Genomic DNA, 57,671 nt, shown 5'->3' with positions numbered 1-57,671 from the left:
GCGTAGAGGCTTTCCGCCTGCGCACCGAGCGGTGTCGCGGCGCGCGCGGTCGTCGCCGCCTCCTTGGCCAGCCGCAGATCCTTGAGCATCATCGCAGCCGCAAATCCGGGTTGATAATCACGATTGCTAGGCGCGCTTTCGACCGGTCCTGGGGCCGGACAATAGCTTGTCATTGACCAGTTCTGGCCGGATGCCGTGCTGGAAATATCGAAGAAAGTCTGGGCGTCGAGACCCAGCTTATCCGCCAGATTGAACGCCTCGCACGTCCCGATCATGTGGATACCGAGCAGCATATTGTTGCAGATCTTGGCGACCTGACCATTGCCCGCATCGCCCGCGTGGAAGACGTTCTTGCCCATAATGTCGAGCAGCGGATTGGCACGCGCGAACGCGTCTTCGCTACCGCCGCACATGAAGGTCAGCGTCCCGTCAGCAGCCCCCTTCACTCCGCCGGACACGGGCGCGTCGATCATGTCGAAACCGCGTTCAGTCGCCTGCCCGATCACGGCACGGGCGCTGTCCACATCGACGGTGGAACAATCGATCATCAAAGTACCTTTGGCCGCATGGTCGAACACGTCCGAATAGACAGCCCGGACATGCTGTCCGGCCGGCAGCATCGTTACCACGACATCGGCACCAGCCACAGCCGCCGCGACCGTAGCCGCCTTGCTACAACCTGCATCGCAGGCTTTCGCGACCGCACTGTCGGACAGGTCAAAGGCTCGCACCGCATGATGTTTCGCCAGATTGGCAGCCATGCCGCCGCCCATATTCCCCAGTCCAATAAAAGCGATGATCATGGCAAGGCTCCTTCAAGCGTCCTGGCGTCGCAACAGCCGCCATCCCATCAGACAGAGCGTCAGAATGGCAACATTTCCGGCAAAATCCAGCCACATGAGGGGCGTGAACATTTTGGCGACGAACAGAAAGTAATAATTGAAAACGAAAAACGGGATCGATCCGACCAGACCAACCACCAGAAAGGTTCGGGCCTTGAATTCGGACAGAGCGATGACCGTACCGCACAGCACGGCCTGCGCTCCGAAACATCCCAGCAAAAGACGCGTCGTGGCGCTATTATGCTGAAACTCGGACAGCAAGGCGAGCCGCTCCACCGTTCCCGGGAACAGCAGGACCCATCCGCCGAGCGACAGAAAGACGAAGGCCAGCAGCAGCTGAATGCGCCAGGCGGTCATGACGATGCGGCCGCCATGGGGGCGCCAAATCCAATCAGGTTCCCCGCCGGGTCCCAGAGATGAAATTCCCGCATGCCGTGACCGGGCTGATCCTTCGGCGCGTCCTCGATCCGGCCCTTGCCGAGATCGAGCGTCGCCCATTCCGCGTGCAAGGCATCGACATCGGCCAGCTCGACATAGCAGGACGTGTTCTCCGCAATTCTGCGCTCGGCACAGGCCCAGAGGTGGATGCAGAGCTGCCCCCGGCGCACGATGGCATAATCGCCATAGGTTGCAGTCCGGAAACCGAGTCCGGCATACCAGTCAGCCGCCGCGACCGGATCGGGCGCTGCGAATTTCATCGCCGCGTGAGAATTTTCGAGCGGATCAGTCAAGGAATTGCTGCCGTGGATCGGCGACGGGACGGAACAGGCGTTCGATCTGCGCCTGCGTCACATCGGACAGAGCGTCATGCGACCAGCCCGGGTTGCGGTCCTTGTCGATCAGCTGTGCGCGGATGCCTTCATAGAAATCCTGCGTCGTGAGAAAATTCAGTGACAGGTCCAGTTCCTGCATCATGGCGGTCTGGAAATCCATCCCGCCGCCGCGTCGCATCGCCTCCAGCGTCGTGGCCAACGCGAGCGGACTTTTGCGCCGGATCAGCTTGGCCTGCTGGGCCGCCCAGGCGGAGCCGTCCGCATCCAGTGCGGCCAGGATTTCCGCGACAGTCTGCGCATCAAAGGCGCTGACACTGTCCGGTATCACATCGCCGTCCGGTGCTGCCGTTTCGAATTTGCTCAGCACGGCCTGGACATCGTCTGCACCGTCCAGCGCGTCCATCAGCGCGGCATGACGCTCCGTCGGAACGAAATGGGTGGCAATGCCGAGCGCCACGCATTGCGCCGGGCCGAGCCGCGCGCCCGTCAGGCCGAGCCAGTTGCCGACGGCGCGTCCAAGCCGCGGCAGAAAATAAGTCCCGCCGACGTCAGGGAAATAGCCAATCCCGGTTTCCGGCATCGCAAACAGGGTCGTATCGCCCGCCACGCGGAACCGTCCATGCACGGACAGGCCGACGCCCCCGCCCATGACAATCCCGTCGATCAGCGCAACATAGGGCTTGGCGTAACGGTGGATCAGCTCGTTCAGTGCATATTCCGTGCGCCAGAAGGCTTCTGCCCTCCCGTCTTTCGCCTTGCCGCTATCATGCAGCATGATCACATCTCCGCCGGCGCAGAAGGCCCGATCCCCAGCGCCGTCGACCACGACGGCCCTGACGCGGTCATCATCCAGCCAGCGAGTCAGTGCTTCCGTCATGGCGACACACATCTCCGTGGTCAGCGCATTGAGCGCCTTGGCCCGGTTAAGCGTGATCCGCCCGAGCGTGCCCTCGATGCGAGCGATGATCTGATCGGTCATGATATCTCCCTGATACCCCTTTCCCTTGAGAGAGAGGGTGCCGCGCAGCGGCGGGTGAGGGTGCTGAACGTTGATTGCAAGGCCGAGATCGGACGAACACCCTCATCCGACCGTCGGCCACCGTCTCCCTCAAGGGAGAAGGTGTTTTTCACTGCCTCAGCATGGCGCGGCTGATGATCACCCGCATGATGTCGTTCGTGCCTTCGAGGATCTGGTGGACGCGCAGGTCGCGCACGATGCGTTCAACCTGATAGTCGGCGAGATAGCCATAGCCGCCATGCACCTGCAGCGCATCATTGGCGATCTTGGAGCAGAGGTCGGTCGCGAACCGTTTGCCCATGGCGCAATATTTTCCCTTGTCCGGGAGGTTGTTGTCGATTGCGTCTGCGCCGCGATAGATCATCAGGCGCGAGGCTTCGAGCTCTGTCGCCATATCAGCGAGGCGGAATTGTGTGTTCTGGAAGTCGGCGATCGGCTGCCCGAACTGTTTGCGCTCCTTGGCATAGGATGTCGCCAGGTCCAGCGCCGCAGACGCGCCGCCGAGCGAGCAGGCCCCGATATTGACGCGGCCGCCGTCGAGCCCGGCCATGGCAAAGCGAAAACCGTCGCCTTCGGCCCCGACCCGGTTGGCGGCAGGGATGCGCGCATCGTCGAAAATGACCTGCGCTGTGGGCTGCGCATTCCAGCCCATCTTGCGCTCATTCGCGCCGAAGCTGACGCCCGGCATGTCCTTGTCGACCACGAAGCAGGACACACCGCGCGCACCATCATCAGACGTCCGGGCCATGACGACATAGACGTCCGACCAGCCCGCGCCGGAGATGAACTGCTTATTGCCGTTCAGCACATAATCATCGCCCCCCTGACTATTTTTGGCCCTCACCGCCTTGGTCGAGAGCGACGCAGCGTCCGATCCGGCCCCTGGCTCGGTCAGGCAGTAGGACGCGATCAGCTCACCCGCGACAAGCTTCGGCACATAGCGCGCCTTGAGGTCGTCATCGGCGAAGGTCGCGATCATCCAGGTCGCCATATTGTGGATGGTCATCATCGCCGTGTGCGACACATCGCCCGCCGCCAGCTGTTCGAACACGATCGCGGATGCGAGACGCGACAGCCCCGTTCCGCCATCGTCTTCCGGGACATAGATACCGAGAAAGCCCAGTGCAGCCGCCTTCTCGAAGACGCTGCGGTCGAGAAACTTTTCCCGGTCCCATTTTTCCGCATGCGGCGCGAGCTCGCTGGCCGCAAAGCTCGCCGCCATATCGCGGATCATCGTCAGGTCTTCGGTGAGTTGGAAGTGCATCGGTCTACCCGAAATGCGGAATAATGAAGGCTGAATCCTCCGTTTCGCCTTCGGGCCACCTCTGCGTCACCGTCTTCACCTTGGTGTAGAAGCGCAGACCTTCCATACCGTACTGGTTGGCATCGCCGAAGGCGGAGCGCTTCCAGCCACCGAAACTGTGATAGCTGACTGGGACCGGGATCGGGACGTTGATACCGACCATGCCGACTTCGACACGGTCTGCGAATTCACGCGCAACGCGGCCATTGGCGGTGAAGATACAGACGCCGTTGCCATATTGATGCTCGGACGGCAGGCGCAGAGCCTCTTCGAAATCACTGGCGCGCACGATCTGCAGGACGGGACCGAAGATTTCCTCATGATAGGTTGCCATGTCTGGCGTGACGTCGTCCAGCAAGGTCGGGCCGATGAAGAAGCCGTCTTCGTGACCCTGCAGGGTGAAGCCACGGCCATCGACCACCACGGTTGCGCCTTCGGCCTCGGCCTGATCGATCAGGCTTTCAACCTTGTCCTTGTGAGCCTGTGTCACGACGGGGCCATAATCAGCCTCCGCATCCGTGCTGACCCCGACCCGAAGCGCATTGAGCTTCGGCATGAAGGCCTCAAGGAAGCGATCTGCCGTCCCCTCACCCACTGGCACCACGACCGGTAGCGCCATGCAGCGTTCGCCCGCCGAGCCGTAGGCCGCACCGAGAATGTCCTTGGCCGCCTGTTCCATATTGGCGTCGGGCATGATGATGCCGTGGTTCTTCGCCCCGCCCATACATTGCGCGCGCTTGCCGTTGGCCGTGGCTCCGGCATACACATATTGCGCGATATCCGACGAACCGACAAAGCTGACCGCCTTGATGTCCGCATGCGCCAGGATTGCGTCGACGACCGTCTTGTCGCCATTGACGACGTTGAGTAGCCCCTTCGGGCCGCCCGCTTCGACGAACAGTTCGGCCAGCCGCATCGGCACGGACGGATCCTTCTCGGACGGTTTTAGGATACAGGCATTGCCGGTCGCGATCGCCATGCCGAACATCCACATCGGGATCATGGCGGGAAAGTTGAACGGGGTGATGCCCGCGACCACGCCCAGTGGCTTGCGCATGGAATAGACGTCGATTTCCGGACCCGCACCATAAGTATGCTCGCCCTTCTGCGCATGCGGCACGCCGCAGGCAAATTCGATCACGTCGAGCCCGCGCATCACATCGCCGCGACTATCTGCGAGGACCTTGCCATGTTCGCGCGAGAGCAGTTCGGCCAGTTCGTCAATATGCTGCTCGACCAGCGCCTTATAGGCGAACAGCACGCGGGAACGGCGCTGCGGATTGGTCTGAGCCCAGACGGTTTGCGCCGCCACGGCCGAGGCGACAGCCTGGTCGAGTTCGCCGTCCGTAGCCAGCGCCACCCGCGCCTGAACCGCGCCCGTATTAGGATCATAGATGTCGTGCAGACGCTCACTGGTCCCGGCGACGTGCGCCCCGTCGATGAAATGTCCAATGGTATTCATGGCAGAAATCCTTTCGGGCGGTGCGTGTCACAGACAGGCCGGGCAAGACAAGGGGGCGAACCCGCCACATGGCGGAATGACGGCCCCCTCACACGGCCTGTGGCAGGCCATCGCCATAGCGATCTTGCTTATTCGCGCAAGCCACGACCCCGTGCGAAGCCGGGGACAGGATCAGTTTATCGTGCGGTCTGCGGCCTGTGCTCAGGCCGATGGCCTGTCATCAGCCGGTGGTCCTAGTCGACGCAAAGACCGGGCCCGGCCTGGCCCTGGCTGACTTCGGAGAAGCAGCCGAACGGATTATCTGTTTTCTGGCAGACGCCTGTCGCCGCGGCCCCGTTCGGGACGCTGACATCGGCCCGGCACTGGCCTTCGCACTGGCTCGAGTCCGTACAGCTCTGCCCGCCGTCGGAATAGCGGATCGTGCACCGCTCCGCACCGAGCAGACCAGCGCGTTCGACAAAGCCGCCGCGATCCGCGCAGCGCGCGCGTTCAGCCGGGCTCAGCGTGCCCTCAACGACAGGGGGGCTGACGGGCTCCCGTTCGAACCCGGTCAGTGTAAACACTTCGCGCAGGGGTTCGCCCGCCACGGATGCACGCACCAGCGCGTCGGCAGGTCTGAGTTCGATCAAGACGTCGCGAAGCGGGTCTATCAGGAAGAGCGATTCCGTATCCGAGCCCGCCACCGTGAAGTGATAGGCCGGGCCGTCCGCCGTGATTTCGCGCCAGGCCCGGTCCGAGACGCGCTCGAACGCGCCTGTCGCATGTTTGGCATATTTCAGCGCTTGCGGGCTCGGTGCCGAACTGACCGGCGGTTGCGGAGCGGGAATCGGGGCCGGGATTGGAGATGGAATGGGTGCTGGAACAGGTTGCGGTTCGGGGACAGGCGCAGGCTGACCAGCCAGCGGCGGATGGCCGATCACGACTTCGGTCGGCGGAGCAGGCGGAACCGGTACGGGCGCAGGCGCGGGTGCCGGAGCGGGCACTGCCATAGCCTCATACAGCTCGACATCTGTGACAGTGTAGATCTTGGCCATCGGGTGCCCGGGCCATTCGCCCAGTACAGTCTTGGCATTCAGATCAACCCGCAGGCGGACTTTCTGTTCGGCACCCTGCAGTTCGATCACGGAGCCGTTAAAGCCGGTCTCGAAAAACTCGTAATTGATCGTGCCGTCATTCTTCTTTTCCAGCCAGCGCCCGGGTTGCTCGGCGCTATTGTCGAGATAGCCGCCGCGGAACTGGATTTTATCAATGTGACCCGCATTGCCCTGCAAGGGCGCGCTGGACTGCGCCACCGTCGCCGAATGGATGGCAAAAGCTGACAGCAGCATGAAAAGCCACGGTAAGAATGTGCGAAGATTGGCCATTATCTGTCCCTTCCAGCGGCGCGTCGGTCGACACACCACAACATATCGCACTGTTCTAATGCAATTATCTTACCGCATTGCAAATCTGGCTGCTCGCAAGCGCCATCAACGCTCTCATCACCCAGCTCTTTCTCACTGTCATCCCGGCTAAGGCGCTCGCACCGGCCCGCCACACCGAGGGTTATGCCCCCCTCGTGTCCGTGACGGACGAGAGTAAGAAAGCATGGAAATGGGAGGGAGTGGATCGAGTCGTGGAGGCTTCTTGTACAAGATTGAAATAGCGGGCGCCCTAACGCGATAAGCGGGGATTAAGTGAAATTGCCAGCTTCTGGACGCTGTGAACGGGGACCAGCCCGCTGCGATGTGGCTGTCCGCCAGATCTTGCCAAGTGCGTGGTAGGGGGAGAGGGACTTGAACCCCCAACCAACCCGTTATGAGCGGGTGGCTCTAACCAATTGAGCTATCCCCCCATTGCCACGATCATCAGCCCGCAGCGCTAGGCGAGCAGCCGTCTAACGCAGTCCGCCCAGCCGTCCAAGAGGGACTTGCGGGTCTTTTCAGCCATATCCGGTTCAAACAGTCGGTCGCGCTGCCACAGGGCGGACAGATCATCCAGATTGGCGACCATGCCTGCACCAAGCATCGCCAGATAGGCCGCCCCCATGGCCGTCGTTTCCAGAACCTTCGGGCGTTCGACGGGCAGGTTCAACACGTCGGATAGATGGCCGACCATCCAGTCATTGGCGACCATACCGCCATCGACGCGCAGACTTTTTGGATGGGCTCCATCCTTGGCCATGGCGGCGAACAGATCATGCGTCTGATAGACGACGCTCTCCACCGTGGCGCGCACAACCGCGTCCCGACCCGTATTACGGGTCAGGCCGAACAGCGCGCCGCGCACGTCCGGTTCCCAATAGGGCGCGCCCAGTCCGGTAAAGGCCGGAACCAGATAAACCCCCTGATTGGAGTTCAGCCCTTCGCAGATCGCCTGCGTTTCCGCCGCATGGTCGACCAATTTCATTTCGTCGCGCAGCCATTGCACGCCCGCACCGGCGATGAAGATCGAGCCTTCCAGCGCATAGGCCGTCTGCCCGTCAATCCGGTAAGCAATGGTGGAGAGCAATTTATTGTCCGATGTCAGGCACTGATCGCCCGTATTCAGAATGACGAAACAGCCCGTGCCATAGGTGGATTTGATGTCGCCCGGCGCAAAGCAGAGCTGGCCGATGGCTGCGGCCTGCTGATCCCCCGCCACGCCGCGGATCGGGATGCCGTTCCAGCGACCATAATCCGCAACACAGTCGCGCACATCGGGCAGGCCGGAATCCGGCACACCGAACAGGGCCAGCAATTCCTCGTCCCAGAGATTGTCGCGGATATTGTAAAGATTAGTCCGGCTGGCATTGGTCGCGTCCGTCGCATGGACTGCACCTCCGGTCAGTCGCCAGATCAGAAAACTCTCGACAGTTCCGAAACAGAGTTCGCCCGCCTCGGCGCGCGTGCGGGCGCCATCGACAGTGTCCAGTATCCAGGCGATCTTGGTCGCGCTGAAATAGGGATCATGCAGCAGGCCGGTCTTGGCCTGCAATTGCGCGACCGGTATCGCGGCTGCCAGCGCGCGGCACCGCTCTGCCGTGCGCCGGTCCTGCCAGACGATGGCATTATAGAGGCATTTGCCGGTTTCGCGGTCCCAGACCAGTGTCGTCTCGCGCTGGTTCGTGATGCCGATCGCCACGGGTTCGTGCCCCGCCGCCTCGCACCAGTCATGGCAGGCGCGCAGGGTCCGCTCGACCGTGGCCCAGATCGCTTCCGGATCATGTTCGACCCAGCCATCAGCGGGATAGATTTGCGGGAACTCTTCCTGCGCCGCATGCAGGATCCGTCCGTCCGCGCTGACGACGAGTGTGCGGGAACTCGTCGTGCCCTGATCGATGGAAAGTATGACGTCTGACATGGCGCCATCCTAGCGCGCCACAGCAGCGCGGCAAGCGTCCTGTCATTGCGATCCTCCCAGCGAGCCGTTAGGCGCAAGGCCATGGAAGGATGGCCGATACCGTTCTGGGGCTTTGTCGAAACGTTTGCCGGACTGAGCGCGATTATCATTGCGCGCTATTTCGCGATCGTTGCGCCGATCCACTGGGCGCTGTGGAAACGCACACCGACGCGGGCGCGCCGTCTGTCACGGCGCGATCCGACACGCGCCACTATTCGCAACGAAATCAGGCTCTCGACGATCAGCGCCTTCATCTACGCCTTTCCGGCGGCAGTCGTGCTGGAAATGTGGAAAGCTGGAGGTACGGCGATTTATTCGGGCCTGCCGCAGGGTCTGGGCGAATGGTTATGGCTCCCGCTCAGCGCCGCGCTCTATCTGTTCGCGCAGGACACGTGGTTCTATTTCAGCCATCGCCTGATGCATCATCCGAAACTGTTCAGACATACACATGCCGGTCATCACCGCAGTGTGCAGCCGACCCCATGGGCGAGCTTTTCATTCGATCCAGTCGAAGCGGCTAGCATGGCCTGGCTGCTACCCGTTATGGCGCTGATCCTGCCGATCCACTGGGTCACCGCGCTGATGATCCTGATGCTGATGACGATCAACGCCGTGTTCAATCATGCCGGCTGGGAGGTCTATCCGAAGCGCTGGATCCAGGGCTGGTGGGGTCGGCATATCATCACGGCAAGCCATCATAATCTGCATCATACGAAATTCACCGGAAATTACGGGCTCTATTTCCGCTTCTGGGACAAGGTGATGGGGACGGACCGGGGGCTAGTCGGGGAAACCATCAAGCCAAATCCGGTACCCGTCGCGGCAGAGTAGATTAAGTCTTTTTCGGTGGCATGGGGAAGAAGCTGGATGTCCGCTCAACATAGTCGCGGTAGGCGGGGCGCTTCTTCAGTTTGCGCTCCAGCAGGTCCCGACCGGACACACGCATCAGCAGGATCGTCATGATGATCGGCCCGAAAATGCTGATCCAGCCCAGCGGGGCCTGACATGCCGCGACAAAAATCCCCCACCAGAGCAGCGCATTGCCGAAATAGTTGGGGTGACGCGTATAGCGCCACAGCCCGGTATCGAGAACGGGCTTGTCCTCATAGGGGCCGTCATAATCAGCATTGCGGCGCAGGAAGGCGGCGAGTTGCGCGTCGCCGATGGCTTCGAACAGGGTTCCGGTCAGCCACATGAGCGCACCGATAATGGCGAGAGGACCGATCGCCGTTTCGCGACCGAAGGCAAAGGCGATCCAGACGGGCGCGGACACAATCAGGATCAGCAAGCCCTGCCCCCAGAAAATGCTCAGCAGCGCGCGTAAGCGCCACGTCATTTCCGCCAGTCCGGAGCGTTTACGCATGGCGACGTAGCGGCCATCTTCGCCGTGTCCCAGATTGCGCTTTGCCAGATAGGCTGTCAGGCGCAGTCCCCAGATAATCGGCATCAGACCCATCAGCCAGAGATAGGGGCTGATTTCCCCGCCGGAGGCCCGGTTGGCGAGCCACAGACAGGCCGCTCCGACCACGGCAAAGCCGAAACCCCAGAAGATATCGATGATGGACGCGTCTTTCATCAGCAGGCTGATCAGCCAGACCAGCGTGACCGCTCCGAAGATCAGAATGGCGATATGGGCGAGATAGACGAGTGCAAGCATAGGCTCGCTTAACATGGGCGGGGCGACACGGGCAAAAAAGCTTGGTCTGTCATGAGCGGCAAATTGTGGCATGGAAGCATTCAGGGAGACGAACCGTCATGCAAATTCAGAACAGCCGGCCCGCCACGGGCATCGATGAGGCGATCAACCGCGCAGTTCAGCCGCTGACGGACGCCGTGTCGGGCTTCATCTTCTATTCGGTACCGATCGGCGATGCCGAAGTACCGCTGATCGTGGTGTGGCTGATCGTCGGGGCCGTTTTCTTTACGGTCTATCTCGGTTTCATCAACATTCGCGGTTTCCGGCATGCTTTGCGGATCGTCAGCGGGCGGGAGGATGCCCATCATGGCCCCGGCGAAATCTCCCACTTCCAGGCGCTCACAGCCGCCGTATCCGGCACGGTCGGGATCGGCAATATTGCCGGGGTCGCGATCACCGTCTCCATCGGTGGGCCGGGCGCGATCTTCTGGCTGATCGTGGCCGGGCTGGTCGGAATGACGACGAAATTCGTGGAATGTACGCTGGGCGTCAAATACCGGCAGGTGGCGGAAGACGGGACCGTCTCCGGTGGGCCGATGTATTATCTGCGCGCCGGGCTGGAACGCCGCGGCTGGCCGAAACTGGGGCGCTTTCTCGGCCTGTTCTATGCGGTCAGCATCGTCATTGGCTGTCTGGGCATCGGCAACATGTTCCAGAGCAATCAGGCCTATGGGCAACTGCTCTATGTCACGGGCGGGGAGACCGGACCGTTAGAGGGTCTGGGTTGGCTGGTCGGGATCATTCTGGCCGTGATCGTCGGCGTCGTCATTGTCGGCGGCATCAAGTCCATCGCCCGGGTAACCGTCAAGCTGGTTCCCTTCATGATCGGGATCTATATTATCGGCGCGTTGATCGTGATCGGGCTGAATGCGCAGGCTCTGCCGGGCGCTGTCGCTGCGATCGTGACCGGGGCGTTTACGCCTTCGGGCGTCACAGGCGGCTTTCTCGGTGCCATGATCATCGGCTTCCAGCGCGCCGCCTTCTCCAATGAAGCCGGGATCGGCTCCGCCGCCATCGCGCACTCTGCTGTCACGACATCCGATCCACTGACCGAGGGGTTTGTCAGCCTGCTGGAACCGTTCATCGACACGGTCGTGGTCTGCACCCTGACCGGTCTGGTTCTGGTGACGGCCTTTCCGACCGAAACGCTCATGGGCGGCGGGGTCGCCGGGATCGAGATGACCTCGGCAGCCTTCGCCAATTCCATTCCCTGGTCGCCCGTGCCGCTATCGATCGCGGCTATCCTGTTTGCGGTATCGACCATGCTGGCCTGGGCCTATTACGGCACCAAGGGCTGGACCTATATTTTCGGAGAAAGCCGCAAGACCAATCTGACCTTCAGTTTGATCTTCTGTGCCTTCATCGCGCTGGGCGCAGCAGTGCAGCTGGGCGCCATTTTGGACTTCGCCGACGCGCTGATCTTCGTCATGGCGATACCGAACCTGATCGGGCTCTATATCATGGCGCCAGAAGTGAAACGCGACCTGAAAGTCTATTGGGCCGCCCGGAAATAGGAGAGCGAAGCTAAAGCCTGTTGCGGATGATCCGGCGTCGTTCGACGGAGCTGGGTATATTCATCACGTCGCGATATTTGGCGACGGTCCGGCGCGCAATGTCGATCCCGTGCGCGCGAAGCAGTTCGACGATCCGGTCGTCCGATTTGACGCTTTTCACATCGGTTTCCTCGTCGACCAGCGTCTGAATGCGGTGACGGACGGACTCCGCACTGTGTCCCTCTCCGCCCGACGTGGATGGAATTGACGCGGTGAAGAAGAATTTCAGCTCGACCATGCCGCGCGGCGTGGCCATGAACTTGCCCGTCGTAACCCGGCTGACCGTGGATTCGTGCATTTCGATCGCTTCGGACACATCCTTGAGTTTGAGCGGGCGCATATGATCGACGCCGTAGGCGAAGAATGCATCCTGCTGCCGGACGATTTCGCTGGCGACCTTCAGGATCGTGCGGGCCCGTTGATCGAGTGATTTGACCAACCAGCTTGCGGTCTGATGACAGTCGGACAGAAATTCCCGCGCCGTTTCATCGTCGCCGGACGCCGCCTTGATTTCGCGGTAATAGCGCTTGTTGACCAGCACGCGCGGCAGCGTGTCGGAATTCAGTTCGACCGCCCAGCCGCCTTGCGGCGTTTCACGCACATAGACATCGGGTTCAACACCAGAGACGGCACTGCCGCCAAAGGCAAAACCCGGCTTCGGTGACAGAGACCGCAGATGCAGGATACGGGTCTTGAGCCCATCAATATCGATTTGGCATAGCTTGGCCAGTTTGGGCAGGTCATGCCGGGCCAGCAGATCCAGATTATCGAGCATGATCCGGTTGGCATCGTCGAGATGACCAGTTTCCGCCAGCTGCATCGACAGGCATTCCGGCAAGCTGCGGGCGAAGACGCCGGTCGGCTCCAACGTCTGCAGCTGGGTAATGACCGAGCTGATACGCGCTGACGAGACACCTAGCGACAGGGCCAAGGCCTCGGTTTCTTCGCGTAGATAACCGCCGTCATCAATCAGATTGACCAGATAGTCCGCGACCGGGCGGTCCGTAGGACACAGGGACAGATGAGCAAACTGGCGCCGCAGATGATCCTGCAACGTCACTTCGGCCGCGGCATTGGCAGCGGCGTCATAAACATCCGACAGTGGACGGCCGGACCCGGCCCCCTTGTTGAAATCGATCGAACCGCCAACATCGGCCGCCGGACCGCCGATACGGTCAGCCGCACTGTCATCGGAAATACTGTGATCCGGAACATCCAGTTCGGTCTGCGCCGCCGCCGGGACATTCATGTCGAGCGTTGTCTCGGATGCAGCGACCGTGACGGGTTCGTCTTCACCGCGACGGTTCTCATCGCCCGTACCACGTTCCAGCAGAGGGTTCTTTTCAACCTGATCCTCAACGAAGGCCGCCAGCTCCAGATTGGAGAGTTGCAGCAGCTTGATCGCCTGCTGCAATTGCGGTGTCATGGCCAGACTTTGCGTCTGCCGTGCAACGATTTTGGGCGCTAGCGCCATGCCCGATCCTCTTCCCATTCATCGTGCCAACCTCATAAATGGGTCGGCTTGGGACGATGCTTTAGGGTCGGAGCCTTAGGATGGCGCTAAGCGACAGGGTTAGCAAAGCCTTGCAATCGGGGTCAGCGCTGGCGTCTCGCGCCTCCCCTTGCCCTACCCCTGGCTCCGCGACGGCCCTTCGTTCCCGCCTCGACTGGGGGATTGACTAGCGGTCCAAGAGCCGCCTCAAGGCTGGCACGGGTTGGGCGCGGACCGGGAGCGCCGCGTTCCAGATAGGCGTCGATCGACCGGCGCATGGCGGCGACATGTTCCGGCGCATTGCCGCAGCAGCCGCCAATGATCCGCACACCTGCATCGGCGGCAAGCTGCGCATAATCATACATCAGCTCCGGCGTGCCGGAATAGACAGTCTCCTTGCCCAGCACGGTCGGAATACCGCAATTGGCCTTGCCGACCACGACCGCGTCGGGATTGGCGGCCGTCATGTCGAGCGCGCCGAGCAGCAGATCGGACGCTCCGACGCCGCAATTCGAACCGACGGCCAGCGGCTGTTCGGACAGCGCCGCCGTGATGCCGTGAATGTCGCCGGGCGCGACCCCCATCATCGTCTTGCCAGCCGTGTCGAAACTCGCCGTGAAGACGTAAGGCATGCCGCAATTGATCGCGGCTTGCGCAGCGGCCTGAATCTCTTCCGCCGCCGACATGGTTTCGATCCAGATCACGTCGGCACCGCCGTCGCGCAGGCCTTCGATCTGTGTCGAAAAGGCGGCAACGGCACTGTCCATCGTCATCTCACCCATCGGCGCGAACAGTTCGCCCGTCGGTCCGACGGACCCGGCCACGACGACGGGGCGATCGGCGGCTGCGGCCACGCGGCCCGCAATCTCGGCCCCGGCCTTGTTGATGGCGTAGGTGTCGTCCTGTGCGTCATGCAGTTTCAGACGCGGCGCATTGGCCCCGAACGTATTGGTCAGGATAATGTCGGATCCGGCGTCGACAAATTGTCGGTGTAGCGTCTCCGGTTTGGTTGGCTCGGTCAGGTTCCAGATGTCCGGCGGGAAGCCAGGCTCCAGCCCCATATGCATGAAGTTGGTGCCGGTCGCGCCGTCGGCCAGAAGCAGTGGGGTCTGCCGCAATAGATCATATAAAGAAATTCGCATATCCGCCCTCTAGGCGCTTGTGCCGCGCTGTCAAAGACTTTAGGCGCAGCCCCGTTCCGGTCGCTCTTAACGAGCGTGAATAGGGAACGGGGTTCAAATCCTCGACAGCGCCCGCTGCCGTGTTTGGCGAGGGTCGCCGCAAACGCCACTGGTTTCACAACTGGGAAGGCGCGGTGATCCACCTCTGATTATTGTCAGGGAGAGCCATCAGTCGGAAGACCTGCCGAAACAAGTCGCCAGCGCGCGCGGGCGGGGTCGACCGATGCGCATGGATGATGGGGATGAGCCCCGTCTTTCAATGACGACGTCTTTTGCAAACACGTGTGCGCCGGAAGGGCCACGCGACATTGGAGACGTGCGTGATGAAACGTATTTTACTAGGGACGGCAGCCGCCGTCAGTCTGAGTGTGCCTGGCTGGGCGCAGGTGCAAGCGGATGTCAGCTTCGAGTGGGATACAGATTGCCAAAGAGGAAATCCGGTCGACTACACTCTATCCGAAGAGGAGCGTGATTACGTCATTGTCTGCTCATACCACGGAGATGAAGACTGGATCATTGTTACAGGGCGGCTGGGTTATGATGAAGGGAGTGAGACAACATCTCCGGTCTCATTCCTATCCGAGCATGAGATAAAAACCCGCGGGCAGCAATATGTGTCCGAGCTGCTCCGCTCCCTGCCCGGTATCGCCGTCAGCACGTCGGGACCAGGCGCCGGGGTGACGCAGATTCGCGTGCGCGGCGCGGAAGCCAATCAGGTTCTGGTCCTGATCGACGGGGTCGAAGCCGCTAATCCGAGTACGGGCGAAATCGACCTGTCTGGCTTGCGGGCCGCCGACATTGTTAAAATTGAAGTCCTGCGCGGCGAACAATCGGCTCTCTACGGGTCCGACGCGGTGGCGGGCGTCGTGTCCATCGTCACCCGGGCCGGCGAAACCGAGCCGCAATGGCGCGCGAGCGTCGAAGGCGGCACCTACGGCACGTTTGAGGGTCAGATCAGCGCCGTCATTCCGATCGCTGGTGCGGCTCTTTCCGTGAATGGCAATGCGTTTCGGACAGACGGGTTCGACATTTCCGGTCTGGGCGGCGAGGTTGACGGGGCGCAGTCGCGGAGTCTGCGTGTCGGCCTGAACGCCGTCGAGCTCGGTCCCGTGCGGCTCGACGGGCTCTACAGTTTCAGCCTGCTCGATACGCAATTCGACGCCGACAGCCCGTTTGACGGGCGGCTCGACAATACGGATGACGAGACCGAACGCAGGCGGCAGCTGGCCCGGCTTGATGCGCGCTTTTCGACCGGATCGATCGATCACAAGATCAGCGGCCAGTGGTCCGAAACGGACACGGATACGGTCGGCGGCTTTTCATCTCGCAGCCAGGGAGAGCGCCGCAATATCAGCTGGGTCGCCGGGGTCGAAACGGACCGCCACGCCTTTACGGCGCTGGCGGAATATGAGCGCGAGACCTACCGGATCGTGCCCAACTTCACCGAACCGGGGGCCAGACCGCAGAATGAGGCAGCGGCATTGGCTGGCGACTACCGCTTCAGCCACGGCGCGCTGACCCTGTCAGGCTCAGTGCGTCACGATCTGAATGATCTGTTCGATGATGCCACGACTTGGCGCGTCGGTGCCGGCTACGGGTTTGACTGGGACGGACGGTTGCGCGCCTCGGTCGGGACGGGCGTGAAGAACCCGACCCTGATCGAATTATTCGGCTTCTTTCCGGGCTCCAACTTTACCGGCAATGCCGACCTGAAACCCGAACGCAGCCTGGGCGTCAGTGTCGGCTATGAGCAGCGGATCGGCAATTTTCGCGCCTCGGTCGATCTGTTCGAAAGTGCCCTGGAAGATGAGATCGTGACCCGCTTCCTGCCGCCGACATTTGCGCAGACGGTCGCCAATCTGGGAACGGAGTCGACCCGGCGCGGGATCGAGCTGGAAGCCCAATATCAGACGGGCGACTGGACCCTGTCCGGTGCTGCGACACATCTGGATAGCGAGCAGGATGGGGTCGAGGAAATCAGACGTCCGCGCTTCACAGGCAGCGCCAATGTGACCTGGCGTGCCAGCGATGCATTGAGCCTTTCGGCCTATCTCGATCATACGGGAACGCAGCGCGATACGGATTTCGCAACCTTCTCCGACGTGACGCTGGACGCCTTCACCCTGCTGGGGGCGCGGGCCGCCTGGGGCATCGGCGATCATGTGGTGCTGAGCCTGCGCGGCGAAAACCTGCTGGATGAGACCTACCAGGAGATTGTCGGCTATGCCGCACCGGGCCGGTCGGTCTTTGCCGGTCTGGCGCTGGACTTCTAGGCCTACTCCTGGCCTGTCGGCACGTTCGGCAGGTCGAGATTGGCAGGCCGAATCACATCCTCGCCCAGAAATGCCAGATGGCGCGCGACATCATAGCCGCGCGCTTCGAGCGCATCGATCAGACTTCCATCTCCGACCAAATGGCTGGTGCCGACCGCGACGAAGCCAGTCCCTGAGCCTTGCATGAACCGGTCGAGGCGGTCGGCCCAGCGCTCATGCCGGTCAAGAAAGATAGCCTCGCGATAGCCCGCCGGTGCGGTCGCTAGCGGTGTGGTGAGGTCGCGCTCCAGAGCCGCGACATCGCCGACCGCCCAGTCTTCCGCGATCCGGCGCAAGCCCGGGCCCATGTCATCGAACCGTTCCATCGTATTGGTCAGCAGCTCCAGCTGAACGGTTTCCGGCAGGTCGGCAATTTGCCGGATCTGGTCCTCGGGTGTTTCGAAATAGACGACATTCTTGCCTGAGCGCGCCGCCCTGGATTTCAGCGCTTCGTCTGCGGACAGATTTGCCGACAGGCCCTCCCCCTGCGCAGCGGACAGAGTCAGAAACTCGCCGGCCAGCCAAGGCTGCATTGCATCGAGCGCCGCAAGATCGAGCGCGCCATTATTGGCGACCGCTTCGAGCAGGTTGGACTGATAATTATCGAGCGTATCAGTCAGACGCCGTCCATCCGTTCGCAGGCCGAGCCGGGTGGCCAGCGCTTGCGCGCGCAGGGCCGCTGCGCCCTCATTGTCCGCTTCGAAGAAAACCGTGCCCGAAGCGGCGAAGGCTTCGCGCATATCGTCGCGCTGCCAGTTCAGATCATCCGGCAGCAGGTGGACCGTCCCGAACAGATAGAGGGTGCTGTCTTCATCCTGCAATCGCCAGATGGCCGGCGCATCATTGCGTTCGCGCGCTTCGCTGACCTTGCGCGCGGCCCCGTCCGTGATCGGGACCTGATCGCAGGCCATCAGTATCAGAAGGCCGAACCAAATCAGAAAGTTGCGCATATCAGTCTGTCGTACCTTTTGCGGGAATGCCATGGGCGTCCCGATCCAGTTGCGCCAGATAGGGCCACCAGGCGCGGCCTTCCTGCACCAGTGAGAACTGTACCATGATCGCAGGGTTCTCGACCAAATGGTCCGGCAGATCGATCGCCATGACGGTGCTCTGCCCCCGCGGCAGCCCGTAGGGTATCTTGGCGCGAGCGGCCTCGATCGCGCGCTCATGCCCATCATGATCGAGCGTAATATAGGACAGGTGGACGCTATCCTCACCCGTCAGGCGGCCCTTGGAATAAAGCGGCTCAGGCCCGTCATTGCTGACCCTGACGACGAAGCGGTAATAACCCGGTAGAGGGCTGTCGATCCGGGTCGGAATCGTGCTCAGACTAATATCCATCAGCGCCGGATTGATCGGACCTTTCATCCGGTCGACCCCGGTATCCGTATCGGGCACGAACGGTTCCGGATCCATGGGCCGATAGCTTTGCGCGTAATCGTCTGTGCGGATCTTCTCCATCAACAGCGCTGTGGACTCCGCCCAGCTGATCGGCGGATCCGTCTTGGCCGGAGGCGTCGGATCGGCCTGCGCCGCCAGTACCTGGTCCATCAACGTATCAACCGTGTCGAAGAAACGCGTCCCGCCCGGTGCGACTTCGCGAAAAACTGGGATGTCGCGCGCGATGACGCCGCATCCGGCGCGTCCGCCTTCGACCAGGGGCAGACCGAACCCTTCCGCGTGACTGGCCGCGATGACTGTTCCGGCGTCTGCGTAGGCCCGCGCCAGACGTGTATCATCCGCGTCCGAGATCCAGTCGAAGCGGGGGTCGCGCGCCGCCAGCGCCGTCAACTCGGCCTGCAGCCCTGTCGTGCCCCAGCCCGGACGACCGACAAAGGTCAGGCGCAGATCCGCGCCGCTGGCCCAGAGCCGTTCGAAAGCGGCGAGAATATCGGAATGACCTTTGCGGGGCTCCAGCGTTCCGACAACGAGGAAGTGGTCGGGATCATGCGGTCCGTCGTGCATCCCTTCGCCGCGCGCACTGCCCGAAGCGGGGTTGCCCGAAGCGAGGCTTGCAGGGCCGAGGCTGTCAGACCCAAGCCGGAAATGACCGATTTTCATCGGACGCGGGAAATCGGTACCCGACAGAAGATCGTGCAGCGCCTCCGCCGTCGCCTTGGAGACGCAGATGAAGGCATCGGAATAACGCAGGGCCGCGCGCAACCATTTCTGGAAATTGATCGGCATGCCGTCATCGCAATAGGCCGGATAAGCGACAGGCACGAGATCATGCAGGCCCGAAATGACGACCGCACCGCGCAGCCTTGCATCGGCCAGGACGGTCTCGAAGGATTTGTACCAGATCCAGCTACTATCGAGCAGGATCAGCGTGTCGCCGACCTGCGGATAGACGATCTTTCGCGTCAGCTTGCGTTCCGTGCGGAAGCGCCCTTTCGCATCCATGCGCGCGGCTTCAAGCCCGACATCGGAATCACAAACGACCAGTTGGACATTGGGGTGATTTTCTAGCAATTGCCGCGCAATCCGCGTCACTACGCGCTGAATGCCGGTACCGTAATCATTGTAGAACGTGCTGGTGACGTCGAACAGAATACGGCCTGTGGGCAGAGACGACGGAACCTCTGCGGCAGCCATATGGACGGAGAGCCGCGCCGGCGGAATGACGGCCCTGTCGATCGGCGGCATGAGCGCGGCACTGATAGCGCGCTGCTCGGCGACAGGCCGAGGTGTATTTCGCGTTGGTCGGACGAGTCCCTCAAAGCCCCTCGCCACGCGGTCTGCCGTGACTTCCCAGTCGAACAGATTGCATCGCTGCCGGCCCATTCTGCGCAGACGTCTGCCCAGCGCCGGGTCGTCGATCACCGCTTCGATATGGTCGGCCAGCGCGACAGCATCATAAGGGTCGAACAGCAGCGCCGCATCGCCCACGACGCCCGGCAGTGCGCCGGCCCGCGCTGCGATCAGCGGAGCTCCGGCCCGCATCGCCTCCAGCGCGGTCAATCCGAACCCTTCCATGATGGAGGGCTGGATCGCGATATCGCAGGCCTGATAGGCCCGGATCAATTCTGCATCCGTGCAGAATCCGGTAAAATCGAGGGCATCGCCGATGCCGAGTTCACGCGCCAGCGCGACAAGCTGTTCGACGTCGCCGCCAGGCTGATCGCCGACCAAGCGCAGCCTGATGCCGGACCGTCCCCGATCCTTCAACAGACCCATCGCCTGCAGAATGGCCCGAACATTCTTGCGCCAGTCGAGACCTCCGACATAGAGCAGCTCGGTTTCATTACCCTTTTGCGGCGCGCGTTCGGGCTGCAGACCGTCGACGATCTCCTGAAACCCGCGCGACAGACCGGACGAGACATTAATGACCGGCAGACCCGGATGAATGTCGCGCAATTCGCTTTCAGAAAAGGGCGAGACCGCGAAAGCCAGATCATACTGCGCCAGTGCGTCCAGATGGCGCGCATAGCAGGCGCGCGATACCGGATCACCGAGATAGCGGTCTTGAAAACGCCAGGGAATGGCATCGTGAAATGTCACAACGGAGGGAACGCCGGTCGCTTTGGGGGCGAGCAGTGAAACGTAGCGATTGTGGCCACCCTCGAACACGGACGGGCTCCAAATCAGATCAGGCGCGAGCGAACGGATATGATGGCCGAGAACGGCTTCGGACGCGCGTTGCTGATCCGTATAGCCACCTTGGCTTTCAGGTTTGAGAACAAGCCCTTCCCAGATATGAATCCGGTCGGCACCGAGAATTGGCGTCAGCAGATGGCGCGCCGTCTGCGCTTCCTCGGCATGGGAGGCATTGAGCGACAGATGTAGATCGAGATGCGGATGGTTGCTACGTAGAAAGGTCAGGGTTTCCAGAATGGCGCGACCGATACCGCGCAGACGGCTGGCGCTCTGAAAGCACTGACCGTCGATCCAGATCCGGGGGCGCGGACCGGTCTTATAAGGCATGCGGACAGAGGTCATGTGGCATCCCGATGCCGGGCGCGCGGCCGTTTCAGCACAGGCTTCAAAAGCCGCAGCAGAGCGTTGCTGTTGCGGCGCGGCGTCAGCAGAACCGGCGGCGGGCGCCGTCCGGGCGGCAGGTCGTCGGGATGCTCCGATGGGGGCGGCCCTTTATAACGCGCCGGGTTGGGGTCTGATGCGCGCTCCCGCGCGAGGATCGCCTGTGTCGCACTGGGATCCGGATCAAACGGATCGGTCGCGTTCCAGTTCTCGTCCCAATGATCGGGTCGCATGGCCAGACGGCGTCCCAGCGAGGGCCGGTTGAGAATGAACAGACGCACGGGCCGCAAGATCTTATAGTCCCGCCGCCAATGGGTGACCGCAATGTTCAGCAGCCAGAGCCTGAGCGCCGCGCCGAAACCGAATGAACGGATCCGCCCGGACAGGGTGCGTGATCGGGCGCGGCCTTTACGCAGGCCGGACATGACGACGCGCACGGGTTTGGTGACACGCCAGGCCGTCGATCGGCGGATCGCGTCGAGCCCGTGCGCATGACGGTCGATTTCCTCGACCAGATGGGCTTCGCGTATGCGCAAGCCATGCAGCTGCGCTTCCAGATCGCTGATCCGGGCCTGATGGCCTGTGCGCTCGTCCTGTAGCTGGCGGCATGCGGCCTGCGTCTGGGCCAGCGCCTGCTCCGTGCTCGCCACGCCCGCGCGCAGCGCCATGGCGGCCGCCCTGTGGGATTGCCGTTCGGCTTCCAGTCGGCGCGTCAGCCGCTCGATCCGGGCTGAAAGCTCCGGCGCGGCGGGCTCGGTCGCCTGCGCCAGGGCGTCCTGTGCTGCGGCCAACTCCTGCTCGAGACGGGCGACGTGACGGTGCAGATGGGCTTGTGCCTCATTGCCGGCATCGATGGCTGAACGGTGATCCTTGATCGACTGATGCAAGTCCTGCTGCGCCTGATTGGCCGATTTGAGGGCAAAGCGATAATCGTCCAACGCACGGTCCTGCGACTGCATGAGCGTCTGCATGGAATCGCGCTCTGCCGTCAGGCTGACCAAACGGTTCGGTATTTCCGACAGGCCGCTCCATTCGGTCACCAGCACCCGGTCTAGCACACTTGGCGGTTCGGCCAGCGCCGCGCGACGGGATGATTGATCGCGGTGCAGATAGAAGCGGTTCAGCCCATCACTTCGCACGAAGTCATAACCCCGCGCGACCAGCGCAGCGTGCCAGCCCGGTTCGTCCCCGCCCTGACTTTCCAGGCAGAGGACCCAAGGGCGCGCAGGGTGATCGCCCCAACTGTCGATGACGGCGGCCTCATGACCTTCCACATCTATTTTCATCCAGTGAATGGGCGTGTCGAGCTGATCCAGCACAGCGGTGAGCGGGACCGTATCGACCGTGATCCGGTCCGCACCTGCGCCATCGATAGCGGACAAGCCCGTACCGTCGACGCGCGACAGGATCGCCGTATCTGCCTGATCCGACACCGCCGCCGCGATGAAGGTCTCGTCAGGGCGGTGCTGCGAATAGAGTGCGTCCAGACCCGGGAGCGGATCGACGCTGATCCCGCGCCAGCCACGTTCGTAAAATCCGGCAGACACGGAATCGCGCAACGGATGGTACGCACCGATGTCGAGATAGGTCCCGGCCCGGACATCGCGCAGAGACTTGAACAGCGCCGCATCTTCCAGTGTCTGCGCATGCGAGCGAAACTGACCCTGGCGCTGATGCCGGGCCCTGTCAGGCAGCTGGGAATGGACGGGTCGGTTCATTGTGGCCCGTCTGCTAGAGGAGGAGAGGAGACGGTGCAACGCCCGGCTGCGGTGCAAGCGGCAAATTGCTGCGACCTTGCAGCCATTGTCATTTGTCAGCCCCGCAAACCCTCCCTAGACAGTGCTAATCGTTATCCTTGCCAGAGCGCATTTTTGTCACCTCACCTCTCAATTTCTTGCGTCCGGCAATGGTCCGGTCCGGTCCTTCGGGTTTAGAGAAAAGCCTAACGGATCATGGCTCACCTCATCCCTCAACCCTGGCGTCACGAATTGCGCCGTCGCCAGCGCCTCTGGCAATTGCGACGATTGCAGTCCGGATCGGGCGCAGGCGCGCATTCCGACGACCCGGTGACGGTTTACGGACTGTTTTCGAGCGCATCCGGCCTGGGACAGGCGGTCAGGCTTCTGGCCGACAACCTTGAACAGATCGGGCGCACGGTTCACCGGATAGATGTCACGGCGCATCTGCACGGAACCGGTCCCGCGCAGACCCCTGTCGCTACGACGTCCCTCACCCGTGACCCGGGTTGGGGCCCGATCATCTGGCACCTCAATCCCGTGGAAGCCGCCGAAGTGATGGTCGCTCTACCGCCACCGTGTCTGGCAGAGCGTCCGCGCATCGGCATGTGGCTCTACGAACTGAACGCCGCTCCAGCCCGGTGGCGGTCCTATGTACCGCTTTTCCATGCGATCTGGTCGCCCAGCGATGCGTCCGCCGCAGCGATGAAATCTCTCGGTGCCGACGCCGTGACCGTTCCTTACTGCCATACGGACATCTGCGACGTGCATGCGGCACGCGCAGATACGAGCCCACCCGTCTTTACGGTTCTGGCCATGGCAGATGCGCGCTCATCGCTGGCACGCAAGAATATTGCAGGGGCAATTGCCGCCTTTCGCTGCGCCTTCGATCAGACTGATCAGCAGGTGCGGCTTCGTGTGAAAGTGTCCCACCTGCCGGATGATGCGCCGCTCCGCGACGCGATCCGCGCCTGCCCGCAGGCCGAGCTGATCGAAAGCCGCCTCTCCTTTCGTTCAACATTGTCACTCATGGCCGAGGCGGATACATTCCTCAGCCTGCATCGCGGCGAAGGCTACGGGCTGACCCTTGTCGAATCCATGCAGATGGGCGTTCCCGTGATCATGACGGATGAGCCTTCGACGCGCGCCCTGCAGCTGGCCGGATCGAGCTGGACGACGCCCAGTCACACTGTGCCGGTCCGTGATCCGCAGGCGATCTATCGCTCCGGGCATTGGGCCGAGCCGGACCTGACGGTGGCGGCCAAACATCTGACAAAGCTGCGTCAGGATTGGCGGTCCGGCGCTCTTGCAACAGGACGCGAAGGCCGGATTCGCTCCGCCGCTCACATCTTCTCGGGACCTGCACGTCTTGATGGTTTGCGGGCAGCACTGGCCGCCTTGCCCCAGACCATAGCGCCGCAGGCTGAGCTGCGGCGCGTGGCGATGCGCGAAGCCAGCGCGACCTAGAAGAGCGCGTAGGCCTGATCCGGATCGATCAACTCGATCAGCTCGATTGCCATATGGGCATCTGCCTTGGTCAGCAGACTATCCACCCCATCCAGTAGCGGCTCGGGCAGGGATACGACCACATCGACATCATCCTTCGACAGATCGTCAAATATGTCGAGCGGTTCGGCCACCGGTGTGAGGCCGTCCTTCAGGGTCGCCGCCGACTGAGCCGCAGCAAAGGAAAAATCATTCTGCGTCAGTGAATCGCGGTCGACATTGCGCAGAATGATCTGATTGCCATTATTGAGCGTGATGACCGTATTTGTTCCGTTCTGCACAGCCGCGGCCTGAACCTGAGCGAAGGTCGTGAAGCCTGGAACGTTGGTGATCTGGATGACATCGAGGCCGGATTCGAAATCCATAATGGTATCGACACCGGTATTGTCATCATCGAACACGAAGGTATCGCGGCCTTTGCCCCCGAACATGAGATCCTTGCCCGCCCCGCCTGTCAGCGTGTCGGAAATGATGGACGTGTCATAGTTCTGGATGAAGGTCGCGGCTTCCGTATCCGTACGCTCACGCAACTCGAAACTCTCGGACAGTTCAACGATCATCGCCGTGCGGGTCAGCGCATTGCTATCCAGCGACGCGATGTAGGAATCACGCCCTGCCTGATCCGTATTGCCCGGCAAGACGTTGGTATAAAGGAGTTCGACGAATTCCGCATTGGTCAGATTACCATAAGTGTTCTGGAATTCGGTCGAGGCCACGAAATCCGTCGCAATTCCGGTCAGATTGATCGACTCGTTACGCAGCCCATCCGTGTAGAGCCTGAAGCCGGCCGCATCGGGGGCCCGGTCAAAGACCGCTTCATACAGGCGGAAGACCTGGAAATCGATCGGATCGAGAATGACGTTACTGGCGTAGGCGGCGCTTTCGAGCCGGGCCAGTTCGCGGAATTCCGATGATCCGGCCAGTTCCTCGACGACCTGAGCGCGGGTCAGGGCTGCACTATCCAGCGAGGCCGTATAGTTGGCCCGTCCCTGCGCGTCATTATTGCCCGGCAGGATGTTGGCGTAGAGCAGATCGACAAACTGCGCATTGGTCAGATTGCCGTAAGTCGCCTGGAATTCGGCGGAGCCGACAAAGTCCTCGAACATCTTCAGTTGTGTGACTGTTCCCAGACGCAGGCCGTTGACATACAGATCGAAGCCAGCCGTATCGGGGTCACGATCGAAGACCGCCTGATAGGCCCGGTAGACCGTCCCTTCGATGCCGCTCAGCACATAGGCCGTGTCACCGATCAGCGTATCGTCGCCTTGCCCGCCGCTCAGCGTATCGGCACCGTCGCCGCCGCGGATCGTGTCATTGCCGCCTTCGCCTGACACAGTGTCGTCACCGGACAGGGCGGAATAGTCGTCGTCACTCGCCGTACCGACCACGACATCGGGCCCTTCGGTAAACGTCACACCCGTCCCGGCGAGGGACGCGACGCTGACAAGCTGCGTTCCGTTGACGAAGCCGATAAATTCGACGTCGGAAATATTGACGCGGTCGGTTCCATCGGCGGCATTGACGAGAACGAGCTGCCCGTTTTCGACGGAAATCGTATATTCGTTACGGTTATTGCTGAGAATGACCGTGTCTGTCCCGGCGCCCCCCGAATAGGTGTCGTCGCCGGCATTGCCGGTAAAGACGTTGTCAGCGGCATTGCCGACAAACGTATCGTTCCCCGATCCGCCGATCGCGTTTTCGATCACCGTTCCGCGTGCAATCGTCAGCACGTTGATCAGCGCGTCCGTCGTGTCCGCCGTGACGGTATTGTCACCAATATCGGAAAAGGTTTCCGCGATCAGGCTGATCCGCTGGTTGGCGCTATAGCCCGAGAAGTCCAGCGTATCGGTCCCGCCCGCATCCCAGATCGAATGGGCCGGTGGACGGATACCCTGATTGAAGAAGTTCGTCTCCAGATCGTAGATGCCCGTTTCCGTCGAATTGAAGCCGTATGTGCTGTCGCCCGTTCGCGTATTGTTGTTGACCCCGTAGAGGTTCTGAATGGCGATGATATCGACGATCTGCAGACCAAGCGCGAAACGCGGCGTGCCGGAATTCGCCTCACTCTGATTGATGTAGCTCATCACCGTATAGTTCCAGGCATCCTGATTGTAGATCTGGAGCGAGGTCCCATCGAAAGCTGTGGAAGTGCCATTATACGGACCCCCATGTCCGAGGCCGAGCGCGTGGCCGACTTCGTGCAGATAGGTCTGGTAACGGTAGGAATTGAGTGTGTAATCCGGATTGCCGCTCCCATCCAGATCCCAGTTCTGGGACACGGTTACGGTAACGCCTGTAATGCCGATGGCAGGATTGCTCCGCGTACTGGCGAAGGCCTGCGCGCTGCCATCGTCTGGATCGTTATTTTCGTTGAAATCGATATCGGCGGTGCCGCCATCAGCCACAGCCGTGAAGGTCAGCCCCGACACTTCCGCCCAGGCTTCCATTGCCGCCAGAGCCAATGTCTTCGCCCCGTCCGACAGCGCAGAAATGTCATAGGTCAAATCCGTTTTCGGCCAGATTGTACGGGGCGAAAACTGATCGGTCAGGAAGAAGGCTGCCTGGTCCAGCGTGAAATCAGGGCGCTCATCATCACGTTCCGCATAGATCGTATAATTACCGATCCGGTTTCCGAACGCACTCGCTTCAACATAATATGTGCCCGACTCGGTCGGTGTGAAAACGATCAGAGAGTTCTGGTTTTCCCCGCGCGTCAGATCGCCATCGATCTCCACATCGTCGTTCGACGCCACTTCGACACTGGCGGAATTGAACAGTCTCAGCCACGGATCGCCAAGCGGATTAGCGCCGTCCCGCAACATGATGAACGTATATTCGACGCCCGCTTCAAGTTCGACGGCAAACCAGTCATCGTCTGTCGAGCCATTGCGCAGGCCAGTCACGGACCCGCCGATCTGAAGCGTACCTGTCGTCGTCGCATCGCCCGCGACGTCGCCGCCGTCTGGTTCGTTGGAAAGCGTATCGGCGACCTCTTTCAGCGCTTCGATGACGGCGTCCATTGTCACATCACCCATATCGGCAATCGTCGTCAGCAGCTCGCTCAGATTGGCACCCTCACCCAAATCCGTGATCAGGGCATCGATATCAGCCATGATCGCCTTGATCTGCGCCTTGGCATCCATGCCATGATCGTGACTGTGACAGGCACAGAGATCGGATTCCGCTTCGAAGACATGACCATTATCGACCATTGCTGTGAACAGGGCTTCGGCCAGAAAGACGCTGGGCGCTTTCGAGAAAATCGCAGCAATCGACCCGGCAGCCGTCTCGATAGCGAACGGGTTCCAGACATCGCTGCCCGGCATACGGAATGCGGCGGGGTCAGGCTGGAAACCTCCATCAAGCAGTAAGCCACTGGCTTGCGTGTCAATCGGTGCGAAAGACGACAGCTCCGTTTCGAAGGCGGTCGTCAGCGAATGGTCGGCATATGGGTTGAACATGAAGCTCTCATCTTGTCTGTGATCCGTCGACCCGCACTCCCCATGCGCATTGGTCTTCCGGTCCTGTTGGCGGCGTCAAGCCCACCCGCAACTCTTCGCGGGCCTGAACCTTATTGAGACTTCGCAAACTGATTGCAACTCACTTTGCCACAGCGTTGGCGCGCCTTTTTGACACGATTTGAGCGGATTGAAGCAAAAATATGGCGGCAGACCCGATGCAGCCTGCTAGGCAAGGCGCATGAATGCTCCAATCGATCCGGCCAAATTTCGCCATCCCCTTATCACCGCGCAAGGTGAAAGCCGCGCGATCGTTGCCTTCGACCAGCTTAGAACACTGTGGCTGAACACCGGATCGCTATGCAATATTGCGTGCGCCAACTGCTATATTCAGAGCAGCCCCACGGCCGATCACTTTGTCTACCTGACACCGGAAGACGTGGCGCCGCTATTGGACGAAATCGCCCCCCTCTCGACAGATGTGGAGATCGGCCTGACCGGCGGCGAGCCTTTCCTCAACCCTGACATTATCGAGCTTTGCGACATGGCACTGAGCCGCGGCCACAGCCTGCTGATCCTGACCAATGCCATGCGGCCCATGATGCGCTCCCGCGTGCAGGACGGTCTGCTGGGTCTGGCCCGCCGTTTTCCGGACCGCATTACGCTACGTGTCAGCCTCGACCATTACACCGCCGCGGGGCACGATACTGAGCGCGGCGAGGGCGCCTTCGCCAAAGCCCTGATCGGAATGGACTGGCTCGCATCGCACGGATTCGATCTGCATATTGCGGGTCGCGCCGCGTTCACTGACTCCGAAGCTACGGCCCGTGAGGGCTACCGCGCCCTGATTGCAGCGCATGGCTGGGATATCGATGCGGATAATCCGGCCACCCTGATGCTGTTTCCGGAAATGGACGAGCGGCTCGACGTGCCCGAAATCACGACGGCATGCTGGGACATTCTGTCCGTCGATCCCCGCAGCATGATGTGCGCCTCGTCGCGAATGGTTGTGCGTCGTCGCGGCGAAGCGACCGCCCGGCTGCTGTCCTGCACATTATTGTGGGACGATCCGCAATTCGACATGGGCGGCACGCTGGCGGAGGCGACGGGGCCTGTATCCCTCAATCACCCCCACTGCGCGAGGTTCTGCGTCCTCGGCGGGGCCAGCTGTTCCGCCTGAAGGCTCTGGTCGCGCAAGACTATTCTGGCGCAAATGGGCTGGGTCCGTTCACGCGAAGCAGAAAATCAGCCATGCCCGCGACCATGGCCTGGCGGTTCGCCTGCATGGACATGTAATGGTCTTCATTTTCGAAGCTCAAATAGACACCACTGACTCCCGCCGTCTCGAGGCGAGACCGCATTTTGGTGAACTGGTCATGCTGCACTGAGGCATCCAGCGTACCGTGCGCCATGAAGACCGGCACCTGAATATCGTCGGCACGGTCGACGGGGTTGTTGGCACGCATCAGCGCCTTGTCGCGCATCAGGGTTCCGAAAGTACGTTCAGCACGGATGGTGCCGCGGACATAGCGTCGAGCATCCGAAATCGCTTCAGGAATATCAGTCAACTCTCTGTGGGTGGAGAGAGGCAGACCAGATCGGCTATTTCGCAGCGAATTTGCTCTTTCCGAGATAGTCACGGACAAAGTCGATCATTTCGTCAGCCAGTTTCTGGCGATTATCCTGATCGCTGAAATAGTGGTCCTCATCCTTGAAGCTCAGTTCCATCAGACCTTTGCGTGAACCCAGTGCCCTTTGCATCAGAACGAACTGATCATGATTGACGACGGAATCAAGCGTGCCATGCGCGAGCAGGACAGGCACATTGATATCGTCTGCACGGTCTACCGGGTTGTTGGCCCGCCGCACGACATCATCCTCCAGCAGTCCGCCGAGGAAACGCTTTGCTGCACCACGCCCAAAGGCGAAATTACGGCTGTTCTGGTAGAAATCTTTGACATCCGTCAGCGCGGCGACCGCAATGGCACACTGGTAGAGGTCCGGGTCATTGGCGACTCCCATCAGGGACGCATACCCCCCGAATGACCAGCCGGCGATGCAGAGCCGATCCGGGTCCGCATAGCCTTTCTCGATCAGATAGCGCGCCCCATCTTCGACATCGTTCTGAATGACGGTCCAGTCATCCCGGCCAGCCTGTTCGAACGTCTGGCCATATCCGGTCGAGCCGCGAAAATTCATCTGCAGAACACCGTAACCTTGCGATGCAAAGAGCTGGGCCAGCCAGTCAAATGTCTGGTAGTCGCGCGCATAGGGCCCGCCATGGGGCAGGACGATGAAGGGCAGATTATCCAGCTGTGAATTGTCACGGACACCGGCGGGGAGCGTGACATAGGCCGGGATTTTGGCGCCGTCCCGGGCCGTATAGCGGACCGAGACCACATCACCCAGTAGCTGCGGTTCGATGCCCGGATAATTCTGCGCCAGAACGGAAAAGGACTGACCAGAGCGATAGACGTAAAGCCCGCCGGGATCATAGGGGCTGCTGACGCGGATCAGAATGGTTTGCCCATCATCCGATTGATCGATGAAATGAACCGCATAGCCATCGAGCTGGCTTTCCGCTTCTTTCAGGACGGTTCCATATTCCGGCAAAAGCGTACGGACGGGCGTGTCGGCAATATGGGTCGCGCCCACGATCTTGCTGCCATCACGGGAAAAAATTGGCTGTCCCGCATCATAGACATCGTCTTGGAAGAGTGTGTCCTCAAATGCCTGCTTCGCCAGATTATAGACATGCAGGCCCTGTGTTTCCTTGTCACGATAGGCCCGTACCACGATCCGGGTCATGTCCGGAAATCCGGATACGATCTGCATGCCCGTATCGAGGCCGGCATATTCGTCCATATTTTTGAAACTGCCGCTATTCGGGTCCCGGACGATCACCTTGCGAATATTACCGCTACGATCGGCAAAACCGACACCGGCAATGACCTGCCCGTCTGTTGTCGTGATCCAGTCGGTTATATCATCCCGGTCGGCATGGACGACCTTGTCGCGGCCTGTCGCAACATGAACACGCCGGACATCCGGGAAGATCTGGCTCTCGCCGTCGCTTGCATACTGCATAAGGATATGATCCTCATCGTCATGCAACCAGTTCAGGACATTGTTGTTATATTGCTGAAGGCCCCTCGGCATGACCAGGATCTGACCCTCGAGCGTATCGGCATCGATGGTAAAGATCGATGCGACCGTCACGGTCACCTCTGTCTGATTGTTGCTGTGAAAAGATGCCGTCTTAATACGGCTTCCCGTGGTGGATCGCGGCTTGAGCTCCGTCGAGCCCCAGAAGGAAACCAGAACCCGCTTATTATTCGCCCAGCGAACCCATTCCGGTTTCGCGCCAGGGCCGAGTTGCAGCGCATCCGCGCGCGATGATTGCTTTCCGTCCAGACTGACGACCTGGACGATATAATTCCCGTCGACAGCCCGGATGACGGCGACCCGTGATCCGTCTGGCGATAATGCAGCGTCATGAGCTGCCGGCAATTGTCCGAACAGATCCGTATCCGGCGCAGCATGGGCGGGCACAGCCAGCAACAACCAAGCCGCCGCGAGACTGACGAAGCCGATCAGGACGGATGAAAAAAATCGCATGATTATCCCCTCGTTCAACCACAATTGTGGCAACGATAACCTGCGGTTGCAAGTCCTGAACCCAGTCTGGATAACTTTTGCTATGTTTTATGCGGCAAAATGTTTGGAGAGTCGCAGCCCTTGGGCCTGATAGGAACTCCCATGTGCGCCATAGAGCGATGTCGGCGTGGCGGACAGCTGTTCGAACACAAGATGGGCAACGGGCTGCCCGTGCGATAGTAGGAACGGTACGTCGCGACCGCGCACTTCGAGGACGGCGCGACTGCCTGAGCCCCCCGCTGCCGCGACACCGAAACCGGGATCGAAAAACCCGGCATAATGGGCCCGGAACTCCCCGATTTCCGTATCGATCGGGGCCATTTCGGCGGCCTGATCGACCGGAATTTCGACCGCTTCACGGCTCGCTAATATGTAGAATTCTTCGGGCTCGAGGATCAAACCGCCTTTCTCACCAGCCATCTCCGTCAGGCGAACCGGTTCCCAATAATCCAGCGCGGCGTGTGCGCCGACACCGCGCAGATCGACCAGACCGGAATGTCGCCGCGCGCGGTAGCCGACAATATCCTTATCCGAGGATAGATCGACGGAGACGGTCTGATGGCCGACCGGTTTCATTGCGCCTTCGCGGAACCGGATCTGTGACAGACGATCCCCTGTCCGCGCTAGGATCGGAAAGGTCCGCGGCGCGACCTCGAGCCAGAGCGGCCCTTCATAGCCCGCCGGGAGCGCATCGAACCGGTCAGATGCCTCGCCGATGGCGCGCGCAAAGACATCCAGCCGCCCCGTCGAGCTTTTGGGATTCGTGACTGCGGATAAAGTTTCCGGCAGATTCAGCGCCTCGCCCAGTTCGATTAGATAGATACATCCCGTTTCCAGCACGGCCCCGGCGTCCAGATCGATTTCGTGCAGGCACAACGCATCGATCCCGTCCGCGACCCGGCCACCTGCGCCCGGCAGAAAGGAGGCCCGCATGCGGTAGGCCCTGCGACCCAGCGTCAGGTCGAGCGAAGCCGGTTGCAGCGTGGGCGGCAAACCGGTTCCGTCTTGCCCCATGGACAGGCCGACGGGGCCGCCATCAGGCGCATCCGGCATGCGGACATGGCCGCCTTCGATCAGAGCGGCGATCTGCTGAGAGGGCAGGATCATACCTTCTGCCTTAAGGCGGCGACCGGGGTCGCTCAAGCCGTCGAGACACGCCAGTCGTGGACCGATTTGACAAGATGGACCGCCACTTTTCGCTTCGCCTGTCACGCGCGCACTGCGAAAAGATGGGGCCAAGCAGGGTAAAATAGTTGCAAGATGTTCATCATCGTGAAAGCCTGCGACAATCTGGATTGTGGTGTGCGGGGGGATGCGCCGGGCCGGATGAGGGAGGGTGTAATGGACAAGTCACTGGGCGACGGCGCGTCAGACGCGGTCGATACGATGGCGATTTCCGGTTTACCGGGTCAATATGAACAGCGCACGAAAGATGTGATCGTTCGGGTCGAGCCCGAATATCTGGCCGAGCAGAGCAGCCCGACCGATGGGCGCTTCATCTGGGCCTATACGGTCGAGATCGACAATCAGTCCGCCCATGATCTGCGCGTGACCGGACGCTACTGGCACATCGCTGATAGCCGGGGCCAGGTTCAGGAAGTCCGCGGCCAGGGCGTCGTCGGTGAAACACCCGTCGTCAAGGCGGGCGAGCAATTCCGTTATACATCCGGCGCGCCCCTGTCGGCCCCGTCCGGCATGATGAGCGGATCCTACCGGGTCGAGCCTGAAACCGGCGAACCCTATGACATCGACATCCCCGTATTCCTTCTGGACAGCCCCTTTGAAGGCACCCTCTTCAACTAGGTCCTGACCCTAGGTCATTATCATGGCTCAGGATCAACCGATCCTGAGCTTGAAACCCTTTCGATACCTGTCCCCTAGAAGTCTGCCTTGAGGTTGAGACTGGCCGTGATGGCAGGCGCCGGTTCGAAGGTGAAGTTGACGGGGTCGATCCACCGACCGGTCTGATGGCGCAGGGTCAGCTGCGCGCTGGAACGCCCATCCACCGCCCAGCGAGCGGCGGCGGTGATGTGACGGGTCTGGCCTTCATCGCGCACACCGAAAGCCCCGTAATCGCTCATCCGGTCGATATCATCCAGACCGGCGCCGATGACGGCCTGCATCTGTCCCACCGGAAGCTCGAACCGCGATGACAGTTCCGCGCCCGCGCTCCAGACCTGCGAATGAGACGTCCGCGCGCCCTGACGTCCGAAGGCGCCGAGCGCCTGGTCCGTTTCGCGCAGTCCCAACCGGGTGCGCAGCAAGGCTGGACCGAGATCATACCGTCCGGACAGAGACAAATGTCGCCGGTCCTCGGACAAGGCGCGCCGACTGATCCCCTCTTGCGTACCGAAGGCGAAATTGCGGAGCGTCTCGTCGTCGCGCGCGGCGGACAATCCGGCGACCGCACTCTGCCCGAAACCCAGATCCAGACGCGTATAGAGCGCATGGCCGAGCGATCGTGTCTGCAGGGCGGACGCCTGCGATCGGGCCGCACCAGCCGACTGGTCGATCTGGTCGGCCAGAGCGAAATCGGCACCGAAGGCGAGGCGGCCCCAGGCAATCTCCCCGCCGACCAAGCTGTAAGTGCGGGTCAGGCCCGTCTGGGTCAGAGCCGGATTGGTCCCCAGCCCTGCTGCGGATGCAGTGAGGTTCCCTGTCTCGCCGCCGGTTGCGAAGGCGGACACTGAACTGCCTGCCGTACCGCCCAGTGGATCGGTCGTCGCGCCCCGATTCCAGAGATTGACCGTCGGCGCGTCAATGAAATCCAGCGCATTGTTCTGCGATAGCACCCAGATGATCGCCGCCCCGGCGGCAACCCCGGCAATGACAGCGGCCCCGCCGCCGCCGCCATCATCGCCACCTCCGACTTGCGGCGGCTCCGGTGTGACCACGGGCGGTGGCGGTGGCGGCGGAGGCGCGGCGTTGGAAGAGACCGTCAGGCCGAGCGCACCGCTATCGAACACGGATGTCGCACCGGTAAAGTCCGATGTGCCGTTGAGCGTGACGTCGAAATTGGACGCGCCCGTGATCGAACCGCCGCCCGTCATCTGGATGACTTCGCGTGTCTGCCCATCCGCATAGGTGGCACCATCAAACAGATTCACATCGAGCTGGGCGCCGCTTTCGACGATCAGATTGCCGCCGACCTGGACAAAATCCTGATCGCTGTCGGAATAGTCGAAGATCAGGGTCGAGCCACTGCCGATGGTCAGGTCCCGGTCGATGATCATCACGCCGAACCCGCCATCGCCGGGTGCCAGCGTACCGTTCAGCAGAAGGTCGGACCTGATCGTGCCTGCCCCTTCCAGGATTGCATCCGTGCCGACCGTGAACAGTCCGCCTGCCGTCGTAACGATCGTATCGCCGCTCGCCACCCGGAAAGCGCCGCCGTTGAGATTGATCGTGTCGAAAGTGGCCGTGCCGTCCGTTTCCCAGAGACCCGACGCGATTTCCAGAACTTCGAACTGCCGGATGCGGTCGAGATCGACAATACTGAAGCCGTTCCCGTCCTCGAGCCTGTATGTGTCCGTGCCGTCACCGCCCAGGATGAAGGAATTGATCGTGGCCCCGGATTGGTGGACGAACAGGTCATTGCCCTGCAACAGACGGATATTGTTGAATCCATCCAAGCCGGTCACGATCGACCCTGACATGGCGTAAAATGCGTCACGACCCAGTCCGAGAAAGACCTCGTTCTGGATCAGTCCGGCGTTTCTGACGGTAATGCTCGTATCCGTCGACGTGATGGCCTGGCCATTGATGGCGATATTCGTGCGTTGAAAGTTCGGTGTTTGCTGCGAACCCAGAACCCCGCTTGCGGCATTGACGATCTCGAAATTCCCCTGATCGCCGAACAGCAGGAATGTGTCGACATTTCCGCTATTGGACACGGTCGTGTCGCCGCCTCTGGGCCGCAGGCTGATCTGTCCCAAGTCACTGGCGCTACCGATATCGAGGTTGATCGTGCGACCTGCCACCTCATGAAGCGCAGAAGATGTCAGGTTGATCGATGCGTCGACAGTTCCGCTGTCCGAAAAAAGATTGAAGCCGTGACTATTAAAAATTCCCGTCAGATTGGCGGTGATGTTGCCACTCTGTGTGACGGCGTCCACGCCTTGGCTTTCGATACCACCCGACAATCTGGATTGTATTGCACCGTCGAACACGATGTCGATGTCACCCGATTCCGTCCGCGCGGATATCCCGTCGCCCGTCCCGTTCAGGCTGAGCGTGCCGACCGTGTCGATGGATATGTCTCCCGTGCCCGATGCCACCGCCTGAATGACATCATTGATCTGGAAAACTTCATTCGAATTGGAATTCAGAGCGCCCCGGTTGATGATGGAAATGTCGCCGCTGCCGGTCGTCGAGGCCTGGATCGCCTGCGTGGTCCGACCACTGGCGTTGATGGTACCCGACGTGGAAATGAAGATGTTCCCGTCTTCGGCCCTCGCCCGGATCCCGATGCCCGTGCCACCGAATGCGCCCGCCTGGCTGTTCGCGCTGATATCGGCCTCATTCGTGATCGATAGGGTGCTGTCCCCGGCGGTTTCAGCGTAGATTCCGTGGACCAGGAACGCGGAACTCGAATTGGCCGTGACCGCTCCGCGATTGGTGATCGCGACATCGCCCGACTGGCTGAGTCCGCCCACGACCGTACTGATCGACAGATTCGTGTTCGGCGACATGACGGTTTCGAGCGTGTTTACGGCGTCGGAATTGGTGATTGAGATATCGTCGCTCGTCGTGACCTTCACCTTGTCGGAGGTCGTTGGCGGCGGGGGTGGCGGCATGTCGCTCCTGACCGTCAGGCCGAGTGCGCCATTACCGAACACCGAGGTCGTACCGGTAAATCCTGCCCCGCCATTCAGTGTGACGATAAAATTGGAGGCCCCCGTAATGGTTCCGCCGCTCAGCATCTGGATGATGTCACGCGTCATCCCGTCCGAATAGGTCGCGCCGTTGAGCAGATTGACGTCCAGGCCGGCGCCGCTTTGGATCACCAGATTGCCCAGAACCTGGATCAGATCCTGTTCCGTGTTTGAAAAGTCGAAAATCAGGGTCGAACCGCTGCCGATGGTCAGATCTTCATTGACGCGCAGAAGGCCGAAGGTCGAGCCGCCGGGCGAGCCCAGCGACAGATTGCCGAGCAGCGACAAGGCACCGTCGATCGTCCCAAAACCCTGCAGGGTTGTCGGCGCCGCCACCGTTACGAGGGTTCCGCTCTGCCCGCGCAAGGTCGAACCGTTCAGCACGAAGAGGGGCAGGCTGGACGTGGAATCAAAGGCCCAGACATTCGCGTCAAGAGCAACGCTTTCAAATTCGAAGAAGCGGCTGAGGTCGACAGTATTGGTGCCCGTACCGCCGCGCAGTTCGATCCCGTCCGTGCCGTCGCCACCATAGACGTCCGCATCGATCTGCGCCCCGTTTTCGATAATGAAAATGTCATTGCCGTTGCCGAGGCGAACCTCCAGATCCGTGCCGGACATCACGGACCCGCTTCGCATCAGAACCCTGTCATTCCCAATCCCGAAGAGGAGGTCATCGACGATGCGACCGTAATTATCCAGCGTCGTGTCGCCGCGATTGGTCGTCACGTTGACAGCACCCGGACGGGCCGGATCTGACACAGTTGTACTACCCAGAACACCACTTGCCTGGTTCACGATCGACATAGCGATATTTCCGAGTTCCCGGTTTGGGCCATTCCTGAACCTTGGGACATTGATCTGCCGGACCGCACCGCTATTGGTGACGGAGGCCGTGCTACCGAAAAAGTACATCGCGCCCAGATCGGAGCCTTGCGCGACGGTGACGGTCGTGCCGCCCCCCGAATTAGAATTAAATGACAGGTCACCTGTCGCGATAAGATTGAGATTGGCGGTGATGGTGCCTCCGCGCGAAATAATGGCGGCGCCATAGCCATCGTCGAACCGCCCCGAAGCGTTCAGCGTCACATTGCCGGATGCATTGATGAAGATCGCGCGGTCGAAATCGCTGCTGCGCGCGCCGCGCACGACCCCATCGAAGGTGACATTCACGTCGCCTCCGTCGGCAATCGCCCGGATGGCGGCGCCTGCGCCGGTCATCGTCAGCGTACCGGTCGTGTCGATATTGATCGGCCCGCCGCCAATGGCGTTCTGAGCATTAATGACACCTGATAGGTTGGCGTCGCCGCCCCCGGTCAAGTCCCCGCTATTGACGATGTTGATACCGCCTCCGGCTTCGGAAAAAGCGTTGATGGCCCATGTATTGGCACCGCCACCATTCGCAACGATATCGGCTGTGTTGGTAATCGTGATCAGACCTTCATCGTCGCCGCCGGACCGGCTGTGCCGGACGCCTATCCCGGTGCCCCCTGCACCCGTCATGGTGATATCGGCATTGTTCGTGACCGTGATATTCCCGCCATTGCTGGTCGTGGCATAGATACCTGCATCGGCATCACCCAGCGTGATGACGCCGTCATTGACGATCGTGATGTCGCCTGTTCGCGTGTGGGCGCCCAGACCCACTCGCAGGGTCGGCCCGCTCGTTCCGAACTGCATGGTATCCGCCGGCATCGTGATCGGATCGTCATTGTCGATCGTGATGTCGTCAGTGTCTGACACAACGACCGTCTGGGCAAAGGCGCTTGTCTCGAGGGCACAGACAAGGGCGATGGCCGATGCACCGATAACCATGGTTCGGGCTAGAGAGTTGGTCATGGCGGGCTCCGTCGGGTGTTGATCGCCTTCAGGTTGCAGCAGACGGGGAGTGTCTGCAAGTTAATTTCCGAGGCCTGTCATAGATTAAGCCTTGGCTTGGACTGTTCGCTGGACCGTCCGGATCTCAAGCAGGAGTCGGCTGGACGTGATCGATTACTCCGAGACCGCAACCTGCTGGCCTGTCTGGCCATCAAACAGTCCCTGGCCTATAGGCGGACCAACATGTCAGCGACACTTATTGATAGGATGGCCCAAACGCCGCTTGCCGGACGCACGGCGGATGGACGGGTCCGCCTGCCCGGGCTGAGCCGCGCCGAAATCGGCGATCACCTGATCGAGATGGGCATCGAGCCCAAAAAGGTGCGCATGCGCGCCAACCAGATCTTCAACTGGGTCTATCACTGGGGCGCGACCGAATTCGACCAGATGACCAATATCGCCAAGGGCTTTCGCGCCCGGATGGCGGATTATTTCACGCTGGAGCGGCCAGACGTGATCGAACGTCAGGTCAGCGAAGACGGTACGCGGAAATATCTGATCCGCATGGCGCCGGGCATCGAAGTCGAAACCGTCTTCATCCCGGATGTGTCGCGATCCGGCGCGCTCTGCGTATCGAGCCAGGTCGGCTGCACCTTGACCTGCACCTTCTGCCACACCGGAACCCAGCGTCTGGTCCGCAATCTCACGCCTGCCGAAATCGTCTTGCAGGTCATGGTCTGTCGCGACGACCTGAAGGAATGGCCGACGGCCAATAGAACCGACGCGACCGATTGGGCGCATGGCGAGGACCGGAAACTGGTCAATATCGTCTTCATGGGCATGGGTGAACCGCTTTATAATACCGACAATGTGATCGCCTCGATCGACCTGATCAGCGATGATCAGGGCCTCTCCATCGGTCGCCGGCGCATCACGGTTTCGACCAGTGGAGTCGTGCCGGACATTGCCAAGGTCGGCGAAGCCAATCCGATGCTGGCGATCAGCCTGCACGCCGCTGATGATGAGACGCGCACGAAGATCATGCCGATCAACAGGAAATATCCGCTGGACGAATTGCTGCAGGCCTGTCGCGACTATCCGGGGCTGTCGAACGCCAAGCGGATAACGTTTGAATATGTGATGCTAAAGGGCGTGAATGACAGCCCTCAGCACGCCCGCAACCTGATTACCAAGCTACAGGGCATACCGGCCAAGGTGAACCTGATCCCGTTCAATCCCTGGCCAGGCAGCCCCTATGAATGTTCCGACATGGATGTCATCGAGGACTTCGCCCGCCGTCTGAAAAAGGCCGGCCTCGCCGCCCCGATCCGCAAAACCCGCGGCGAAGACATCATGGCCGCGTGTGGGCAGTTGAAGAGTGAAAGCGAGAAGCAACGGGCAAGCGATAAGCGGAAGGCAGAACGGGCCGCGACGTAGATCGTATCAGGCGCGCAGTCACGGATTGCGGCTGTCGCCGCATATCGCTGGAGTCGCGATAGAGCTTTTCTTCCGGCTGCGCCGGAGACCCTATCGGGAAGAAAAGCTGTGGTCGAGCTCTGGCGTTTGATGCTAGCTTTGTCCTCATGAAAACCAGAGCCGCCGTCGCCTTCGCTCCGAAGCAACCTCTCGAAATCGTCGAACTGGACCTGCAAGGCCCGCAACCCGGCGAGGTGCTGGTCGAGATCATGGCGACGGGCGTCTGTCATACGGATGCCTACACGCTGGACGGGCTGGACAACGAAGGCCTGTTCCCGAGCATACTCGGACATGAAGGGGCCGGTATTGTGCGGGAGGTCGGCACGGGTGTGACCTCCGTGAAACCCGGCGACCACGTCATCCCGCTTTACACGCCAGAATGCCGCCAGTGCAAAAGCTGTCTGTCAGGCAAGACCAATCTCTGCACCGCCATCCGCGCGACGCAGGGCAAGGGGCTGATGCCAGACGGCACATCGCGCTTTTCCTACAAGGGTCAGACCATTTATCACTATATGGGCTGTTCGACCTTTTCGAATTTTACGGTTCTGCCGGACATCGCGGTCGCGAAGATCCGCACCGACGCACCCTTCGAGACGAGCTGCTATATCGGTTGCGGCGTGACGACAGGTGTGGGCGCGGTGACCAATACGGCGAATGTGAAAGCGGGTGACAGCGTCATCGTGTTCGGGCTCGGCGGGATCGGGCTGAACGTCATTCAGGCGGCGCGACTGGTTGGGGCGGGTCAGATTGTCGGTGTCGATATCAATGATGACAAGCGCGACTGGGGCGCGCGTTTCGGAATGACCGACTTCGTCAATCCGAAGCGCGTAGACGGCAATCTGGTCGAGCACCTCGTCGCGCTGACGGATGGCGGGGCCGATTTCACCTTTGACGCGACCGGCAATACGACCGTGATGCGCGACGCGCTCGAAGCTTGCCACCGCGGCTGGGGCGTCTCGGTCGTGATCGGTGTGGCGGAAGCGGGCAAGGAAATCAGCACGCGCCCGTTCCAGCTGGTCACGGGCCGCGTCTGGAAAGGCACGGCCTTTGGCGGCGTCAAGGGCCGCACCGGCGTGCCGAAAATCGTCGACTGGTACATGAACGGAAAAATCGAAATCGACCCGATGATCACCCACACAATGGGGCTAGAGGACATAAACAAGGCCTTCGACCTGATGCATGCGGGCGAGAGCATTCGCAGCGTGATTGTTTATTGAGGGACTCTGGAGGGCGACATGACACGAAACATCTTGATTAGCGCATGCCTATTGATTGCCGGATTGCTCTTGTCTGTCCCCGCCGCGGCCCAAACCGTGACCAAGGTAAAAAACTGGTCTGACAATGCGGGCAGCATGCTGATGCAGGGGGAGGCGCTGCTGGGTGTGGATGGCGCGAAAGCGCATAAATATCAGCGATGCATCAAGCTGAACAATTATGTCTGCATGAAACAGGTGCCCGCCATCTGGAACGGGTCGGTTGGCCAGGACGGTGACAACCATACGGCCTTCTCCCATCCTAAATTTTCACTCCGCGCCAAAATGCGCGATCTCTGTAGCAAGAAAAAGCGCTATCAGGCCGTTTCGGCACTGGCTGTAGCGGAACGTTACTCCCCATGGTGTGACACGCTGGGTTCGGGCGCTGTCAGAAAGGGCTGGGCGAAATCCTGTGAGGATGGGGCGCGACCGCCAGAAAATCATGCCGGACCTGTCTGTCAGAAACCCGAAAACGGTGTTCCTTCGGATGAGCAATGCCGGTCCTGCAACTGCCCCGACCGCATTGCCCGCCAAATGGTGCGCGGTCTGACGGACAGGAATGGCCAAGCCCTGTCGATCGATGCCGACATGGAATTATTCGGTCCAGATGGGCAAATCATAACCGATCGCATGAAAACCGTGCTATCCAATCAGGTCTATCAGGAAGTCGGTGCGCTCCGCCCAACGGATGCGTTGCTTGCCGAAAGTCTGGCAATCGCAGGTGTTTGCAGATAATTATAGAGGGAGAACGCAATGTTCACACACGTCATGGTCGGGGCTAATGACCCCGCGCGATCGATCGCTTTTTATGATGCGGCGCTGGGTGCGCTCGGCATTCAGGGGCGCAATATGGGTGACCGGGCCTTTTACGGCTCAATGGGCGGATCTGGCGCGTTCGGCGTCGGCAAACCGCGTGACGGCGAAGCCGCTACCTTTGCCAATGGCGGCACGATCGGGTTCAAAGCCGAAACACCCGAACAGGTCGATGCCTTTCATGCGGCGGGTTGCGCCCATGGCGGCGCCTGCGAAGGCGAACCGGGGCCGCGCAAGGGCGCACCCGGCGATCCCTATGGCGCCTACCTGCGCGATCCCGATGGCAACAAGATCTGCGCCTTCGTGTCCAGCTGATCGTGGACACACGCTCCACGGCGCGCGCCCATGGCGGGACGCAAGGCGTTTATTCGCACACCAGTTCTGCCACGGGGACGGAGATGGTCTTTTCCGTTTTCGTACCTGATGGTGACGGCCCGTTTCCCGTACTCTGGTATCTGTCGGGCCTGACCTGCACCCACGCCAATGTGACGGAAAAGGGCGAATATCGCGCGGCCTGCGCGGAGGCCGGGATCATCTTCATCGCGCCGGATACAAGCCCGCGCGGCGACGCTGTTCCCAATGACGATGCCTATGATTTCGGACAGGGCGCGGGCTTTTATGTGGATGCCACGCAAGCGCCTTGGGCCGAGCATTTCCAGATGCGGACCTATATCGAGGACGAACTGCCCGCCCTTGTCGCTGCACAATTCCCCGCCGATATGTCCCGGCAAGCGATCACCGGCCATTCCATGGGCGGACATGGCGCGCTGACTATGGGCTTACGCCATCCGGACCGGTTCCGTTCCCTGTCCGCCGTCGCGCCGATCTGTCATCCGATCTACTGTCCCTGGGGCGAGAAGGCCTTGAGCGGCTATCTTGGCGATGACCGCGCGGCCTGGCGAGCCTATGACGCCGTCGCGCTGATCGAAGACGGGGCGCGCGTTCCGGAGATTCTGATCGATCAGGGTGAGGCCGATCCGTTTCTGAGCGAACAGTTGCAACCCGACACGCTGCAGGCGGCCTGTTCCGATGCCGGGATCGCGCTTACGCTCAATCTACAACCCGGCTACGACCATTCCTATTATTTCATCAGCACATTCATGGCGGCGCATGTGCGCTGGCATGCAGTCCGATTGAAAGCCTAACGTCCAACCCGCCGGACACTGTCGATGATCGTCGCATGTTCCAGTCGTTCCGCTTCGGTCGGAAGCGTTTTTGGATAGGCCTTGGCTTCAAGGCTCAGCGACAGGGTCAGCCCGTGCAGGTAGAACCACCAGTCGATCTGCGTCCTGTCCCGATCATAGGCCCCGTAACGCATGCCGGGAATTCCGCCCCGGTCGAACGGTTCGGCCCGCATATTGGACCCGTCCGCCGCCATCCGGCTCAATTCGGTCAGGTCGCGCGTCGCACTCAGATAGGCCGTAATCGCGTAGCGCTCCAGACTGATGATCCAGCGCGTCGTCACCCGGCTATCGGGAAAAAGCGGATTGGGCGGCGATGTATGGGCCTCGACCGTAGCGTGGTCAGGCAAATCGAAACAGAACCAGGCGAGTTCGACTGTATACATGATGCCCCCTAGACCCCGGCCCTAATCCGTATCAGTTTCTTCAGTGTTGAGAAGCCCGTCGGCACGCGTTCGCAGCGTATCCGGATCATCGATCACGGCGAGCAGGCTCAGCATACGCTGGCGTGTCTCGGTCTCGGTCGCGCCGTCCGGTTCCGCAGCGTCGATCTGCTGCAGAAGTTCTGTCGCGCGCGGCAGCAGCGCCGGTTCATCCATGACGATCAGCGAAAAAGCGTAATTGCCGAGGACGACAATATCGTCCGGCATGGCCGCGACGGCGGCATCATAATAGGACATGCCTTCGCCGAGCGAAGCCCCGAACTTGCCGTCACCCGCAGCGCGGACAATGCCCAGGTGCCAGGCCCCGTAAAGCGCATCGGCGCGTGGGTCACCCGGCGCGGCGGCTTCGAACGCCTGTATCGCATCATAAGTATCGCCGATCAGTCCCTTGAGAACGATAGCGAAGGCGCTGCTGCTACGGGTGCGGAACCCTGTATGCAGAGCGCGCAGGAACAGGGCTTCGATATTGCCGGGGTCGCGCTCCAGCGCGTCATCAGTCAGATCGATCGCGTCCTTTGCATGGTCCTTGGCATCACGGATCGTCATCAGCATGATTTCTGCCGCCATGACTTCTGCGGCGACATTCAGCCCGTCCACAGTGTTCGCGTCGAGAGCGGCGGCACGCGCGGCCTCATACTCGCCCTGATGCAGCAGTGCGCGGGCGGCATCCGACGCGGCAGCAGGCGTCGTGATCAGCAGCAGGAAAAGAAAACAAAGCCTCAACATGGCTTTCTCATAGCACGGATCATGCCGGGACGGACGATGCTGACGCAGCTTTGATCATCCGCCGAGACGCATCTCGATCATGTCAGCCGTCTCGCTTGGCCCGTAGATCGCCACGAACGAGCCGAACCTTGGCCCCTGACTCTGACCCATCGTGACTTCGTAGATGGCGGTGAACCAGTCGCGTAAATTCTCAAATGCGTGGTCCTTCCCGACCGTGAAGGTCAACGTCTGCAGGGCTTCGCCGTCGCGCGCCTGATCATCAGGCACAGCCCGCAGCCGCGTCGCCAGATCGACCAGCGCGGCGCGTTCCACATCGCTGGGTTCGCGGTAGTCCTTGACCAGGAAATCACGCGCATAGGCCATGGCAAAGTCGCACAGGCGGTCAAGTTCTGGGTTGGTTTCCGGCGTCGCGTCCGGCGCATAGCGTTTGATGAAGCCCCATAGCGTATCCTTGGACGGCGCGTTGGCGGCGCTGACCAGATTGAGCAGGAGCTGATAGGTCAGGGGCGGCACATAGGCAGGCGGCTGACCGGAATGAATGTGCCAAACCGGATTGTTCAACCGCTGCTTTTCGTCCTGATCCGCATAGGCGGCGAGGTGCTGGTAATATTCATCGACCATTTTGGGGATGACGTCGAAATAGAGCTTCTTGGCCACGCGCGGGCGCAGATACTGGAACAGGGATAGCGATTCAGCGGGCGCGTATTTCAGCCAGTCCTCGACCGAAATCCCGTTACCCTTGGTCTTCGAAATCTTCTCGCCCTTCTGATCGAGGAAGAGCTCGTAGACATATTGCACCGGCGGTTCGCCACCCAGAATTTTGCAGATGCGCGAATAGATCGGCGCATTGTCCTGATGGTCCTTGCCGAACATTTCGAAGTCCACGCCGAGTGCCGCCCAGCGCATGCCGAAGTCAGGCTTCCACTGCAGCTTGGCGTGCCCACCCGTGACCGGAATCGTGACTTCGTTCCCGTCCTCATCGTCGAAAGTGACGGTCCCGGCTTCGGCGTCGACGGCCTTCATCGGCACATAGAGCACCCGGCCCGTGGCGGGGCTGATCGGGAGGATCGGCGAATAGGTCGCGCGCCGTTCCTCGCCCAGAGTCGGTAGCATGACATCCATGATGGCATCATAGTGTTCGAGCGTCTTGAGCAGCCACGGATCATAAGCGCCCGCTTTGTAAAGCGCAGTCGCGCTGCGGAATTCATAGTCGAAACCGAAGCTATCGAGGAAGCTCTGCAAGCGCGCATTCATGTGGTCGCCGAAACTTTCATGCGTCCCGAACGGGTCGGGTACGGCGGTCAGGGGGCGCTGCAAATGGTCTTCCAGCGCTGCGGGATTGGGCACCGTCCCCGGTATCTTTCGCATGCCGTCCATATCGTCGGACACGCACAGGATCGTCGTCGGAATCTGTCCGCCCGTCATGGCCGTGAAAGCATGGCGCACCATGGTTGTACGCACGACTTCGCCGAAGGTCCCGATATGCGGCAGACCGGACGGGCCATAGCCCGTTTCAAACACGACGGGACCGTCGCGCTTAATGCCACGCTTGCCTTGGATGAAGAGCCGCTTGAGAATATTGCGCGCCTCCTCGATCGGCCAGGCCTTGGATTTGGCGAATTCCGGGTCGAGGTCTTTGAGATTGATGTTCTTTGGATCGATCATGGGGCGCGCGCTTAAGAGAATGTTTGATGAATGTATATACGTCGCTGAACACACTCAGCTTGCGCCCAGCGCCGCGCGCGCTATTGCGCGCCTGTAATTTGATGAAGGCCTCCTCATGTCCGCACCAAAGAAAGTCGTTCTCGCCTATTCCGGTGGTCTCGACACGTCGATCATTCTGAAATGGCTGCAAGAAGAGAAAGGCTGCGAAGTCGTGACCTTCACCGCCGATCTGGGTCAGGGTGAAGAACTGGAACCCGCTCGCAAGAAAGCGCTGGCGGCGGGCGTCAAGCCGGAGAACATCTATATTGACGATCTGCGCGAGGAATTCGTCCGCGATTTCGTCTTTCCCATGTTTCGCGCCAACACAGTCTATGAAGGCCTCTACCTCCTCGGCACGTCGATCGCGCGACCGCTCATTTCCAAGCGTCAGATCGAGATCGCCCACGAAGTCGACGCGGACGCCGTCTGTCACGGCGCGACCGGAAAGGGCAATGATCAGGTCCGGTTCGAACTCGGCTATTACGCGCTCGATCCTGACATCAAGGTGATCGCCCCTTGGCGCGAATGGGACCTGAATTCGAGGGGCAAGCTGATCGAATATGCTGAAAAGCACGGCATCGAAATCGCCAAGGACAAGCGCGGCGAAGCCCCCTTCTCGGTCGATGCCAACCTGCTGCATACCAGCTCCGAGGGTAAGGTGCTGGAAGACCCGAATGACGAAGCGCCGGCCTATGTCTATCAGCGCACGGTCAGCCCTGAGGATGCGCCCGACAAAGCGACGATCATCGAGGTCGGGTTCGAGCGTGGCGATGCGGTAAGCATTGACGGCGAAGCCCTGTCGCCCGCCACCCTGCTGACGCGCCTCAACGAACTCGGCGGATCAAACGGAATCGGTCGTCTCGACCTGCTGGAAAACCGCTTTGTCGGGATGAAATCACGCGGCGTCTATGAGACACCGGGCGGGACGATCCTGCTCATGGCACATCGCGGCATCGAGCAGATCACCATGGACAAGGGTGCAGCGCATCTGAAGGACGAGTTGATGCCGCGCTATGCCGAGCTGATCTATAATGGCTTCTGGTTCTCGCCGGAACGCGAAATGCTGCAGGCCGCCATCGATGCCTCGCAGGAGCTGGTGACAGGCACGGTGCGGCTGAAACTCTATAAGGGTAATTGCGACATTATCGGCCGGGCGTCCCCCTATTCGCTCTACAGTCAGGAGCACGTCACATTTGAGGAAGACGACGTCTATGATCAGGCCGATGCGGGCGGGTTCATCAAGATCAACGCGCTGCGCCTTCGCCTCTTGAAAGCGCGCGACCGCAAGGCTGGTCTCAACCGGTAGACGGGCCCGCTAACAGGATTTGTCACGGGACGCGCCGGAGCGGATTCTGTAGTCCTTCCCTGGGAGGACCTCCATGCGTTTTAGTTTCACTCTCTGGCTGAGCGTTACGGTCAGCGTTCTATCTGCCACACAAGGCGCGGCGCAGCACCATTTGAGCATCCCGGCCAGCAGCCTGCCTGCGATGGAGGCGCGTTGCGGTAACGGCTCGGTGGCAAGCTGTGAGCAGCTCGCGCATTACTATGACTCGGTAGCCAAACATGGCGGGGACAGAGGGCTGAGTGCCGATCAGGCGTTTACGCTCAAGCTCGACTGGGCGGAAAAGTCCTGCAATGCAGGTGGAGCCTATGGCTGCGATGCATCCGGTTGGGCCTATGAGCATGGTCAGGAAACCCGGTCGATGAACCATGACAAGGCGTTTGACTATTACGCGAAAGGCTGCGCGCTTCGTTCCAGACTCAGCTGTAACAATCTGGCGCTGGCACAACGCCACGGTCGGGGCGTCAAGGCCAGCGAAGCCGCCGCGCTTGTAAGCTTCAAAAAAGCCTGTGATCTGGGATATGATGCGGCCTGCTCGGAAATCCCGACGGGTAGTCGAACCCTCCCCGCTTCAGACAGGCAAATGGAATTATCGGACTTTCCCGGCAGGTCCGACCGGATGAGCGATCAGGACTGTGCCGCTCTCTACGACGACATTCTGGCCGCGTTGCGATCACCCCAACGAACGAACGGTCAGACCCTGTCGGACAATGTGTTTGCGTGGGCGCAGACATATGAAACGACGAAGACCTGTCCGCCCGTCCCTGCAAAACCCCGGACATACCAGCGGCCCGAACTTGCGCCGGAATATGCCGCGCCCCTGCCCGGCCTCTTCCTCCCACCTGCGCAGGTACCCCAATCGGAATATGAGACTTTCATGCAGTGCGCCGGTCAGTTTGATGGCGGCATGGCGCTGCTTTACCGGATTACCGATTACCTGACTCCCGAAGGCAAGCAATATGCGGAAAACCAGAAGACGAAGGGCCGCCGGATAGGAGAAATGCTGGCGCGGGTCCGGGTGAATTTCCCCATTATGGCCCCCCATATCGACGAAGCCTCTGGCGAACGGGCTTATCGTTCGGGGCGGTCAGGCTTCGACAATTTGGCGAATGCGACGATCGATGAACAGGCGGACTATTACGTCAAAAGCGCAGCCCTCTCACCGGACTGTATCGGTCTTGCATCGAAATATGCCGGATTGCGGGCCGCCTATAGTCAGTCGCGGCGATCGCTGGAGAATTAGAACGAACAGCACGATGGCGAACCCGCTAACAGGATTTGTCACGGGACAGAGCGAGACTTTTCGGCCATTGAGCTCAGAGGAGGATGTCCGCATGACCTCAATCAGACGCACCGTCGTGGGGCTGTTTGCGCTGACGGGAACGGCCTTCATGGGCTCGCAAGCGCTGGCGCAGACCCCGCATTCATGTCAGATGGAAACAACGACTGACAGCTATTTGCGACAGACAGATGGCTCCCGGACCTTCAGTTATAAGGACAAACAGAAAGTTCGGATCGCTGTGTCCATCCTGATGTGGGCCGACAAAGGCTACATCAACAAGACCAATCCGAGCAGGGACGGCATCAGCTATTACGGGCGGGATTGGGTCTATGATTTTCTGATACACTGCTACTTTCGGGACGAATATTGTGCGATTCCTGCCAACGGCAAGAAAGCCGACGCGCTGCTTGACTACAAGGCGCGAATGAGCCGCCTGCCCAGCCAGACCGAACCGGCAGACTGGCCGGATTTTCCAGCAACCACGCCGACCTTTGCACCGCCTCATGCGGTCGCCTGGGCCGAAACCGTCCTCGACTGTCAGAATGGTCCCGTCGATATCAAACGTCTGGAAACGTCGGGTCTTAGTGAACCGACGATTGTACCCAAATCCAGACCGAAGCCGGGACCATCCTTGAAGGCCGGGCAAACAGCGACGATGGATCAATGCTGGGCGGCCTACCGCAACATCAAGGCGCGCCAGACCGATACGGATCCTGCAACGGCGAAACCTACTGACGCCGAGCAACAATGGGCTGAAAATTTCGGCGTGTCCGGCAATAAGTCTTACGTCTGTTCAAAGTATAATACGCAGAGGATGGGCCTCGCGCGCATTTCGACGGCTCCAAAACGCTCAGCCCCGTCCTCCGCCGCCCCTCGACCCAGCGCGACACTTGCGGCTGCGACCGCGTCTCAGGCGGATAAGGACGCTTATGCCCGGTCTGTTTCTCCGCACGTCCAAGGGTGCTATCTGAAGCGCCGTGATGATTGCGTGGCGGCCGCGAACGCTTTCAATGCTATCATACAAGCGGGCGGAAACTCGCTTGTCAGCGTGGCATTTGCACAGGAGCAGAAGCTCACCTGGAGCAGGCACGGATGTGATCTAGGCGACGGACAATCCTGCGCCCGGGCTGCTTATGCCTATGCGACTGGCACAGGTGTCGCAAAGTCCGAAGTCATGTCACTGAAATGGCGACGCAAAGCTCTTAATCTGGGGTTTGATCCCGATAGCCCCGAACCCCCTGTGACTGATGTCATGCGCCTCACGGCCACCGGATACGCCACACTCCCACGTCGGCTCTGCCCTTCCGGTATGCTGATGACATGCTCGAAATTCCACAATCGGTCCATCGCCGGGTCCATGCCGCAAAGTCCCAATCTGACGGCAGCGATCAGCTATTATTCCTGGGTCTGTCTCAACCCTGTGGAGGAAACTCCCATATCATGCAGCAACACATCCCGTCTGCTGATGCGGCGGGCCGGGTTTTCCAGTGAAGCCAAGCTGACAGCCAAGGTTTTCTCTGATCTCTCCTGCAGAATGGGATATGAAGAAGGCTGTCGGCAGAGCCAGGAGATCGAAAGAAGCATCCAATCCGACCGGGATTTCGAATGGCGTATGGCCCAGGAAAAAGGCGGCCTTGGCCAGTTCCTGGCAGATCTGGCAACCGGTATCGGCCAGGCACAGGCTATGGGAAGCGTCTCGGTCGCGCAGACCGACTACCCAACCTTGAGCCGACCATCGACGAGCGACCCCGTTTCTGCGGCACAGGACTGGCGCAACTTCGATAGCGCCCTCCGGGCAACCAGCAATATCGGGACAGGCTATAATTCCAACTGCCCGGCCTCGAACCCCTATTGCTGAGGCCGAAAGGTCGAGCGCATCCGGACCTTCCGCAGTTCAAGCGCCTTCGGCAAGCCTGTTCCTGAGCGCTCTCTGCCTTCCATCTTTACAGCGTTCAGTCGCCAGCGCAGTGTCGCCTGAAAAGGGGGACGCATCATGATTTCAAGGCGAGACTTTCTGAACGGGGCTCCCATGACTGTCGGGGCAATGCTGGCGCCCAGTCTTTTGTCGGCTTGTGCGGAGACAGGTGTGACCGATCCGTTTGCGCTGCCATCCGGCTATTACCCGCCCGCAAAAACCGGGCTGAGGGGCAGTCATGACGGATCCTGGGAATCGATGCACGGCGTCGTTGCCGGAGACACGGTTCAGCATGGTGCCCCCGAAGAGACGGTCGATTTAATCATCATCGGCGCGGGAATGAGCGGCTTGGCAGCCGCTTGGTATTACCGCGACGCCAAACACGATGCGCGCATACTGATCCTTGATAATCACGATGATTTCGGGGGACACGCCAAGCGCAACGAGTTTGATGTCAACGGTACATTCCGGATCGGTTATGGCGGAACGGAGGCGATCGACACGCCCAGCGGCTATGATCTGGAGGCGATGCGTCTCCTGCGCGGGATCGGGGTCGACGTCGATCGGTTCTATGATTATTTCGATCAGGATTTCTGGGATCGTGAAGACCTGTCAAAATCCATCCTGTTCGACGGGGAAACTTTCGGAAAAACCAAGCTTGTGCCGGGCTATGGCTCGCGCAGCTGGGAGGACTTCGCGGCTGACATGCCAGTCAGCGAGATGGCAAAGGCCGAATTCATCCGGCTTCAGACATCGACTGAGGACTATTTACCAGACCTGACATTTGACGAGAAATATGCGCTGCTGCGCAAGACCTCCTATGAGGATTTTCTCCGCAACCATGCGCGCGCACCGGAAGAGGTCATCAACATCTATAAGCGCTGGGGCATGAGTTTCTGGTGTGTCGGTATCGATGAGATTCCGGCGACGCTGATCCAGAATTATGATGGCGGCATGCCGGGCGTAACCCATACTTTGCCGCGCACCGGATCCCGCAATGATGACCCGTATATCTTCCACTTCCCGGATGGGAATGCCTCGATCGCGCGGCTCATGGTTCGCAACCTGATCCCGGACGCCATGCCCGGCTCGACCATGGAAGATGTGGTTATGGCGAAGGCGAATTACACCGCGCTTGACCGCGCGGATCAGCCCATTCGCCTGCGCCTTAACAGTACCGCCGTGAAGATGAACAATGTGCGTGACGGCGTTGTCGTCACCTATTCCCGCCATGGTCAACGTCACACAGTGCGCGCCGGACACGCCGTCATGGCCGGCTATAATGCCGTTTTGCCCTATCTCTGCGACGAACTGCCGGACGCACAGGTCGCCGCGCTGGGATCGCTGCCCAAAGTGCCGCTCGTCTACACCAAGGTGGCTGTTCCGGACTGGCGTCGGTTCAAGGATATCGGAACGGATTTCGTCTATTTCACGGATGGTTTCTACAAGCAGGTCGAGTTTGCCTATCCCGTCTCGATCGGAGGCTATGAGGCGGTGAGCACGCCGGATGATCCTCTGGTCTTGCACATGTGCCATGTGCCCTGGGTGCCGGATGTGCAGGGACCGGATCAGTGGCGCGTTGGTCGCAGCCGGATCCTGAGCACGCCGTTCGAGACCTTTGAACATCATGTGAAGCGACAGCTCTCTCAGGCGCTCGCCGGACATGATTTCGACCCGGAGCGCGACATTAGCGCTATCACGGTCAATCGCTGGCCGCATGGCTATGCCTATTCGCCGGACCTGATATGGGAACCGGATTATGCAACGGATGCTGACAAGCCCTGGGTCATCGGGCGGCAAGCGGTCGGTCGCATCCACGTCGCCAATTCAGATGCCGGGGCCAAACCTGACACAGGCGTCGCCATGGCGCAGGCCTATCGGGCGGTCACGGAAATTCTGAGCTGAATCTGAATTTGAAGGCGCGATCAGACGCTGACCACGACCCAGCTGACTCTAGCTGTCCTCGCCTTCATCGAAGACGATTTCGTCTTCCGGCACGGCCTCGGCCAGAGGAACGTCGCTCATCGGCATATCGGCGGCACTCGGCAGGGTCCAAGCAGGGCCATCCAGCTGCCGCGGCGATAACAGGGCGTTCGAAAGATAAGCCGTCATCACGCCGCCAGCGACAAGACCGAGCACGAACGGCACCAATGGTGACCGGGCGCGCGCGCCCTTTTTCATCGCCTTGGTTTCGATCTTCGCATGCGCTTTTTCCGCTTTCGCCCGGGCCTTTGCCGCCCGTTTGGCGTCTCGTTTCGACAGGGGCGGCATCAGCGCAGCAGCAGGGACTGGCGCTGCGTAGGATGGGGGGTAAGCCAGTGCATGGCCGGTCTGAGCTGGCGGGTGCGAACGCCCATAGGTCGCTGGTTGTGGGTTTGAATGGGGCTGCGGGTGGGCGCCATAAGGATGCGGCGCATGCGCCATGGCCTGCATAGGTTGCATGGGCATCAGATTGGGCGCAGCTCCCGGCATAGGGCCAGGATGATGCGGGTTGCGCATGGCGCGACGCGGGTTGAAGGCTGACGCTCCAGGATAGCTGGCGGGCGCAGGCGGCTGAAAAGGGCGCGGCGCATGAGACATGGGTCGGGCCTTTCAACCATCGGACCGGCCATTCGGTCACGGGACGCCGCAAGGCGGTGCCTTATTGGTCTCCATTGAACAGCCTGCTCCTTAAGGGCGCGTTAAGCAGCGGCTTGAATGCACCGGACCGAACACGAATTGGACCCCACGTCATCGAGCGCGATCGGCTGTGTCAGGTGACGGAATTTGTAAGATACGCCGTCAGGTCATTTTGCTATGATTCAGGATGAATGGAGGGCTCTATGCGTCACATCATCGTCTGTCTGCTGATCACCGTCGGCCTCTTCACTCTTCCGTCAGTCGTGCAAGCCGGACCTGCCGAAGAGGGCATCGCCCTCTATCAGCAGAAAGATTATGCCGGGGCCTTACCGAAATTGCGTCAGGCCGCAGAGGCAGGTCATGCCGACGCGCAATATCATCTCGGCTGGATGTATCGTCATGGACATGGCGTCGAACAATCCAACGAACAGGGTACGAAGTGGCTTAGACGAAGCGCGGAAGGCGGCAACGCCGCAGCCATGACGGATTTAGGTTTTGCCTATGAACATGGCAAAGGCATCACCAAGAATGAAGACATGGCGACCCACTGGTATCGCATGGCGGCAGAAAACGGGAACGTGCAAGGGATGCATAATTTCGCCAACGCCTATTCGCGTGGCTATGGTATCCAGCAATCCCACGAAATGGCTGCGCATTGGTACCGCAAAGCGTCTGACAATGGCCACGCCTCCGCCGCCGTCAATCTGGGTTTCATGCATGAAAAAGGGAACGGCGTCGCGCAGTCCCTGAGCGAGGCAGCCCGACTGTACAAATTGGGGGCCGAGCGCGGTGACGTCTATGGGATGACCAATATGGGCTATATCTACCTGAAGGGTCAGGGGGTGCCCCAGTCTTGGACAAAGGCGGCCAGCTGGTTCCGTCAGTCGGCCGAAAAAGGGCATGCGCGCGGGCAGTATTTTCTGGGCGAGGTTTATGAGCGCGGTCAGGGAGTCCCGCAATCACGCGCAGATGCGCTGATCTGGTACGGGAAAGCGGCTGAGCAGGGCTGGAACGGCGCTCAGGAGAAGGTCGACGCGCTGAAAGCCGGGACTCCTCTGCCGAAAGCGGCGGTCGCTAAGCCATCGACTGCCGAAGCGCCTGTCGCGGCCTATGTCAGCGCTGACCCGACCGAAGCCGCCTGCCAGTCCGGTGACGCGGCAGTTTGCCGCCAGCTCCTCAACGTAGCCCTTAAAGCGATCCGGTCCGGACAATTTGGAGACGATAGGCAGCGCGCGGTGATTTACTGGGCGCAACAAGGCTGCGAGGCCGGCGATGACTCGAGCTGTTTCGCGATTGCCGACGCCTATGGTGACGGGGCTTATGGGCTGAAAGCCGATAAATCTGCCGCCGTCTATTATCTTGAACGCGGTTGCAAGCTTGAGTCGACGGTCGCATGTATGCGCCTCAAGCGCATGCCGGACAGCATTGTCGCCTCGCGTCCCAAGCCCATCATTCATCCCGGCCGTCCCGGCGCACTCAACCGGACGCCGGACGGAGCCAACCTGCTGATCCCCGACAGCATTGCCCGGCACATGCGCAACGACCTTGTGCGGCTCGCTCGCGGGGGAAACGATTGGAAAGCCTATGATGAAGCCAGCAGAGGGTGCTGGCGATACCATTCCGAGACCGGGCGCCATTGCTACACAGCCGGCTGGATGGCCGAACACGGCATGGGAATCAGTCACGCCGATGCGAGTCAGGCGCGGGGATTTTATAAGCAGGCCTGTAATCAGGGGTCCGACCCGGCCTGTGCGCGCTTCGCGGAAATGAATTATAAGGGCGAAGGCGGACCCGTCGATTATTATGGCGGCTCTTTATATGCGGCCCGGCTCTGCAAGTCCGGTGACGCCGTGGCCTGCGATAATTACCAGCTTGGCGTTCTGCACAGTATCGGCACGGCGTCCGTTGCCAGGATCGAAGCCGCCGCCAACTACTATCTTTATCACTGCGAAAAGGACCAGCCCTCGGCCACGGCCTGCTTCAATCTGGGCCTGTTCTTCCAAGCCCCGATCTATAACCGGTCCGACGACGCGCTGGCCCTGTTTGATCATGCCTGCAACATGGACGATGGGCTGCCAGCGGCCTGCAGTGCCAAATCGAGCCTGCAAGCGTCCGTGAAACATATGCGGGACTGGCGTCAGAAGGAGTGGGAACGGCAAAACGAATCCCGGGGCATTGGCGGCTTTCTGAGCGATCTGGGCCGCGGGATCAATCAGGCCACATCGTCAGAAGCCATGAGCCAGCAACGGACGCAGCGCTCCAAGCCCACTCGGTCGCAATCCATGATCGCCCGCCCCGCCCTCACACAGCAGGACTGGCGCAACTTCAATAATGCCGTTCGGGCAACCAACAATATCGGCACGGGCTACAATGCGAGTTGCCCGGCCTCGAACCCCTATTGCTGACCCATCAAGGTTCGAAAACCGGGTTTCAGTCATCCTCTGTCAACCATATGCGGCGTAGAGGCTGAATCCGGGGAGCGAAAAATGTGCGCATCCGCCTCGATCGGGTGCGTTTTTCAAGACACCGCGTCTGAGCTCCTGTATGGCGCGGCTGTCAGCGACAGGGTGATTCTTGGAAAGGACCCCTCATTTCGCGCCGATCGACCTGGTCTCGGCGACCCACGCCAAAGATCCCGCATGGCCGGGACTCCCAGGAGGCTATCATGGCGAAACATCGTAAAAATACAGCCCATACCGGCGAACTCGGTTTCCGCGAGTCGGTTGAACTCATGTTCAACCGCGCGGCCAGTTTCATGGATCTGTCGCCCGCCCTGATCGAAAAAATCCGGGTCTGCAACGCGACCTATATTGTGCGCTTTGGGGTCAAATTGCGCGGCGAGGTCAAAACCTTCGTCGGCTACCGCTCCGTTCATTCCGAACATCGCGAGCCCGTCAAGGGTGGGATCCGCTATTCAGGTCACGTCAATCAGGACGAAGTGGAAGCGCTGGCAGCGCTGATGACCTATAAATGCGCGCTGGTCGAAGTGCCGTTTGGCGGCTCCAAGGGTGGCCTCTGTATCAATCCCAGCGACTGGGAAGAACATGAGCTGGAGCGCATTACCCGGCGGTTCACCTTCGAGCTGGCCCGCCGCGATCTGATCCATCCGTCGCTCAACGTGCCCGCCCCCGACATGGGCACGGGCGAGCGCGAGATGAGCTGGATGATGGATGAGTATCGTCGCCTCAACAATACCAATATCGACAATGTCGCGTGCGTGACCGGCAAGCCTGTCCATCTGGGCGGGATCGAAGGCCGGGTCGAAGCCACGGGCCGCGGCGTGCAATATGCGCTGCGCGAATTCTTCCGTCATCCCGAAGACGTCGAAGCGGCCGGCCTGCGACCCGATCTCGAAGACAAAATCATCGTGGTTCAGGGCCTCGGCAATGTGGGCTATCACGCGGCCAAGTTCCTGGCCGAGGAAGACAAGGCCAAAATCACCGCGGTTATCGAACGCGATGGTGTGATCCGCAATCCGGACGGACTCGATATTGAAGCGCTGAAAATGCACCTGATGGCTGGCCGTCACCTGTCGGAATTCGAAGGCGGTGAATTTGACGAAGACGGCAAGTCCGCACTTGAAGATAATTGCGACATTCTGATCCCGGCGGCGCTGGAAGGTCAGATCAATCTCGACAATGCCTATAAGATCAAAGCGCAGCTGATCATCGAAGCGGCCAACGGTCCCGTCACAGCCAAGGCCGACAAGATCCTGCGCGACCGCGGCGTCACCATCATTCCTGATATGTATGCCAATGCCGGCGGCGTGACCGTCTCCTATTTTGAATGGGTCAAGAATATCAGTCACATCCGCTTCGGCCGGATGCAGCGCCGCAATGAGGAATCCCGCAATCGCCACCTGATCGAGGCATTGGAAGATAATGGCATCAAGTTCTCGGAAGAGTTCAAATCCGAATGGATGGAAGGCGCAGACGAGCTCGACCTGGTCCGGGCAGGCCTCGATGATACGATGCGTCTAGCCTATCAGAACATCCGCAAGGCGCTCCATGACAAGCCGGAGCTCGAAGACCTGCGCACCGCCGCCTTCTATGTCGCCATTTCGGATATTGCCTTGCACTATCAGAGCATCGGGCTGTAGTTCGTCCCCTTAAGGGGACGCGCATGGCACAGACAATCAGGACTTTTCTGGCGGCTGCCGTCATCGGCACGACCTTAGTCTCCTGCACCACTCTTTCTGCCAGAAACGCAACACCAGAAACGGCGACGGATCGCCCCGCTTTCGACCCGCCTGCAACCGCGCTGGTGGAACGGGACCGACAGGTCCGCATGCGCGACAATGTACGGCTGAATACGGACGTCTACGTTCCGAATGGCGGTCGCAAGCCCGTCGCAACAATCCTCATCCGCACGCCCTACACGTCAGAACTGCGCGCCCGGCATCAGGCCCTTCTGGAGCGCGGCTACGCCATCGTTGAGCAACATGAGCGCGGACGCTATCTGAGCGAGGGCGATTTCGCCATGCTACCCCGTCCGGCTGAAGATGGCTGGGACACTCTGGACTGGATCGTCGCGCGGCCATGGTCCGATGGGCGCGTGGCCACGATGGGCTGTTCGTCCTCCGCCGAGAACCAGCTCAAGCTCGCCGCGGCGGGCCATCCGGCCCATATGGGTATGATCGCCCTGTCGGCAGGTGTAGGCGTGGCCGAAGCCGGCCCATTCCGGGAGCAGGGAAATTTCTGGCGCGGCGGCGCCTGGCAACAGGGCTGGATGGACTATTTCCTTGAGGCGATGCATCAGGATTGGCCGCAACTCCCCGCCGGAATGAGCGACGACGCACGGCGACGCCAGCTCGCCAAGGTCGCCGTGGAGAATACGGGATCGGGCGTAGATCACGCGCGCTATGACGAAACCCGTATGCACCTGCCCATGATTGAAATCAT

41 protein-coding genes, 1 tRNA gene and 1 riboswitch (2 of these 43 running past the window's edge) are annotated in these 57,671 nt (G+C 60.6%); of the genes, 18 read left to right on the top strand and 24 right to left on the bottom strand.

Features of this window, described 5'->3' with window-relative positions; translation table 11 throughout:
- The 9 genes from mmsB to glpK form a co-directional block, all read right to left on the bottom strand.
- Positions 1 to 803 carry the 5' portion of a 3-hydroxyisobutyrate dehydrogenase gene (gene mmsB / locus AB6B39_RS03315; RefSeq protein ID WP_284371789.1) on the bottom strand. It extends 73 nt beyond the left edge of the window, so 803 of the gene's 876 nt are visible here — the first part of the coding sequence; it begins with the start codon at positions 801 to 803; its stop codon lies beyond the left edge, outside the window.
- Positions 804 to 815: 12 nt separating this feature from the next.
- Positions 816 to 1,199, bottom strand: coding sequence for a hypothetical protein (locus AB6B39_RS03310; RefSeq protein WP_284371787.1), 384 nt, complete (start codon positions 1,197 to 1,199; stop codon positions 816 to 818).
- Positions 1,196 to 1,573 carry a VOC family protein gene (locus AB6B39_RS03305; protein WP_284371785.1) on the bottom strand — a complete coding sequence of 126 codons (378 nt, stop codon included), beginning with the start codon at positions 1,571 to 1,573 and terminating at the stop codon, positions 1,196 to 1,198. Before AB6B39_RS03305 ends, AB6B39_RS03310 begins: the two co-directional genes overlap by 4 nt.
- Positions 1,566 to 2,594, bottom strand: coding sequence for an enoyl-CoA hydratase/isomerase family protein (locus AB6B39_RS03300; RefSeq protein WP_284371783.1), 1,029 nt, complete (start codon positions 2,592 to 2,594; stop codon positions 1,566 to 1,568). Before AB6B39_RS03300 ends, AB6B39_RS03305 begins: the two co-directional genes overlap by 8 nt.
- Positions 2,595 to 2,742: 148 nt before the next feature.
- Positions 2,743 to 3,897: an acyl-CoA dehydrogenase family protein gene (locus AB6B39_RS03295; protein ID WP_284371781.1), complete on the bottom strand. Its 1,155-nt coding sequence runs from the start codon at positions 3,895 to 3,897 to the stop codon at positions 2,743 to 2,745.
- Positions 3,898 to 3,901: 4 nt separating this feature from the next.
- On the bottom strand, positions 3,902 to 5,398 hold the full coding sequence (locus tag AB6B39_RS03290; RefSeq protein WP_284371778.1) for a CoA-acylating methylmalonate-semialdehyde dehydrogenase: 1,497 nt from the start codon (positions 5,396 to 5,398) through the stop codon (positions 3,902 to 3,904).
- 233 nt (positions 5,399 to 5,631) lie between these two features.
- Positions 5,632 to 6,762 carry a hypothetical protein gene (locus AB6B39_RS03285; RefSeq protein ID WP_284371776.1) on the bottom strand — a complete coding sequence of 377 codons (1,131 nt, stop codon included), beginning with the start codon at positions 6,760 to 6,762 and terminating at the stop codon, positions 5,632 to 5,634.
- 393 nt (positions 6,763 to 7,155) lie between these two features.
- Positions 7,156 to 7,232 (bottom strand) — tRNA-Ile (locus AB6B39_RS03280).
- 26 nt (positions 7,233 to 7,258) lie between these two features.
- The gene (gene glpK, locus AB6B39_RS03275; protein WP_284371773.1) at positions 7,259 to 8,719 is read right to left on the bottom strand and encodes a glycerol kinase GlpK; all 1,461 of its coding nucleotides are present in this window, start codon (positions 8,717 to 8,719) and stop codon (positions 7,259 to 7,261) included.
- A gap of 81 nt (positions 8,720 to 8,800) precedes the next feature.
- On the opposite strand from glpK, the gene AB6B39_RS03270 reads away from it, so the two are divergent.
- Positions 8,801 to 9,589: a sterol desaturase family protein gene (locus AB6B39_RS03270; protein ID WP_284371772.1), complete on the top strand. Its 789-nt coding sequence runs from the start codon at positions 8,801 to 8,803 to the stop codon at positions 9,587 to 9,589.
- 1 nt (position 9,590) lies between these two features.
- Here AB6B39_RS03270 and AB6B39_RS03265 read toward each other — a convergent pair whose 3' ends face one another.
- Positions 9,591 to 10,415, bottom strand: coding sequence for a DUF1295 domain-containing protein (locus AB6B39_RS03265; RefSeq protein ID WP_284371770.1), 825 nt, complete (start codon positions 10,413 to 10,415; stop codon positions 9,591 to 9,593).
- Between the two features lie 98 nt (positions 10,416 to 10,513).
- On the opposite strand from AB6B39_RS03265, the gene AB6B39_RS03260 reads away from it, so the two are divergent.
- Positions 10,514 to 11,968 (top strand): alanine/glycine:cation symporter family protein, encoded by a 1,455-nt coding sequence (locus AB6B39_RS03260; protein ID WP_284371768.1) that lies wholly within the window; start codon positions 10,514 to 10,516, stop codon positions 11,966 to 11,968.
- Between the two features lie 10 nt (positions 11,969 to 11,978).
- Here AB6B39_RS03260 and rpoN read toward each other — a convergent pair whose 3' ends face one another.
- Complete coding sequence (gene rpoN, locus AB6B39_RS03255; RefSeq protein WP_284371766.1) at positions 11,979 to 13,481, bottom strand: RNA polymerase factor sigma-54; 1,503 nt, start codon at positions 13,479 to 13,481, stop codon at positions 11,979 to 11,981.
- A gap of 122 nt (positions 13,482 to 13,603) precedes the next feature.
- Positions 13,604 to 14,641 carry a betaine--homocysteine S-methyltransferase gene (gene bmt / locus AB6B39_RS03250; protein ID WP_284371763.1) on the bottom strand — a complete coding sequence of 346 codons (1,038 nt, stop codon included), beginning with the start codon at positions 14,639 to 14,641 and terminating at the stop codon, positions 13,604 to 13,606.
- 40 nt (positions 14,642 to 14,681) lie between these two features.
- Positions 14,682 to 14,884, top strand: a riboswitch (cobalamin riboswitch).
- Positions 14,885 to 15,003: 119 nt separating this feature from the next.
- Here bmt and AB6B39_RS03245 point away from each other — a divergent pair.
- The gene (locus AB6B39_RS03245; RefSeq protein ID WP_284371842.1) at positions 15,004 to 16,953 is read left to right on the top strand and encodes a TonB-dependent receptor plug domain-containing protein; all 1,950 of its coding nucleotides are present in this window, start codon (positions 15,004 to 15,006) and stop codon (positions 16,951 to 16,953) included.
- 2 nt (positions 16,954 to 16,955) lie between these two features.
- On the opposite strand, the gene AB6B39_RS03240 is transcribed toward AB6B39_RS03245, so the two are convergent.
- Genes AB6B39_RS03240 through AB6B39_RS03230 form a run of 3 tightly spaced genes read right to left on the bottom strand, consistent with a single transcriptional unit; the run spans position 16,956 to position 22,688 of the window.
- Positions 16,956 to 17,942 carry a TraB/GumN family protein gene (locus tag AB6B39_RS03240; protein ID WP_371398689.1) on the bottom strand — a complete coding sequence of 329 codons (987 nt, stop codon included), beginning with the start codon at positions 17,940 to 17,942 and terminating at the stop codon, positions 16,956 to 16,958.
- 1 nt (position 17,943) lies between these two features.
- Positions 17,944 to 20,931, bottom strand: coding sequence for a glycosyltransferase (locus AB6B39_RS03235; RefSeq protein ID WP_284371757.1), 2,988 nt, complete (start codon positions 20,929 to 20,931; stop codon positions 17,944 to 17,946).
- Entirely contained in the window at positions 20,928 to 22,688 is a 1,761-nt protein-coding gene (locus tag AB6B39_RS03230) for an FkbM family methyltransferase (RefSeq protein ID WP_284371755.1), read from the bottom strand. The genes AB6B39_RS03235 and AB6B39_RS03230 overlap by 4 nt, the downstream gene beginning before the upstream one ends.
- Before the next feature lie 234 nt (positions 22,689 to 22,922).
- Here AB6B39_RS03230 and AB6B39_RS03225 point away from each other — a divergent pair, with 234 nt between their 5' ends.
- Positions 22,923 to 24,173, top strand: coding sequence for a glycosyltransferase (locus AB6B39_RS03225; RefSeq protein ID WP_284371753.1), 1,251 nt, complete (start codon positions 22,923 to 22,925; stop codon positions 24,171 to 24,173).
- Here AB6B39_RS03225 and AB6B39_RS03220 read toward each other — a convergent pair.
- Positions 24,170 to 27,673 carry a DUF4214 domain-containing protein gene (locus tag AB6B39_RS03220; protein WP_284371750.1) on the bottom strand — a complete coding sequence of 1,168 codons (3,504 nt, stop codon included), beginning with the start codon at positions 27,671 to 27,673 and terminating at the stop codon, positions 24,170 to 24,172. The genes AB6B39_RS03225 and AB6B39_RS03220 overlap by 4 nt on opposite strands.
- 238 nt (positions 27,674 to 27,911) lie before the next feature.
- Between AB6B39_RS03220 and AB6B39_RS03215 the strand changes: the two genes are divergently transcribed.
- A complete protein-coding gene (locus tag AB6B39_RS03215) occupies positions 27,912 to 28,850 on the top strand; it encodes a radical SAM protein (protein ID WP_284371748.1) in 939 nt (312 codons plus the stop codon).
- 19 nt (positions 28,851 to 28,869) lie between these two features.
- Here AB6B39_RS03215 and AB6B39_RS03210 read toward each other — a convergent pair whose 3' ends face one another.
- From AB6B39_RS03210 to AB6B39_RS03200, 3 genes are all read right to left on the bottom strand, one after another.
- Positions 28,870 to 29,238, bottom strand: a complete 369-nt coding sequence (locus AB6B39_RS03210) for an alpha/beta hydrolase family protein (RefSeq protein ID WP_284371746.1) — start codon at positions 29,236 to 29,238, stop codon at positions 28,870 to 28,872.
- A 34-nt stretch (positions 29,239 to 29,272) separates the two neighbouring features.
- Positions 29,273 to 31,288 carry an alpha/beta hydrolase family protein gene (locus AB6B39_RS03205; RefSeq protein WP_284371744.1) on the bottom strand — a complete coding sequence of 672 codons (2,016 nt, stop codon included), beginning with the start codon at positions 31,286 to 31,288 and terminating at the stop codon, positions 29,273 to 29,275.
- 87 nt (positions 31,289 to 31,375) lie between these two features.
- Positions 31,376 to 32,434, bottom strand: a complete 1,059-nt coding sequence (locus AB6B39_RS03200) for a 2'-deoxycytidine 5'-triphosphate deaminase domain-containing protein (RefSeq protein ID WP_284371743.1) — start codon at positions 32,432 to 32,434, stop codon at positions 31,376 to 31,378.
- 153 nt (positions 32,435 to 32,587) lie between these two features.
- Between AB6B39_RS03200 and apaG the strand changes: the two genes are divergently transcribed.
- Positions 32,588 to 33,130 (top strand): Co2+/Mg2+ efflux protein ApaG, encoded by a 543-nt coding sequence (apaG, locus tag AB6B39_RS03195; RefSeq protein ID WP_371398688.1) that lies wholly within the window; start codon positions 32,588 to 32,590, stop codon positions 33,128 to 33,130.
- Positions 33,131 to 33,204: 74 nt separating this feature from the next.
- Here the strand turns inward: apaG and AB6B39_RS03190 are convergent, their stop codons facing one another.
- A complete protein-coding gene (locus tag AB6B39_RS03190; protein WP_284371739.1) occupies positions 33,205 to 38,037 on the bottom strand; it encodes a beta strand repeat-containing protein in 4,833 nt (1,610 codons plus the stop codon).
- Between the two features lie 222 nt (positions 38,038 to 38,259).
- On the opposite strand from AB6B39_RS03190, the gene rlmN reads away from it, so the two are divergent.
- The 5 genes from rlmN (at position 38,260) to fghA (ending at position 42,703) form a co-directional block, all read left to right on the top strand.
- On the top strand, positions 38,260 to 39,453 hold the full coding sequence (gene rlmN, locus AB6B39_RS03185) for a 23S rRNA (adenine(2503)-C(2))-methyltransferase RlmN (protein ID WP_284371738.1): 1,194 nt from the start codon (positions 38,260 to 38,262) through the stop codon (positions 39,451 to 39,453).
- Between the two features lie 146 nt (positions 39,454 to 39,599).
- Entirely contained in the window at positions 39,600 to 40,709 is a 1,110-nt protein-coding gene (locus AB6B39_RS03180) for an S-(hydroxymethyl)glutathione dehydrogenase/class III alcohol dehydrogenase (protein ID WP_284371735.1), read from the top strand.
- 96 nt (positions 40,710 to 40,805) lie between these two features.
- Positions 40,806 to 41,480 (top strand): hypothetical protein, encoded by a 675-nt coding sequence (locus AB6B39_RS03175; RefSeq protein ID WP_284371733.1) that lies wholly within the window; start codon positions 40,806 to 40,808, stop codon positions 41,478 to 41,480.
- Between the two features lie 18 nt (positions 41,481 to 41,498).
- Complete coding sequence (locus tag AB6B39_RS03170) at positions 41,499 to 41,873, top strand: VOC family protein (RefSeq protein WP_284371731.1); 375 nt, start codon at positions 41,499 to 41,501, stop codon at positions 41,871 to 41,873.
- A gap of 2 nt (positions 41,874 to 41,875) precedes the next feature.
- Positions 41,876 to 42,703 carry an S-formylglutathione hydrolase gene (gene fghA, locus AB6B39_RS03165; protein WP_284371729.1) on the top strand — a complete coding sequence of 276 codons (828 nt, stop codon included), beginning with the start codon at positions 41,876 to 41,878 and terminating at the stop codon, positions 42,701 to 42,703.
- Here fghA and AB6B39_RS03160 read toward each other — a convergent pair.
- The 3 genes from AB6B39_RS03160 to AB6B39_RS03150 are packed head-to-tail and all read right to left on the bottom strand — an operon-like array spanning position 42,700 to position 45,573.
- Positions 42,700 to 43,125 carry a hypothetical protein gene (locus AB6B39_RS03160; protein WP_284371727.1) on the bottom strand — a complete coding sequence of 142 codons (426 nt, stop codon included), beginning with the start codon at positions 43,123 to 43,125 and terminating at the stop codon, positions 42,700 to 42,702. The genes fghA and AB6B39_RS03160 overlap by 4 nt on opposite strands.
- A 21-nt stretch (positions 43,126 to 43,146) precedes the next feature.
- Positions 43,147 to 43,908 (bottom strand): tetratricopeptide repeat protein, encoded by a 762-nt coding sequence (locus tag AB6B39_RS03155; protein WP_284371725.1) that lies wholly within the window; start codon positions 43,906 to 43,908, stop codon positions 43,147 to 43,149.
- 54 nt (positions 43,909 to 43,962) lie between these two features.
- Positions 43,963 to 45,573 carry a lysine--tRNA ligase gene (locus AB6B39_RS03150; protein WP_284371723.1) on the bottom strand — a complete coding sequence of 537 codons (1,611 nt, stop codon included), beginning with the start codon at positions 45,571 to 45,573 and terminating at the stop codon, positions 43,963 to 43,965.
- A 115-nt stretch (positions 45,574 to 45,688) separates the two neighbouring features.
- On the opposite strand from AB6B39_RS03150, the gene AB6B39_RS03145 reads away from it, so the two are divergent.
- The 4 genes from AB6B39_RS03145 to AB6B39_RS03130 all read left to right on the top strand — a co-directional run bounded on the left by AB6B39_RS03145 (position 45,689) and on the right by AB6B39_RS03130 (position 52,056).
- On the top strand, positions 45,689 to 46,918 hold the full coding sequence (locus AB6B39_RS03145; protein WP_284371720.1) for an argininosuccinate synthase: 1,230 nt from the start codon (positions 45,689 to 45,691) through the stop codon (positions 46,916 to 46,918).
- A gap of 73 nt (positions 46,919 to 46,991) precedes the next feature.
- The gene (locus AB6B39_RS03140) at positions 46,992 to 48,197 is read left to right on the top strand and encodes a tetratricopeptide repeat protein (RefSeq protein ID WP_284371718.1); all 1,206 of its coding nucleotides are present in this window, start codon (positions 46,992 to 46,994) and stop codon (positions 48,195 to 48,197) included.
- A gap of 91 nt (positions 48,198 to 48,288) precedes the next feature.
- On the top strand, positions 48,289 to 50,094 hold the full coding sequence (locus AB6B39_RS03135) for a hypothetical protein (RefSeq protein WP_284371716.1): 1,806 nt from the start codon (positions 48,289 to 48,291) through the stop codon (positions 50,092 to 50,094).
- A 228-nt stretch (positions 50,095 to 50,322) separates the two neighbouring features.
- Positions 50,323 to 52,056, top strand: coding sequence for an NAD(P)-binding protein (locus tag AB6B39_RS03130; RefSeq protein ID WP_371398687.1), 1,734 nt, complete (start codon positions 50,323 to 50,325; stop codon positions 52,054 to 52,056).
- Between the two features lie 48 nt (positions 52,057 to 52,104).
- Here the strand turns inward: AB6B39_RS03130 and AB6B39_RS03125 are convergent, their stop codons facing one another.
- On the bottom strand, positions 52,105 to 52,731 hold the full coding sequence (locus AB6B39_RS03125; RefSeq protein ID WP_284371712.1) for a hypothetical protein: 627 nt from the start codon (positions 52,729 to 52,731) through the stop codon (positions 52,105 to 52,107).
- A gap of 242 nt (positions 52,732 to 52,973) precedes the next feature.
- Between AB6B39_RS03125 and AB6B39_RS03120 the strand changes: the two genes are divergently transcribed.
- From AB6B39_RS03120 to AB6B39_RS03110, 3 genes are all read left to right on the top strand, one after another.
- On the top strand, positions 52,974 to 55,175 hold the full coding sequence (locus AB6B39_RS03120; RefSeq protein ID WP_284371710.1) for a tetratricopeptide repeat protein: 2,202 nt from the start codon (positions 52,974 to 52,976) through the stop codon (positions 55,173 to 55,175).
- A gap of 260 nt (positions 55,176 to 55,435) precedes the next feature.
- The gene (locus AB6B39_RS03115) at positions 55,436 to 56,869 is read left to right on the top strand and encodes a Glu/Leu/Phe/Val family dehydrogenase (RefSeq protein WP_284371707.1); all 1,434 of its coding nucleotides are present in this window, start codon (positions 55,436 to 55,438) and stop codon (positions 56,867 to 56,869) included.
- Positions 56,870 to 56,892: 23 nt separating this feature from the next.
- A protein-coding gene (locus AB6B39_RS03110) for a CocE/NonD family hydrolase (protein WP_284371705.1) crosses the window boundary here: on the top strand, positions 56,893 to 57,671 show its 5' end (the start). It continues 1,081 nt past the right edge of the window; the window shows 779 of its 1,860 coding nt (coding positions 1–779); it begins with the start codon at positions 56,893 to 56,895; its stop codon lies off the right edge, out of view.

Source organism: Algimonas porphyrae (genome assembly GCF_041429795.1).
GTDB lineage: Bacteria > Pseudomonadota > Alphaproteobacteria > Caulobacterales > Maricaulaceae > Litorimonas > Litorimonas porphyrae.
Note: the sequence above shows the minus strand (reverse complement) of the source record. Positions and strands in the feature narration are given on the sequence as shown.

Coding starts and splice junctions, on each gene's coding strand:
- AB6B39_RS03240 (WP_371398689.1), bottom strand. CDS start 17,942: ATGCGCAACTTTCTGATTTGGTTCGGCCTTCTGATACTGATGGCCTGC.
- AB6B39_RS03115 (WP_284371707.1), top strand. CDS start 55,436: ATGGCGAAACATCGTAAAAATACAGCCCATACCGGCGAACTCGGTTTC.
- AB6B39_RS03135 (WP_284371716.1), top strand. CDS start 48,289: ATGACCTCAATCAGACGCACCGTCGTGGGGCTGTTTGCGCTGACGGGA.
- AB6B39_RS03170 (WP_284371731.1), top strand. CDS start 41,499: ATGTTCACACACGTCATGGTCGGGGCTAATGACCCCGCGCGATCGATC.
- AB6B39_RS03245 (WP_284371842.1), top strand. CDS start 15,004: ATGAAACGTATTTTACTAGGGACGGCAGCCGCCGTCAGTCTGAGTGTG.
- rlmN (WP_284371738.1), top strand. CDS start 38,260: ATGTCAGCGACACTTATTGATAGGATGGCCCAAACGCCGCTTGCCGGA.
- AB6B39_RS03290 (WP_284371778.1), bottom strand. CDS start 5,398: ATGAATACCATTGGACATTTCATCGACGGGGCGCACGTCGCCGGGACC.
- AB6B39_RS03155 (WP_284371725.1), bottom strand. CDS start 43,908: ATGTTGAGGCTTTGTTTTCTTTTCCTGCTGCTGATCACGACGCCTGCT.
- AB6B39_RS03215 (WP_284371748.1), top strand. CDS start 27,912: ATGAATGCTCCAATCGATCCGGCCAAATTTCGCCATCCCCTTATCACC.
- glpK (WP_284371773.1), bottom strand. CDS start 8,719: ATGTCAGACGTCATACTTTCCATCGATCAGGGCACGACGAGTTCCCGC.
- apaG (WP_371398688.1), top strand. CDS start 32,588: ATGTTCATCATCGTGAAAGCCTGCGACAATCTGGATTGTGGTGTGCGG.
- AB6B39_RS03205 (WP_284371744.1), bottom strand. CDS start 31,288: ATGCGATTTTTTTCATCCGTCCTGATCGGCTTCGTCAGTCTCGCGGCG.
- AB6B39_RS03125 (WP_284371712.1), bottom strand. CDS start 52,731: ATGTCTCATGCGCCGCGCCCTTTTCAGCCGCCTGCGCCCGCCAGCTAT.
- AB6B39_RS03270 (WP_284371772.1), top strand. CDS start 8,801: ATGGAAGGATGGCCGATACCGTTCTGGGGCTTTGTCGAAACGTTTGCC.
- AB6B39_RS03160 (WP_284371727.1), bottom strand. CDS start 43,125: ATGTATACAGTCGAACTCGCCTGGTTCTGTTTCGATTTGCCTGACCAC.
- AB6B39_RS03200 (WP_284371743.1), bottom strand. CDS start 32,434: ATGATCCTGCCCTCTCAGCAGATCGCCGCTCTGATCGAAGGCGGCCAT.
- AB6B39_RS03300 (WP_284371783.1), bottom strand. CDS start 2,594: ATGACCGATCAGATCATCGCTCGCATCGAGGGCACGCTCGGGCGGATC.
- AB6B39_RS03285 (WP_284371776.1), bottom strand. CDS start 6,762: ATGGCCAATCTTCGCACATTCTTACCGTGGCTTTTCATGCTGCTGTCA.
- AB6B39_RS03120 (WP_284371710.1), top strand. CDS start 52,974: ATGCGTCACATCATCGTCTGTCTGCTGATCACCGTCGGCCTCTTCACT.
- bmt (WP_284371763.1), bottom strand. CDS start 14,641: ATGCGAATTTCTTTATATGATCTATTGCGGCAGACCCCACTGCTTCTG.
- AB6B39_RS03220 (WP_284371750.1), bottom strand. CDS start 27,673: ATGTTCAACCCATATGCCGACCATTCGCTGACGACCGCCTTCGAAACG.
- AB6B39_RS03265 (WP_284371770.1), bottom strand. CDS start 10,415: ATGCTTGCACTCGTCTATCTCGCCCATATCGCCATTCTGATCTTCGGA.
- rpoN (WP_284371766.1), bottom strand. CDS start 13,481: ATGGCGCTAGCGCCCAAAATCGTTGCACGGCAGACGCAAAGTCTGGCC.
- AB6B39_RS03180 (WP_284371735.1), top strand. CDS start 39,600: ATGAAAACCAGAGCCGCCGTCGCCTTCGCTCCGAAGCAACCTCTCGAA.
- AB6B39_RS03150 (WP_284371723.1), bottom strand. CDS start 45,573: ATGATCGATCCAAAGAACATCAATCTCAAAGACCTCGACCCGGAATTC.
- AB6B39_RS03260 (WP_284371768.1), top strand. CDS start 10,514: ATGCAAATTCAGAACAGCCGGCCCGCCACGGGCATCGATGAGGCGATC.
- AB6B39_RS03145 (WP_284371720.1), top strand. CDS start 45,689: ATGTCCGCACCAAAGAAAGTCGTTCTCGCCTATTCCGGTGGTCTCGAC.
- AB6B39_RS03190 (WP_284371739.1), bottom strand. CDS start 38,037: ATGACCAACTCTCTAGCCCGAACCATGGTTATCGGTGCATCGGCCATC.
- AB6B39_RS03310 (WP_284371787.1), bottom strand. CDS start 1,199: ATGACCGCCTGGCGCATTCAGCTGCTGCTGGCCTTCGTCTTTCTGTCG.
- AB6B39_RS03140 (WP_284371718.1), top strand. CDS start 46,992: ATGCGTTTTAGTTTCACTCTCTGGCTGAGCGTTACGGTCAGCGTTCTA.
- AB6B39_RS03295 (WP_284371781.1), bottom strand. CDS start 3,897: ATGCACTTCCAACTCACCGAAGACCTGACGATGATCCGCGATATGGCG.
- AB6B39_RS03230 (WP_284371755.1), bottom strand. CDS start 22,688: ATGAACCGACCCGTCCATTCCCAGCTGCCTGACAGGGCCCGGCATCAG.
- AB6B39_RS03235 (WP_284371757.1), bottom strand. CDS start 20,931: ATGACCTCTGTCCGCATGCCTTATAAGACCGGTCCGCGCCCCCGGATC.
- AB6B39_RS03225 (WP_284371753.1), top strand. CDS start 22,923: ATGGCTCACCTCATCCCTCAACCCTGGCGTCACGAATTGCGCCGTCGC.